This is a genomic window from Serratia sp. CoH_122_TC_1 (assembly GCF_058191755.1).
In genome coordinates this window covers 173015-216249 of the sequence record NZ_JBXWLA010000009.1, presented here as the reverse complement: position 1 = coordinate 216249, position 43235 = coordinate 173015, and the positions used below count along the sequence as shown (strand labels likewise).

The following is a 43235-nucleotide window of genomic DNA, read 5'->3' as shown; positions in this document are numbered from 1 at the left end:
GGTGCATCCAGGAGGATTCGAACCTCCGACCGCTCGGTTCGTAGCCGAGTACTCTATCCAGCTGAGCTATGGATGCAAATGGCGGTGAGGCGGGGATTCGAACCCCGGATGCAGCTTTTGACCGCATACTCCCTTAGCAGGGGAGCGCCTTCAGCCTCTCGGCCACCTCACCATACGCTTCTTTCGAATTGTGCCTAACTTGCTTTAGAGAAGCTCATCGGCACTGCGTGGCGCACATATTACTTTCTCCGACTTTTAAGTCAAACAATTTTTCCCAACTCACGTGCGTTTGCACAATTCACGCTCAACATGGGCGATTTCACGGCAAAAAGAGTGTTTTATCAACAAGCCGCTACAGTGAAATAGCAAACAAAGTGAAGGAGAGCGCAGGAAGATTTTGCAGAAGAAGGCAGGGAATGGTTTGTGATGGGTATAAAAAAGCGCAGTAGCGTCTCGCTGAGCAACGAGACGCTGCTTCGAAATCAGTAAGTCGTCTGTTGAGACTTCTCTGCCTGAATGCGCTGATAGATTTCTTCGCGGTGAACTGACACCTCTTTAGGGGCATTCACACCAATACGAACCTGGTTGCCCTTGACCCCTAACACTGTGACCGTGACCTCATCGCCAATCATGAGGGTTTCACCAACTCGACGAGTCAGAATTAACATTCTTTGCTCCTTGAAAGATTAAAAGAGTCGGGTCTCTCAGTTTCCCCGTCATTATCCATCATATGCTGTGAAAACGTAAGTCATGTTACCCACAATAAATGTAAGCAGACTTGGTCTCACCTCAGATAATGATAAGTTTAGCCGACCTGAAAAACTTTGTTCCCGGAATTGTAACCAAATTGTGTTAGCACAGTATAAAAACGCCATAATCAGTAATGAGTTATGGCGTTTGTAAGTGCTATTTATTTATATTCACAGTTTCGAGGCCACCCAGGCCTCTACGCTGTCTAATGCCGCTGGCAGGGCACTGACATCTGTTCCCCCGGCCTGCGCCATATCAGGGCGTCCGCCCCCTTTACCGCCAACCTGCTGTGCTACGTTACCGATCAGCTCGCCGGCTTTCACTCGGTCGGTCAGATCTTTGGTCACGCCAGCAATCAAGCTCACCTTATCATCAGCCGTAGTGGCCAGCACGATAATCGCAGAACCCAATTGATTTTTAAGATCATCAACCATGGTGCGCAGCATTTTGGCCTCAACGTTATCAAGCTGGCTGACCAACAGGCGTACGCCGTTAACCATTTTCGCCTTGCTGGACAACGATGCGCTCTCCTGAGCCGCCTGCTGGTCCTTCAACTGCTGTAGCTCTTTCTCCAACGCGCGGGTGCGATCGAGCACCATACGCACTTTGTCCGTCAGGTTGTTACTGTCACCTTTCACCAGATGCGCAACGTCCTGTAACAGATCGCTTTGCTGATGCAGAGTGGCAATCGCACCTTCACCGGTTACCGCTTCAATACGACGGATACCCGCAGCAGTCCCTGACTCACTGAGGATCCGGAACAAACCGATATCGCCAGTACGGCTGGCATGAGTACCGCCACACAGTTCAGTCGAGAAGTCACCCATGGTCAGTACACGCACGCTGTCGTCGTACTTCTCACCGAACAGCGCCATTGCGCCCTTCTCTTTGGCATCTTCCAGCGCCATTACTTCAGTTTGCACCGGCAGGTTACGGCGCACTTGCTGGTTAACCAAGTCTTCCACCGCACGAATTTGCTCTGGCTTCATCGCTTCGAAATGTGAGAAGTCGAAACGCAGGTATTTATCGTTAACCAACGAGCCTTTCTGCGCTACGTGCTCACCCAGCGTCTGGCGCAGTGCTGCATGCAGCAAGTGCGTCGCAGAGTGGTTCAGGCGAATGCGATTGCGGCGAACCTTGTCGATCTGCGCGTCAACGCGATCTTTCACTTTCAGAGACCCCTGAGACAGCTTGCCCTGATGGCCGATGGCCTGGCCGTATTTCTGAGTGTCGCTTACCTCAAAATCAGCACCCGCAGCTTTCAGCACGCCTTTGTCGCCAACCTGACCACCGGACTCACCGTAGAACGGGGTCTCATCCAGCACCACTACGGCCTCTTCACCGGCGTGGATCTCATCCACTGGCTGGCCATCGCGGAACAACGCGGTCACCGTTGATTGCTGTTGTTCGTGGTCATAGCCGCTGAATTGGCTGGCACCATCAACACGGATCATGCTGTTGTAGTCAGCACCGAAGCCGCTGGATTCACGCGCACGACGGCGTTGTGCTTCCATTGCCTGTTCGAAACCAGCTTCATCCACTTTCAGGCCACGTTCACGGCACACGTCTGCAGTCAGATCGATCGGGAAACCATAGGTGTCGTACAAACGGAATGCAGTTTCGCCATCCAGAGTATCGCCTTCCAGCTTGGCCAGCGCCTCGTCCAGCAGGATCAAACCACGCTCCAGAGTGCGCGCAAACTGATCTTCTTCGGTTTTCAGCACTTGCTCAACCAGTGACTGCTGGCGCTTCAATTCGTCGGCTGCCGGCCCCATTACGTCGATCAATGGCGCAACCAGCTTGTAGAAGAAGCTGTCTTTCGCGCCCAGCATGTTGCCATGGCGAACAGCACGACGAATGATGCGGCGCAGCACATAACCACGGCCTTCGTTCGATGGCGTCACACCGTCGGAAACCAGGAAGGCACAAGAACGGATATGGTCGGCAATAACGCGCAGAGATTTGTTATTCAAATCTGTCGCACCCGTCACCTTGGCCACTGCGGCAATCAACTTGCTGAACAGGTCAATTTCATAGTTGGAGTTAACATGCTGCAATACTGCGGCAATACGCTCCAGGCCCATACCGGTATCTACCGACGGCTTTGGCAGTGGCAACATGGTACCGTCTGATTGACGGTTGAACTGCATGAACACAAGGTTCCAGATCTCAATATAGCGATCGCCGTCTTCTTCCGGGCTACCCGGAGGACCACCCCAGATGTGATCACCGTGATCGTAGAAAATCTCGGTGCATGGGCCGCATGGACCGGTATCGCCCATCTGCCAGAAGTTATCGGAGGCAAAAGCCCCGCCTTTATTATCGCCAATGCGGATAATGCGTTCTGCCGGTACACCAATCTGTTTCTGCCAGATGTCGAAGGCTTCGTCATCGGTTTCATAGACGGTCACCCACAGCCTTTCTTTCGGCAGGTTAAACCAGTTTTCACCGGTCAGCAGTTCCCATGCGTAGCTAATGGCATCGTGTTTGAAATAGTCGCCGAAGCTGAAGTTACCCAACATTTCAAAGAAGGTATGGTGACGTGCGGTATAGCCGACGTTCTCCAGATCGTTATGCTTACCGCCCGCACGCACGCAACGCTGTGAGGTCGTCGCTCGGGAATAGGCGCGCTTGTCCAGCCCCAGGAAAACATCTTTAAATTGGTTCATGCCGGCATTGGTAAACAGCAATGTCGGATCATTGTCAGGCACCAGGGAGCTGCTTGCTACAACCTGATGGCCCTTACTATGAAAGAAATCGAGAAACGCTTGACGGATCTCAGCGGTGCTCTTGCTCATAATTTTCCCGGAAAGGCTAGAATAACGACACGTGAGCAAGATACGTGACATCCTGACGATGACATCTAGCTCACGAACAAAAAGTGGGGATAAGATAAATTTTCTTCAAGGGGAAGTAAAACCCCGTGTGCGTTCATTGCGCAAAATCACGGTAAATTGACTGAATTTCTTCCTGGAAGAAGCCACGATAGAGCAGATAACGCTGCACTTTGGCTTTCTCTTTCCAGTCCGTTGGTAGCTCGTCGCCAAATTTACGCTGCGCCACCTGTTTGGCTTGCTCACACCAGTCAATATCGCACTCTGCCAGCGCGGCCTGCGTTAGCTCTTTATCCACGCCTTTTTGCATCAGTTCAGAACGGATTCGCTGCGCGCCATAGCCTTTACGGCTGCGGCTACCAATGTAGCTGATGGCAAAACGTTGATCGTCTAGCCAATTATGCTGATAGCAATAAGCGATGACCTGTTCAATAACGGCAGGATCAATGGGTTCTTCAGGAACAGGAACAGGGGCAGAGGATGCGGGGGTTTTGGTACCGAATTTGGCTTTCGCCATAAATGGCTGCGCCGCAAGCTTGCGGCGCAGTTCAGCTTCACTATGATCGCGTTGCGACAGCAGGCGCATGGCGCGGCTTAGCAAGTCATTCATTATTCAAGCCTGATTAAATTGATGTTCGTGCTGCCTTACACAACGGCACTCACGAACATCAGCAGCGATTAAAACTCTTCGCTGGTTTCAGCTTCATCGTCGAAGCCTTCATTAGTTGCAGAAACCAGTTCACCGCTGCTGTGCAGCAGCAGGTCACGCAGTTTTTTATCCAACTCAGCGGCAACTGCAGGGTTTTCTTTCAAGAAATTACAGGCGTTTGCCTTACCTTGGCCAATCTTATCGCCGTTGTAGCTATACCAAGCGCCCGCTTTCTCGATCATCTTGTGCTTAACGCCCAGATCGACCAGCTCACCACGGCTGTTGATGCCTTCACCGTACAGGATTTGGAACTCAGCCTGCTTGAACGGAGCTGCGATTTTGTTTTTTACCACTTTAACGCGGGTTTCACTGCCGATGACTTCGTCGCCTTCTTTCACCGCGCCGATACGGCGGATATCCAGACGGACAGAAGCGTAGAACTTCAATGCGTTACCGCCGGTGGTGGTTTCTGGGTTACCGAACATCACACCGATTTTCATACGGATCTGGTTGATGAAAATCAGCAGCGTATTGGCGTTTTTCAGGTTACCGGCCAGCTTACGCATGGCCTGGCTCATCATACGTGCTGCCAGACCCATATGTGAGTCGCCGATTTCGCCTTCAATTTCTGCTTTTGGCGTCAGCGCAGCTACGGAGTCAACGATGATCACATCAACCGCGCCAGAGCGGGTTAATGCGTCACAGATTTCCAAGGCTTGCTCACCCGTATCCGGCTGAGAACACAGCAGGTTGTCGATATCAACGCCCAGCTTTTTCGCATAAACCGGATCCAGCGCATGCTCGGCATCGATGAACGCACAGGTTTTGCCTTCGCGCTGCGCCGCAGCAATAACCTGCAGGGTCAGCGTCGTTTTACCGGAAGACTCCGGACCGTAAATTTCAACGATACGACCCATTGGCAGGCCGCCCGCACCCAATGCGATATCAAGTGACAGTGAGCCGGTGGAGATCGTTTCTACGTCCATAGAACGGTCTTCACCCAGACGCATGATGGAGCCTTTGCCGAACTGTTTCTCAATCTGGCCCAGTGCCGCAGCTAGCGCCTTTTGCTTGTTCTCATCAATAGCCATTTTTGCTCCTTCGTTACGCAATGTCGGTGTTACCCCACACTGCCACTGAATGTATGTTGTGCAGGAAATGTCACTAATTATACTGTATGGTCATACAGTATCAAGCCTAATTTTACAAAAATTCATCAAGGGCGGTTTGCAGCGCGAAAATCGTCGCCTGAAGCCGCACTGCATCACGATCGCCGGCAAAATGCATCTTACGCGCCAACACCCGCCCAGAGCGTTCAGCGAAGCCAAACCAGACAGTACCCACCGGTTTTTCCGCACTGCCGCCATCCGGTCCGGCAATACCACTGACCGACAGTGCCACGTTGGCCCGTGCCGCATGCAATGCTCCCTGCGCCATTTCACGCACCACTTCTTCGCTCACTGCACCGTGCGCCGCCAATGTGTCTTCAGCCACGCCCAGCAGCTCATGTTTCGCGGTATTGCTGTAGGTGACAAAACCACGATCGAAATAGGCGGAACTGCCGGCAATATCAGTGATTGCTTTGGCGATACCGCCGCCAGTACAAGATTCCGCGCAGGTGATCCACTGACCATTGGCCTTCAGTTTTTCCCCTACCACCATGCTGAGTTTACGCAGTTGGTTTTCACTCATGACCTCTCCTTAGCGAATCAAGGTATATGCGCCCGATAGTAGCATTTATCAACCTTGCCTGAGGGGGGTGATGACAGAAATGCGCGGCACTTCGCAAGGGGTGCGGTGTTAAGCCGCGGGCCAAACTGCTAGTATCGAAGGTAAGGCCCGAGTTAACGGGCAGTGTTTTGCATGAGGGATATCACCGGATTGCCTATGCCACCAGCATAGCCAGCTCCAGGGCAAATCAGAATAAAAGATTAGGATGATAGAGTGAAAAAAACGTTAGGTGTTTTCTTTCCGTTGTATACCACCACCCTACTCATGCTATTGGGTTCAGGGCTACTCACGACGTACATATCCTTGCGTTTAACCTCTATCCACGTAACCGGTGCGTTGATCGGTGCGCTTATCGCCGCCAACTATATCGGCTTGGTGATCGGCGGCAAAGTCGGTCATTTTCTGATTGCTCGCGTCGGGCATATCCGCGCCTACGTCTCCTGTGCCGGTATAATCACGGCCGCAGTGCTGGGGCACGGACTGACGGAATACATCCCCGTGTGGGTCGTACTGCGGTTGATTATCGGCTTGTGCATGATGTGTCAATTCATGGTGCTGGAAAGCTGGCTGAACGATCAGGCGGAATCCAACCAACGCGGCATGGTTTTCGGCTTCTATATGGCAGCCACCTATCTGGGCATGTCATTGGGTCAGGTGGTCTTAATGCTGCAGACCAATCTTGGCATCGCCACGTTGCTGGTTATCGCCCTGTGCTTTGCGCTGTGCTTGGTTCCTATCGCCCTGACAACCCGCACCAACGCCCGCCATATGTCACCCGCGCCGATGGAGCTGCGCTATTTTATCGGTGCTATACCCAAAGTACTGGCGACCACATTGGTGATCGGTATGGTGGTCGGTTCTTTCTATGGGCTTGCGCCGGTGTACGCGAGTATGCAAACGCTGACCACTCAGCAGACTGGCTTGTTTATGGCGATAGCCATCTTTGCCGGGCTGGTGGCCCAGTTCCCGCTCAGTTGGCTGTCGGACCGCTACAACCGCACACTGTTGATGCGTATCAACGCTATTTTATTGATCGTCGCATCACTGCCGCTGGCACTGGTGCCGCACATTGACTTCCCGGTGTTGCTGGTGTTGGGCTTTATCGTCAGCATGTTGCAGTTCACGCTGTACCCACTGGTGGTCGCTCTGGCGAACGATTTGATCGAACCGGAACGGCGCGTTTCTCTGGCGGCCTGTTTACTGATGGCCTTCGGGGTCGGTGCCAGTATCGGCCCTTTGGCTGTCGGTGCGCTGATTGAGCCATTGGGTGGCAATATTCTGTATGCCTTCTTCGCGCTTTGCGGTGTGTTGCTGGTCGCCTTCAGCCGGACGGTAAAACAGGACGAATCGCAGTTCGTGCAGGATGCACCATTACCCCATATTCCCCTGCCGGACAGCCTGACCAGTTCCCCGTTGTCCCCAGCGCTGAACCCAACGTTTGATGAGCAGATCATCCATGACACTATGCCACCACCGGAAGCGGCCCCTGATCCGATAGAACGACAGGACACGGACGCATCAGGGGAAGAGGAATCTGAAACGCCTATCCCCCAAGGGGCCGATCCCGATGAGGATACCGGGCTGAAAAAAGCGCATTCGATGCTGTAAGTTATTACAGATCCAGGAAAGAGCCCAAACGATAGCCACGCTCCGCTATCGCGTTTTTAATGCCTGGCGATGTCAACACCTCCACTTCGGCAAGCCGCGGGTAGCAATACTTGCTCGCCAAAATGGTTTTATCCAGAAACGCCGGATGGCACATCATCTCTACCGATCTCGCACCGCGCTGGTCAGTACGTTCAAGCACCTGCAAAAACAGCGCCTCGGATATCCCTTCACCATAAAAACCAGCATCAAACCACTCGGTGCTGTGATCGTAGTGCAACGGAATATCTTGTCGTTCCACGTCCTGGCGTCCTATGCGCAATGGGATGGATTTGGATTGGGCAAATGCCTCCACCAGCGGGTAAATCTGCGGCAGCATATGCACATGATGGTGGCTATCAATGTGGGTTGGCGCACGACCAAACACGGCAATAAATTTGTCGTATTGGCTCACCAACTCATCATGGATTTCATTCAGATCAAGCCGTGCAGTTTCGGCCCTTTCCCATAGCCACTTGCCCAGTTCCCCACGTTCATTCACCAACGACGGCATGGCGGTCAGCGGATGCCCATGGGTCAAGACAAAGTGCAGACCAATCTGTAACCCAGGATAAAGCTGACTGAGCCTGGCGGCATGCTGTATATCCGTGCTATTGACCATCGCAGTAGTTGAAGAGACAACGCCATAGTGAAACGCCTCAATAACGCCATAATTCTGGCCCTTGCTCAGACCAAAATCGTCGGCATTCACTATCAGTAACTTTTCCATTTTGGCATCCATTTAACAAATTTTTGGCAAGGGAATACCGTCCGTCAGGTACGGCAGTTCCCCTTCGCTTAAGCAAAGAAATTTATTTTGTCAGGCTATTGCCGGCCTGAAAGTATTCGGAATATCAGCGTTAATGCTTATCGGGAGCGGCCCTAAATCGGGCCGTAGAACTTTTTTCGGTAATTACCTGGCGTCACTTCCGTGAGTCTTTTAAAGTTTTTAATAAATAAGCTCACGTCGCCATAACCAGAATCAAAGGCAATATCCGAAACCGAATAGTTGGTGACCTCAAGCTGCGTTTTGGCAAAGTTGATGCGGATTTCATTGATCACCTGCATTGGCGTTTTATGGTAATAACGCCGCATTGCCCGAGTCAGGTATTCCTGCGTTTTCCCCGATAATTCAACCATATTGAGCAAGGCTTTTTCACCGAACATCGCTTTATCATGCATGCCTGCCAACGTATTCTTCAGCCACTGCGGGATATCACCCCCCTCGCCGCTATCTTCTTTATAGTGGCGAATACGGCTGATGATATAAAAGGTCAGTGTTTCCAGAAACTCAGCAAAATCATCCTCGCGAAACTGCGGTGACCCCACCACCGACTCAATATACGCAAGGAATTCATTCTTCAGGCTATACGCCTGAGAAGCGACGAAACAACGTGGCAACTGTTGCAGATAGTTCTCTTCAAAGAAAACCTTGCCGATAGCCACGTTGAAGATTTTTGCGGCGCCAAACTCATAAAAACTTTGATGATGCGAACCAATAGGGATAAAAACAAAGTCCCCTCGCTCCAGCAGCACTCGTTTGCCGTTAATCTCCTGGTAGCATTTACCGCTCAGGACGATAGTGAACTCGTAGTAGTCATGCTGATGTAGCCCGGTAGCGCTTTCCACTTTGTTATAGATAAACAAATGGAAGTCTTTGCAGTTAAAGAAATCCTGCTCCCGAATCAGCTTAACGTCGTTCGCATTTAGCGAAACCAGGTTCTCAGACACCGCGTGCGCCCTCATTAGTCAAAGCCATTTTGCCTGGCTGTCTCGGCAAACCAATAACCGCTTTTCTTAATCGTGCGTTGTTGGCTTTCTCGCTCCAGCCGCACTAACCCGTAGCGATTCTTGTAGGCATTCAGCCAGGACCAGCAGTCAATAAAGGTCCATAAATGGTAGCCTTTGCAGTTGGAACCGTCTGACAATGCCTGATGCAGCCATTTCAAATGGTCGCGAATGAAATCGATTCTGTAATCATCTTCCACCCGGCCGTTGGCGCCGATAAAAGCCTCTTCCCCCTCAACGCCCATACCGTTTTCTGAAATATAGCAGGGAATATTGCCGTAGTTTTCCTTCAGATCCATCAGGATGTCATACAGGCCTTTCTCATAGATCTCCCAGCCACGGTGCGGGTTAATCTTGCGTCCCGGCATCTCGTAGTAGCTGAACACATCCTCCGGCATGGTCACTGGGTCTTCCGCCCGGTAGCCTTCCTTCGATTTGACTCTACGCGGTTGGTAGTAATTGACACCCAGAATATCCACGACCCCGTCGGCAATCAGCTGCGCGTCTTCCGGCATCGTCTGCGGCAACAGATCATGGGTGCGCAGTAAATTCACCAGGTCGTCCGGATAGCGCCCCTTGGTTACCGGGTCGAGGAAACTCTTATTCAGCAGCAGATCCGCATAGTGCGCCGCCACGCGATCTTCTTCACTGTTCGAGCGAGGATAAGTCGGGCTCAGGTTCAAAATAATGCCTATTGTGCCTGCATTACCCAACACCCTGAACTCACTCACCGCTTTGGCATGAGCCAAAATGCTGTGATACGCCACCGCGATCGCTCTTTTGAAATCGACCACACAAGGATAATGCAGGTCGTTCAGATACCCAGCTTCCACCGGTACAATCGGCTCATTAAAGGTGAACCAATGGGTGACTCTATCGCCAAACAAGCTGAAGCAGATTCTGGCGTAACGGGCATAAGCCTCAACAACGGCCCGATTTTCCCAGCCCCCTTGCTGCTGCATACACATTGGCATATCGAAGTGGTAGAGATTGATAAATGGCGTGATGCCTTGGGCTAGCAGGCTGTCGATCATCGCATTATAAAAAGCCACCGCTTTTGGGTTCACTTCACCATCCCCCTGCGGGATCAATCGAGACCAGGAGATGGAGGTTCGGAAAGTATTATGTCCGAGAGTCTTTAACAACTGGATGTCTTGTTGGAAATTGTCATAAAACGTGGAGGTTTCGGACGGGCCAACCTGATGATGAAAACGCTCAGGTGCAATCTCATACCAGTAATCGAAGATATTTTGGCTTTTGCCATCCCGTGCAGATGCCCCTTCCGACTGTGGTGCAGAGGTGGCACTGCCCCACCAGAAATCGTCAGCAAATTGATAGTTCATCCAAAGGCCCTCTAAAACTGGGGCAGAAAAGTCTGCCCCAGACTGCAGTTAGAATTTCAACGCCTTGGCGATGTCTTCTTCGCTTTCCGTCGCTTGATCGATCTGGCTCTGTGCTTTGTTGGAGATCATGACGAACGGCAGGTAAATCAGGGTCGCTACGCCCAGGTTGAAGAAACTCAACAGCATGGCGACAATACTGCCGTTGGTGTTGAAGAATGCCCCCAAACCCACCGGCATGGTCCAGGGTGCAATATTGGTGATTGGCGGAATCAACCCGGTGTAATAAGCCACCGTGGTGATAATCGTCAATACCGGCTGAACCAGGATAAACGGAATAAACATCACTGGGTTCATGATGACTGGCAGGCCGAACAGAATGGGTTCGTTGATCTGGAAGATGCCTGATGGCGTTGCCAGCTTAGCGACCTGGCGATAATCCTCGCGGCGTGAAGCAATAAAGATAGCGATAATCAGGCCCAGCGTTGAACCTGTCCCGCCCAGGTAGATGTAGGAGTCAACGAATGGCTTCGCCCACATGTGGAACTCTTTACCCGCAGCCACCGCAGCTTCAACAGAACCGTACTTGTTGTAAAGTTCGACGTTCTCCAATGCGAATGGCGTCATGATACCGCTGTCCAACGCAGCCAATGCCATCGAACCATGCACCCCGAAGAACCACAGCAGTGAGGAGAACATCACATATACCCATCCCACCACGCTGCCCATTTTCGCCAACGGCGCAGAGATGCTGTCCATGATAATTTGGTGGAAGTTGGTTCCCCACAGCGTAAGGCAGTAAGCCAGCACGCCCATGATGGACAAAATGAGGAAGCCCGGGATCAGTGCAGAGAACGAGCGCGACACTGAAGAAGGTACACTGTCTGGCAGGCTGATCACCCAGTTGCGGCGAACCACAAAGGTAAACATCTCGGCCACGACCAGGCCGATCACCATACCGGAAATGATGTTAGCCCCCCCTAGCCAGTTAGCGCCAACGGCATAGGCCTCTCCGACACTGAACGGGGTAACAGTCATAAAGGCAGCCACCGCCAGCAACGCTGCCGCTAATGGGTCGACCTTACGCTCTTCAGCCAAAGCCATACTGATAAAAAATGGCGTCATCAGGGACATAATGCCCAAGGTGCCGTTATAAACGCTGCCTCCGATGGCCTTCAAGCCATTGAGCGTTTCAATGGTGGACGGATCCAGCCGCACCCCCAATGAAAAGAAGAATGATCCTTCACCGAAACTGAGAAACACGTTGTTGATCAGAACGAACATCGCCCCAGTCAACGTCAGTGGCATTAAACGAATGAACCCGTTTTTGATGGCATTAACATGGGGCTGTTTACCAATTTTCACAGCAAAAGGCAGTATGACCTTTTCCAACGAGGCAATTAACGTATTCACGGCAGACCCCTTTATTGGTTAGCTTTTTTGATGGTGGCGACCGCAGCCTTCAACACCCCAAGGCCATCGAGCTTGCCGTATAAACCGGAGTCGATCACTTCGACGGGCTTATTGGGTAACTGTTTTTGCACTTCGGCGAGCGTGTAGGCAATCTGTGGCCCCAGCAGGATCAAATCTGCTTCAGCGCCCTTTTCTGCCGCCAGCGCCTCAGGATAAGCGGCAATGATCACCGGCACTTCGTACTTCTCGGCTTGCGCTTTCATTTTTGAAACCAGCAGGGAAGTCGACATACCAGCAGAACAAAACAGATAGATTTTTTTCTTTTCCATACCAAGTCCCTCAAGATAATCAAAAAAGCCCCGTGTCATTTGTTTGCCAGATGCAATAGTTATTGCCTCACGCACATTCCTTATGAAAACTTCCGTTACGTTGCCCTGGTTGCAGACAGTATACGGAGGCATTGAAGTGGACCGGTAAGCCACCAGCACAAAGAACCGTCTCTGCTTGACCTACCAGATTGACCCTCTTCACATTTCATATAAAAAAATAGTGTGACCTGACTCACAAACAACCTTTAATTACTGAATTTATTCGCCATAAAAGAACAAATAACAATTATAAACAATACGTTATAAACATGCAGAATGTTTATGGATAATTCCATGCGCAGGGTCATTCATCGGTTGATTGGTGAACAGAAATAGTTCGCCCTTGATTAGCGCGCATCATCAAGATAAGACGAGACAAGCGGTGGCAAAGAGTCGGTGTTTTTGAGGGAAAGGCATTCGACGGACCAGCCACAGGCAGAGCAAGATTACGCTTCGGGACTGATCGTCTGGCTGGGATAACGCACTACGTTAATTACCGTAGTCAATGCGACGGGGTGGTTTCTGCGGTTCGGATAGTAAAGATAAAAACCTGGGAAGGGTGCGCACCAATCGGCCATCACCCGCTCCAGCCGCCCTGCTGCCAGATGTTCCTTTACTTCTTCCTCGATGGCGAACGCTATACCTGCATGCGCTAATGCGGCTTGCAACATCAGTCTTGCATCATCAAATATCAGCGGGCTATTCACCGAGACGGAAAGTATCTGGTCGCCTTTTTTAAACGTCCATTTATAGAGCTCTCCCGAAGCAATCTTTCGCCATCCAATACAGCGATGATTCAACAGGTCTTCGGGGTGGTTTGGCTTTCCATTCTGTTGGAAGTATTCAGGCGTTGCCACAATAGCCATACGTAAATCAGGCGTGACCCGCACAGCTCGCATATCGTTGTGTAGATCCTCGCCAAGCCGGATGCCGGCATCAAAACCTTGTTCGACAATATTGGCAAATCCCTCTTCCGCCACAATTTCCAGCGTAATACCGGGGTAATCGCGGGCCAAGAGCCCCAAATGCGGCACCAGCGCAAGTTGGATAGCCGTTCGGGACGCATTGATACGAACCACGCCCTGTGGCCGATCGCGAAAGGTATTCAAGCTCTCCAGCGCCGTATCGATATCGGCAAATAGCGGGGCCAACGTCGTCAGCAAATGCTCGCCCGCCTCAGTCGTTGATACGTTGCGGGTGGTACGATTCAACAAGCGAATGCCAAGCTGCGCCTCCAAATCGCGCATGGTATGACTGAGCGTCGGCGGTGTAACCCCAAGCCTGGCAGCGGCTCGCCTGAAACTGCGCTCTTTGGCGATGGCCACAAAGGCCGCCAGCCCTGACAAGTCGGTTTTTTTCATTTGATTGATATAAATAATTTAACAGTGAGATGAATTTTTAACGGATAGTTATCCATTTCGTAACAACATAGCATGATTAGGTGTTTAATCACTGGGTATTAATGCTATGACTCAATACGCTGATTCTGTACATACCACCCCGCACAAACGCCTGGAAGGCAAAGTTGTCTTGGTCACCGGAGGGGGGACGGGTATTGGACGCGCCGCGGTACTGGCCTATGCACGAGAAGGCGCAAAAGTGGCTTTGGCTGGGCGTCGTTCCGCAGAGATAGATGCCACTGCTCATGAGGTTATGCTCGCTGGCGGAGAGGCGCTGGCCGTCATGGCGGACGTTTCGCAAGAAGAGGATGTCCGCCGCCTGCTCACCACGGTGACCTCTCACTACGGGCGGCTTGACATCGCTTTCAACAACGCCGGCATTCTCGGCAATTTTGTCCCTATCCATCAGCAAACTAGCGCAGATTTCGATGCGGTGATTGCCACCAATCTCAGGGGCGTCTGGTTATCGATTAAGTACGAGGTTGAGGCTTTTCTGGCGCAAAACTCAGGCGGTGTGATCGTCAATACCTCGTCCTGGCTTGCCAAAGGCGCGCTGGCTGGCTCATCAAGTTACTCTGCCAGCAAGGGAGCACTCGATGCGCTGATCCGTGCGGTAGCACTCGAATATGGCAATCACGCTATCCGGATCAACAACATCAATCCCGGCATCATCGACACACCGATGGCCCATAGCAGCCTATCTGATCCATCCGCTTTCACCCCGTTCATCTCGCATACGCCTGCCCAACGATTGGGCCAGTCTGAAGACATCGGCGATGTCGCCGTCTGGCTCTCGACGGATGACGCCCGCTTTGTCACTGGGCAAAGCATTTTGGTCGACGGCGGTTACACCATCGCAGGAATGCGATGAAAACCACCACTATCGACAGCCCCTGGAGGTAAGACGATGAACTACGTTCGCCTTGGTCATAGCGGCCTGAAAGTTTCCAGACTTTGTCTGGGGTGTATGACCTATGGGGAACCGACCTGGCGCCCTTGGGTATTGCAGGAGGAGCAAGCTCGCCCTTTCATCCGGGATGCACTGGAATCCGGTATTAACTTTTTCGACACTGCAAATATCTATTCCTCCGGCGAGAGCGAACGTATTCTCGGGCGCGCGCTGAAGGACTTTGCGCGCCGCGACGATATGGTGATCGCTACCAAGGCGTTCTTCCCGATGAGCGAACACCCCAACAACCGCGGGCTATCACGCAAACATATCATTCAAAGCGTTAATGCCTCGCTACAACGCTTGGGGACAGATTATATCGATCTGTTCGTGATACACCGTTTCGATGAGGAAACCCCGGTTGAGGAAACGGCTGAAACGCTCGATAACCTGGTGCGTGCCGGCAAGGTCCGTTATATCGGTGCGTCTTCAATGCACGCCTGGCGTTTTATGAAAATACTTGCGTTTCAACGTCATAATAATCTGGCCAGCTTTATTTCCATGCAAAGCCAATACAACCTGGTCACACGCGAGGATGAGGAGGATTTACTCCCGCTTTGTCTGGATGAAGGTGTCAGCCTGACCCCTTGGTCGCCGTTGGCAAGGGGCTTACTGGCCGGCGCGAGAAAAGCCGGGACGCTTCGGGCCGAAACTGACGAACAAGCTCCACGCTGGTACGGCGGCAGAAATGAAGTGGAGCACACCATTAAGGCAGTTGAAGCCATCGCGACTGCCCGCGGCGTACCAACGGCACAGGTCTCTCTTGCATGGGTGTTAGCCAAAGAGTCAGTTGCCGCCCCCATTGTAGGCCTGTCCAAGTCACACCATCTTCAAGATGCACTCAAAGCGCTCTCACTCACGCTGTCAGATGAGGAACTCGCAACACTTGAGGCTCCCATGAACAAACACGCTCGCCCCCAACGGTGGTAGTACTTCGCTCCACCCTTATCAAAATCAGGAGAGGCCAGATGTTATACGCAATAAGATATCGCACGGCGCTGGCCGCGCTAACAGCCCTACTATTCGCCATCGCAACGCCTGCGGCTTCCGCGGCCGTTTCTCCAAACGCCACCTGCACACCGACCAGCATGACTTTACCGCCAGGCGCGCTGTACCCTAATGGCATCGCCCGCGCTTCCGACGGAACCCTGTATGTTGGCTTAGTGACTAGCGGCCGTATCTTGCGAAAACGGCCGAACGAGAATTGGGAGACCTTTTTTTCCGGCGCCGAAACGGTTTTTGCCTCAACCACGCTGAGATTGGATGAGCAGCGTGGGTTGTTATGGGGAAACTCCCCGGACTTCCTCCCCACAGGACAAACTCGTGCCCATCGTGTTTTTGCCCTGAATGTCTCGGATGCGACGATTAACCGCAGTCTAACCTTACCGGAAGGAGGAATGGGTAATGACTTGGTTATCGCCAAAGATGGCACGGTTTATCTGACAGAAACCAAAGCAGGAAGCATCATGAGGCTTCGTCCTGGGGAGGCCAATTTTCAGATAATTTTCCGTGACAAACGCCTGGCTGGCCCCAGTGGCATCGGCGCTGCAGGTATTGTTCTGATAGATGACAAGGTGATGGCGATTGCCAATTTTGGCAGCGGGAAGCTCTACACCCTGAGCTATGGGGAGGAACAGCCGAGCCTGTCAGAAATCCTGCTACCAAGAACCATCGAAAACCCAGATGGAATGGGATTGGCACCAGACGGCTCTCTTATCGTACTCGAGAATGGGATTAACAGCGGTCAGGGTAGAATCCTGCGAATTTCCGATCCGAGTAGCACTGGCTTACACCGCATTGAAATCATCCGTGAAGGTATGGAGTCCCCGGTCAACCTGGACATCACCCCACAGGGCTGTGCCTTTGTCAGCGAGGCCCGCATTCGCCACCGTTTACTCGCCGGACACGAGGCCGAAGTCCCCGACAGCTTCCGCATTTACCAACTCCCCCTGCCTTTATCATCCGCCACTCACTGATACTCCCCTCGGGCTTGATGAATGATGGCAACCTCAAGCCCGCCTGTAGGCAATGTCCTTATTTCCCCATATTCTGATGACATTACAGCGAAAAATACGTTCTATCGATTGCACCGCTATTCTCTGGCTTAAAAACCAACTTTGCGCAAAGCTCCCCATTTTTACCTGTGACAGCCGATTGCCCGCTGGGCTAGTATAGCGGCAGTATTAAGGGCTTATTGATCCTTACCGCCGTCAACCACCAGCCCACGGCGTGGTTTTTTTGCAACGGCCTGAACCCTAATGATGGCACCCAATATCACAACCAACTTTAAATTCAATGGATTGGAAACAGTAATCTTATGAATAGCACCAATAAGCTCGATTCACACACGCCCATGATGCAGCAGTACCTGCGCCTCAAGGCCGAACACCCTGAAATCCTGTTGTTCTATCGCATGGGTGACTTTTACGAGCTGTTTTACGATGACGCCAAGCGCGCTTCTCAGCTGTTGGATATTTCGCTGACCAAACGCGGCGCCTCAGCAGGCGAACCTATCCCAATGGCTGGTGTACCGCACCATGCGGTAGAGAACTATCTGGCCAAACTGGTGCAGCTCGGTGAATCTGTCGCCCTGTGTGAGCAAATCGGCGATCCCGCCACGAGTAAAGGCCCGGTTGAGCGTAAAGTCGTGCGTATCGTCACCCCAGGCACCATCACCGACGAAGCGCTGTTACAAGAGCGTCAGGATAACCTGCTGGCCGCCATCTGGCAGGACGCACGCGGCTTTGGCTACGCCACGCTAGATATCAGCTCCGGCCGTTTCCGGGTTGCCGAACCGGCAGATATCGAAACCATGGCGGCAGAATTGCAGCGCACGAATCCCGCCGAATTGCTTTACCCTGAAACCTTTGAACAAATGTCGCTGATTGAACAGCGCCACGGCCTACGCCGCCGCCCATTGTGGGAATTTGAACCCGAAACCGCACGCCAGCAGCTTAACCTGCAGTTTGGCACCCGCGATCTCACCGGCTTCGGCGTTGAGCAAGCCCATCAGGCACTGCGAGCCGCCGGCTGTCTGTTGCAGTACGTTAAAGATACCCAACGCACCTCATTACCCCATATTCGTGGCATCACCATGGAACGCCAGCAGGACGGCATTATCATGGATGCCGCCACACGGCGTAACCTTGAACTCACCCAGAGCTTGTCCGGCGGCACTGAAAATACGCTTGCGGCAATCCTCGATTGCAGTGTGACCGCGATGGGCAGCCGTATGCTCAAACGCTGGTTGCATATGCCTACTCGCGATATCAAGGTGCTGAATAATCGCCAACAGGCGATTGGAGCCCTGCAGGATATCTATGCCGACCTTCAGCCTTCTCTGCGACAAGTTGGCGATCTGGAACGTATATTGGCTCGTCTGGCTCTGCGCAGCGCCCGCCCTCGTGACCTGGCACGGATGCGCCACGCTTTCCAGCAGTTGCCGGATATCCACGCACTGCTGAAGGGTGTGGATACCCCGCATGTACAGCACTTGCTATCACAAGTCGGTCAGTTTGATGAACTGCAGGATTTGCTGGAACGTGCCGTGGTTGAAGCCCCGCCGGTTCTGGTACGTGACGGTGGTGTTATCGCGCCCGGCTACAACAGCGAGCTGGACGAGTGGCGCGCCCTGGCCGATGGAGCCAGCGACTACCTCGATCGCCTTGAAATTCGCGAACGTGAAAAGCTGGGGTTGGATACGCTGAAGGTTGGCTTCAATGGCGTGCATGGCTATTACATCCAGGTTAGCCGCGGGCAAAGCCATCTGGTGCCAATCCACTACGTGCGCCGACAGACGTTGAAAAACGCCGAACGCTACATTATTCCCGAACTGAAAGAGTATGAAGACAAGGTTCTCACGTCGAAAGGGAAAGCACTGGCGATCGAAAAAGGGTTATACGAAGAGCTGTTCGATTTGCTGCTACCACATTTAGGTGAATTGCAGCAAAGCGCCGGGGCACTGGCCGAACTGGACGTACTGGCTAACCTGGCCGAACGTGCAGAAACACTGAATTACGCCTGCCCGACCATGAGCGAACAGCCGGGGGTTCGCATCACCGAAGGCCGCCACCCGGTGGTCGAACAGGTACTGAGCGAGCCCTTTATTTCCAACCCATTGTCTCTGTCACCTCAGCGTCGTATGTTGATCATCACTGGTCCGAATATGGGGGGTAAAAGCACCTATATGCGACAAACAGCGCTGATCGTGTTGATGGCACATATCGGCAGCTACGTGCCGGCGAGTAAGGCCGTGATCGGCCCGGTTGACCGCATCTTTACGCGCGTTGGTGCCGCGGATGACCTGGCCTCCGGCCGCTCTACCTTTATGGTGGAGATGACTGAAACAGCCAATATCCTGCATAACGCTACTGAAAACAGCCTGGTATTGATGGATGAAATTGGCCGCGGTACGTCAACCTACGACGGTTTATCCCTGGCTTGGGCCTGTGCCGAAAACCTGGCCAACCGCATTAAAGCCATGACGCTGTTCGCCACCCATTACTTTGAGCTGACGACCCTGCCGGAGAAAATGGAAGGCGTGGTTAACGTACACCTGGATGCGTTGGAACATGGCGACACTATCGCCTTTATGCACAGCGTACAGGACGGTGCAGCCAGCAAAAGTTATGGTTTGGCTGTGGCCGCACTGGCCGGTGTGCCACGTGAGGTAATCAAACGTGCACGGCAGAAGTTACGTGAGCTGGAAGCTATCTCAAGCCATACAGCCAGCGGCACCGTTGACGCGACCCAGATGACGCTGCTAAATGAGGAAAGCTCACCGGCAGTCGAAGCGCTCGAGGCGCTGGATCCGGATTCGCTGTCGCCACGCCAGGCGCTGGAGTGGATTTACCGCCTGAAAGGTATGGTCTAACCCGCGTATCATTTTGCGGGCATAAAAAAACGGTGAGCATTATGCTCACCGTTTTTATTTTAATGCGATTCACCTTCCAGCGTTACTCGCGGAACAGTGCCTCAATACTCAGGCCCTGCATCTGCAGAATTTCACGCAGGCGACGCAAACCTTCAACCTGGATCTGACGTACACGCTCACGAGTCAGGCCAATCTCACGACCTACATCTTCGAGCGTTGCCGCTTCGTAGCCCAACAGACCAAAACGACGAGCCAACACTTCACGCTGTTTAGCGTTCAGTTCGAACAGCCACTTAACGATGCTCTGCTTCATGTCATCGTCTTGTGTGGTGTCTTCCGGTCCGTTGTCTTTTTCGTCCGCCAAAATGTCCAGCAACGCTTTCTCTGAATCCCCGCCCAACGGCGTATCAACAGAAGTGATACGTTCGTTCAGACGCAGCATACGGCTGACATCATCGACCGGCTTGTCGAGTTGCTCTGCAATCTCTTCTGCGCTCGGTTCATGATCCAGTTTATGAGAAAGTTCGCGCGCGGTGCGCAGATAGACATTCAGTTCTTTGACAATGTGGATAGGCAAGCGGATGGTACGGGTTTGGTTCATGATCGCCCGTTCAATCGTCTGCCGGATCCACCAGGTTGCGTAAGTCGAGAAACGGAAACCACGTTCTGGGTCAAACTTTTCCACTGCGCGGATCAGACCGAGGTTACCCTCTTCAATCAGATCCAGCAGCGCCAGGCCGCGATTGCTGTAACGGCGGGCGATTTTCACCACCAACCGCAGGTTACTTTCAATCATTCGGCGGCGGGACGGCACGTCACCGCGCAGTGCACGCCGCGCAAAATAAACTTCTTCCTCTGCGGTCAGCAGCGGAGAATAGCCGATTTCGCCAAGATAGAGCTGCGTCGCATCCAATACGCGTTGGGTCACGCCTTGTGACAACAACTCTTCTTCCGCTAGATCACTCTCACTGGCCTCTTCTTCAACCAGTGCTTTTTCGTCGAATGATTCCGCTTCCGTTGCGTTCTCGTCGAAATCCGCATCATCATGTAACTCGTTAACTTTCAGCGTATTTTGGCTCATATGCTGCTCCTACCCGTGATACCGCGAGCAGAATACAGCGTATTCTGCCCAATCTATCGCTGCGGAAGATAACGCAGCGGGTTTACGGATTTCCCCTTGTAACGAATTTCAAAATGCAAACGTACTGAACTGGTTCCGGTGCTACCCATGGTGGCTATTTTTTGACCCGCCTTCACTTCTTGTTGTTCCCGGACCAGCATTGTGTCGTTGTGAGCGTAGGCGCTCAGGTAATCATCATTGTGTTTAATGATGATTAGATTACCGTAACCCCGTAAAGCGTTGCCTGCATACACTACACGACCATCGGCGGTAGCGAGAATCGGCTGCCCACGGGACCCGGCGATATCGACTCCTTTATTCCCACCTTCTGATGAGGAAAAGTTATCAATAATCTTACCGTCAGTAGGCCATCTCCAGGTACTTACTGGGGCACTATTGCTGACGGTGCTGCTCACTGGTGGAGCAACGACCGGTGCGGTAACAGGGGCTGTTGCGGTAGTTGCCGCCACTGCGCCTGCTGCAGGTAACATCTTACCTACATTCTGTTTACCCGAGTTATCAGAATACGCGTTAGTTGATTGAGAATCAACCGTTGCAGTTTGTATCTGAGTGCTCGATGGCGGCTTAGGAACACCGCCGCTGGTCGCGTCTGTTGCCGCCAACATGCCGCCGTTTCCGTTGGCAGAACCATTACCAAGCTGAATGTTTTGACCCACATTCAGGCTGTATGGTTCAGGAATATTATTGCGCTGAGCCAGGTCACGGTAGTCGTTACCGGTGATCCAGGCGATATAAAACAGCGTGTCTCCGCGCTTAACCGTATAGGTATTACCGCTGTAGCTCCCTTTGGGAATCGACGTGTAACTGCGGTTGTAAACAATATGGCCTTCAGAGCTCACCGGCACACCGGCATTGTTGGATGCGGCAGATCCGCCACCGTCCACACTACTGATAGGGGCCGATGTCGACGCGTTGTTTGTACAACCCGCCAACCACAAACTTACCATCGTACACACCGCAACCCGGCGTAATGTAATCATTGGGCTTCCCGTGCTCATGCTTCCCCCATGACAGCAATATCAGCGATATATCCAAAATACCCTTTACATCGTAGCTGAGCTTTTACCATTCTCTCAGTTTCTACCATGAAAGGTGCCCGCGGCCGATCCCTGAACGTCAGGAAATTTCATGCCCGAGCCTCAAAACAGCGCGCCAATGCTAACCACATTAGCGGTGCTGCACCATAAGACAACTACGCAGAAAGGCAATTGTATTGAAAATTAGTTTTATTGAAACGGTAAAACCTTAACCAGAGGTGATGAAAGTGCAACAGATTTCGTATCCTGTCGAAAATTCAGACAATCGCTAGGCTAACTCACCCTTAACCAAGGGTACAAAGCGCACGGCTTCGACGATATCGACGACAAACTCGCCCCCTTGCCGTTGAATGCGCTTGAGGATTTGAGACTGCTCACCCACTGGCAATACCAGAATGCCGCCGTCATCTAACTGCTCCATCAACGCGGGGGGGATTTCCGGCGGCGCGGCAGTGACAATAATGGCATCAAACGGACCACGAGATGCCCAGCCCTGCCAGCCATCACCGTGACGAGTTGAAACATTGTGAAGATCAAGTTGCTTCAGGCGGCGTTTGGCCTGCCATTGCAACCCTTTGATGCGTTCAACGGAGCAAACATGTTGCACCAGATGCGCCAAAATAGCGGTTTGATAGCCTGAGCCGGTACCGATCTCCAACACCCTTGACGTGGGTGTCAGGTTCAGGAGTTCGGTCATCCGTGCGACCATATAAGGCTGGGAGATCGTTTGGCCAGACCCGATGGGCAACGCAGTATTCTCATAGGCTTTGTGTTCAAGTGCTTCATCAACAAAACGTTCGCGCGGCACCGCCTCGATCGCCTGCAGCAACCGCTCGTCCCGGATCCCTTGTTGACGCAGCTGCGTCAGCAATGTTTGCATACGCTTGTTCACCATTCCCCGCCAACCCCTGCTTTGGTTAACCACGTTTTTACCACGTCTTGGGCCGTATAGGCGGTTAAATCCACCTGCAATGGTGTGATTGCCACGTAACCCTGCTCAACCGCAGCGAAGTCCGTGTCCGGCCCGGCATCAAACTTATCACCCGGTGGCCCAATCCAATAGAGGTTTTGCCCACGTGGATCCTGCTGGCAGAACACTTTGTCGGCAGGGTGTCGGCTACCGCAGCGTGTCACGCGAATTCCCTTGATCTGTTCCAAGGGTAAATCAGGCACGTTGATATTCAGAATTTTACCGGTACGTAACGGCTCACGCTGTAGCGCTCGCAGTATCCGGCAGGTAATCACTGCGGCAGTAGCATAATGCTGGTGGCCGTTCAGCGACACCGCCAGCGCCGGTAAACCCAAATGGCGTCCTTCCATGGCGGCGGCAACAGTACCGGAATAAATAACATCATCACCCAAATTAGGGCCGGCGTTGATACCAGAAACCACGATATCCGGCGCGGGTTGCATCAGAGCATTCACGCCCAGATACACGCAATCGGTCGGCGTCCCTTGCTGTACGGCAATATCCCCATTGGGCATCGTCAGGGTGCGCAATGGGGATTCCAGCGTCAACGCATTGGAAGAACCGCTGCGGTTACGATCGGGCGCTACAACTTGTACTTCGGCGAACTCACGCAGTGCCGCCGCCAGCACCTGAATGCCTGGGGCGGTCACGCCGTCGTCATTACTCAGCAATATCCGCATATGAGGTTATCTTCTTTTTATCTCTCAACCAGACCCCTTGCAACGCGGCCCAGCATGTAAATACTTGGTAGAAAGTGCCTAAAAGGAGGCGCTTAACCAGCAGATATTATGTTTACTCCCCCCGGCATGTCCAGTCACCAAGGGAAAAGACGTTTCTTTAATCACCGCCGCCAAGCATGGCCAAAGCCGGGAGACTCAAGACTACATAAACCGGCCCCCATTCAGGCAGTCTGCGTCAGGCGAAAAAAAACCTGCTTTCGCAGGTTTCTTATTACTCGCTAATGTCCGTATCACTGTTGTCCTGCCGCATAATTTCGCGCACCACGCTGGTAGCGAAACTGCCGGCCGGTAGCCAAAAACGCAGTTCAACGGTGGCATCGTCCCACCAGTCCCACTGCATATTTTTTGGCTGTAACAACAGCGCACGGCGTGCCGGATCAACGCGCTCGCGCGTTAATAGCGCCATCAGTTCAGGTTGTTCCAGCAGGCATTGCTGTTCAAAACTCAACGCCTCCCCGGCAGTGCCCGGTTCGCCGTCACCCGGCAGGGGAGCCGTAATCAGCAATTCACCGGCATCAAGCCGTTGCTGTAAAGTATCCAGTTCGTCCGCTTTGGCAACAAACCAGCTACCACGGCCGCTGAGCTGCAAGGCATCGCCTTCAAGCACAGTGTGTTGCTGCTGATTAGCCAAACGTCGACTTGCAATCAGGTTAAACAGTGCACTACGACTGGCGGACAGATAAAAGCTGCGTTTACTGCGTTCTTTTACCCGGATCTCATCCTTCGCCCAACGCCGTGCCATCACCAGGTTATTTCCGCCACGGCCAAAACGCTGGCTGCCAAAGTAGTTTGGGACGCCACCGGCCGCAATCGCCTGCAGGCGAGATTCAACATCCTGGCGATCGGAAATATGGCGCAACACTAACGTGAAGGCATTGCCTTTCAGCGTGCCGATGCGCATTTTGCGTAGATGGCGGGCACTGGCCAGAACTTCGCAGCCTTCCAGTGAGAACTGGGTGAAATCGGGGGTTTCTTTCCCCGGTAGATGCAGACAGAACCACTGCTCGGTCACGGCATGGCGATCTTTCAGACCGGCATAGCTGACAGAGCGGGCATGAATACCCGCAAAACGCGCCAGGTAATCTGCGACAAACTGAGTGTTACATCCATTTTTACGGATGTTCACCAACACATGTTCGCCTTCCCCGTCCGGCTCAAAGCCCAGGTCTTCCACCACCACGAAATCTTCCGGGTTGGCTTTCAGCACGCCAGTGCTCTGCGGCTGGCCGTGAAGCCAGGTCAAGTTAGCCATATCCATGCAGTTATTCCTTGATCAACAAGGCAACCGCTTCGCAGGCAATGCCCTCACCGCGTCCGGTAAAACCGAGCTGTTCGGTAGTGGTGGCCTTAACGTTGACATCGTCCATATGGCACTGCAGGTCTTCCGCCAGGAAAATACGCATTTGCGGGATATGCGGCGCCATTTTAGGTGCCTGGGCAATAATGGTAATGTCCAAATTCCCCAGACGATAGCCTTTCGCACGGATACGCTTCCAGGCTTCGCGCAGCAGCTCACGGCTGTCGGCACCTTTGAAAGCGGGGTCGGTATCCGGGAACAGTTTACCAATATCCCCCAGCGCCGCCGCACCCAACAAGGCATCGGTCGCTGCATGCAGCGCTACATCACCGTCGGAATGGGCCAGCAAACCTTTCTCATAAGGGATACGAACACCACCGATCACCAGCGGCCCTTCGCCACCAAATTTATGTACGTCAAAACCGTGACCGATACGCATGATGCGCTCCTTAATTGTCCAACTGAGTTAAATAAAATGCTGCCAGCGCCAAATCTTCTGGTCGCGTGACTTTAATGTTGTCCGAACGCCCGGTCACCAACAGCGGATGATAGCCGCAATGCTCTAGGGCTGAGGCTTCATCAGTGACTGTTGCACCTTCATCCAGCGCCCGCTGCAAACAGAGTTTAAGCAACGCCAATGGAAATAGCTGTGGTGTCAATGCATGCCACAGGTCCTGACGATCAACGGTATGTGAAATTGCGTTGCGACCCGCTTCGGCGCGCTTCATGGTATCACGCACCGGCGCAGCCAAAATCCCGCCCACATCGCTGTGCTCAGTAATCGCCAGCAGACGTTCAAGATCGTCTGCATGCAGACATGGCCGAGCCGCGTCGTGCACCAGAACCCATTTAGCGTCGCCGGCCAGTTGTAGCCCGGCCATTACCGAATCAGCGCGTTGTTGACCGCCGATGGTCACCCGCACACGGGGGTCTTTTGCTATGGGTAACTGGCGGAACTGCTGGTCATCTGAGCCGATCGCGACAATCACCTGAGGAATACGCGGATGCCGCAACAATGCATGGATCGCGTGTTCGAGAATGGTTTGATGGCCGATCGTTAAATACTGCTTCGGGCAATCCGCCTGCATACGGCTGCCAATACCGGCAGCGGGCAGGACGGCAATCACCGATGGAAAGGTTCCTGCGGAGTGATTCATGCGTTACTTTTGTAGGTTATTTTGCGAGGAGGACGCCGCGTTGCGTCTGGATTGATCAGGAACCAAACGATAGAAAGTCTCACCGGGCTTAATCATGCTCAGTTCATTGCGCGCACGCTCTTCGATCGCTTCCTGACCGCCGTTCAAATCGTCGATTTCGGCGAACAGCTGATCGTTACGCGCTTTCAATTTTGCATTGCTGCCCTGTTGGAGCGCAACGTCATCATTGACCCGCACATAATCGTGAACACCATTTTTGCCCAGCCACAGTGAATACTGTAACCAACCGAGCAATGCCAGCAATAACAGCGTAAGTTTTCCCATCTCCGCCCCCTGAAAAACCGCCTAATCATCCCACAACTTTTCGTTGGACTCCACACTGGGAACGGCATTTCACCGCCAAATTCAGAGTAGGATGAGAATTTCCTCAGTTTATAACCTAAATTCGAGCCGAAAGCGGCAAAAAAAACCACTTTCGCCCATTCATAAACCTACCAGATAAAGCAGCACGCTCTCATTTAGCAATTTCCCCGTTATGCAGTAAGAAAAACTGGCTGCTTTCACATTTGACCAACGCTTCCTCCAAATACCAACGTAAATTGCATATTTAACACCATTAAAAAATTCATCATCAGGTAGGAGTTGTGTTTTTATTCATTAAAGATTATTTTTATGCATCAATAGTGCATAAATAAACTTCAAGCACGACATTTAATTACCGGGGATATCGATGTTAAAACACCTAGTTCTGATTGGCGCCTGTCTGGCCGCCACCCTGTCGGCGTCAGTCTTGGCGGCTGAACCGACTTATGTCGTCGGCTCCGGCGGCACCTATCGTCCCTTCGAGTTTGAAAACAGCAGCAAACAGCTGGAAGGTTTTGATATTGATATTATCAAGGCGGTGGCCAACGCAGAGGGCTTTCAAGTCAAGCTGGTAAATACGCCGTGGGAAGGCATCTTTGCCACGCTAAACTCCGGCGATCGTGACATCATTATTTCGGGTATCACCATTACCGACAAACGTAAGCAAATGGTCGACTTTTCCGCACCTTACTTCCCGGCCGAACAGGCTATTGTCGTACCCAAAGAGTCCACCGTGGATTCTATCGCTGCACTCAAAGCCTTGAAGGTCGGCGTTGTGAACTCCAGCACCGGCGACATTGTGGTGTCCGACACTCTGGGCAAGAACAGCACCGCCATTAAGCGTTTCGACAATACGCCGCTGATGTTACAGGAATTGTATGAAGACGGTATTGGCGCTGCGGTCGGCGACGTCGGGGTAGCCAAGTTCTACATCAAGACCCACCCGGATAAAGAATTCAAATTGGTGTCCGACGCCAAATTCGAACGCCAATATTTCGGTATCGCCGTCGCCAAAGGCAACGACGAACTGCGCGGTAAGATTAACGCCGGTTTGAAGAAGATCGTTGCTGACGGGACCTACGCCAAAATCTACCAGACCTGGTTTGACAGCAACGTCCCTACGCTGCCCGTCGAGTGAACCAACGGATGCCAACCTGCCGATCGGCAGGCGTAACGAGCTAGCCATAGCGGGTGCGGGCAGCGCACAGCCACCGGAGTGGACATGCAGTCCATGAGGATGGCGTTCACTGCCCAATCCCAATATGGCGACGCGCAGTAGCCTGAACTCGCTAAAAAAGGAACGAGAAAGTGAATTTCCGTTGGGAGATTATCCAAGAGTATGCCCCATTGTTTATGGAAGGCGCCTGGATGACCATCAAATGCACCATTATCTGCGTGATACTGGGTACCACCTGGGGTCTGATCCTCGGGCTAGGTCGTCTGGCGCAAGCGCCGCACGGCATCTGGAAACCTATCTTGCATTACGGCGTACAATGGCCCGTGCGCATTTACATCAGCGCCTTTCGCGGTACGCCACTGTTTGTGCAGATTATGGTGGTGCACTTCGCATTGGTGCCGTTGTTTATCAATCCCCGTGACGGCCTGCTGGTCACCAGCGGCCTGATGAGCAGCGACTTCGCCCGCGCACTGCGCTCAGATTACGGTGCGTTTCTTTCCTGCGTCGTGGCGATTACGCTCAATGCTGGCGCTTACGTCTCGGAAATCTTCCGTGCAGGCATTCAGTCAATCGATCGTGGGCAGATGGAAGCGTCGCGCTCACTGGGCATGAGCTACGGCAAAACCATGCGCAAAGTGATCTTGCCACAGGCATTCCGTCGCATGTTGCCTCCGCTGGGCAATAACGCCATTGCCATCGTCAAGGATTCCTCATTGGCCTCCGCCATCGGCCTTGCAGACCTGGCCTATGCAGCCCGTACCGTTTCGGGAGCTTATGCCACCTACTGGGAACCCTATCTGACAATTTCATTGGTCTATTGGGTCCTCACCTTCCTGCTTTCGCTGATGGTGCAACACATGGAAAAGAGGTTTGGGAAAAGTGATTCGCGTACATAACCTGCAAAAACAATTTGGCGATAGCCATGTGCTGCGAGGTATCTCCTGCGAGATCGCGGCAAACGAAGTGATCTGCGTCATAGGCCCATCAGGATCGGGTAAAAGCACTTTCCTGCGCTGCATCAATGCGCTGGAGACGCTTTCTGGCGGTGAGATTATGGTCAACGGTTTTGCCATACACAGCCAGAAAACCGATCTCAATAAAATGCGTGAAAGCGTCGGCATGGTGTTTCAGCGTTTTAACCTGTTCCCGCATATGACGGTGTTGGAAAACATCATCATGGCGCCGATGGGCGTGAAAAAGCTGTCACGCGCAGACGCCATCCTGCGTGCCGAAGCCTTGCTCCGCAAAGTGGGCCTGCTGGACAAGATTGACGCCTATCCCAATAGTCTGTCAGGTGGTCAGCAACAGCGCGTGGCCATTGCTCGTGCGCTAGCGATGGAGCCGAAAATCATGCTGTTCGACGAACCCACCTCAGCGCTCGATCCCGAGCTGGTTGGCGAAGTGCTGGCGGTAATGAAATCATTGGCGCACGAAGGTATGACCATGGTGGTGGTAACCCATGAAATGGGCTTCGCCCGTGAAGTGGCCGATCGGGTATTGTTTATTGATCAAGGGATCATTCAGGAAGAAGGGACACCACAGCAGATTTTCAGTCACCCTGCCAACCCAAGAACTCAGGCTTTTCTAAGCAAAGTTTTGTAACCTTCAGCACGGCTTTGCAATGCGTCGGGCGCAGGAGACTGCGCCCGACTCTGTCACCAGCCGGTCAAAAAACTGAATACCAGCCAGAACAGACAAAGCACAATAGTCCCCGTCAGCAGCAACGTCAGGATCAAGCGTCCACGCAGCAGCATGCTAAGTGTAATGCCTATCAGTACCGAAACCGGCATCAGGGCCAGGAAGAATGGCCAGGTATAGAGCAGGAAGAAGAGTGTGTTAGAGCCGTAGACCAAAAACGGCACCGCGAACGCCAGCCAGTAGAAAACAAAGCCGCAGACGCCGCCCAGGAAAGAATAAGAGGGTTCCTCTTTCTCCTGGTTTGAGTCAATCAAGATTGGCGAGACATTTTGCATAGTGATCCCTGGTTATTCGGCACGCTCTTCGGCGGGCTTAGCGTAAAAAGCGTATGACGCAAAAACGCCACACGCTTTTCTGAATTCAGGGTTTGATAATAGCCCGACCACGCAGTACGTCTAACAATTGCGCAATCAAATTTGTTACCAATTGTTGGCCATCAAGATGAATATCCGGCCGTTCCGGTGCCTCATAAACCGCGTCAATTCCGGTGAAATTTCTCAGCTCACCGGCACGGGCTTTTTTGTACAATCCTTTTGGATCACGTGCCTCACAAATCGCCAGAGGCGTGTCGACAAACACTTCGATAAAACGATTTTCATCGAGTAATTCGCGTACCATCTGCCTTTCGGTACGGTGCGGTGAAATGAACGCGGTGAGTACCACCAGCCCTGCATCTACCATCAACTTGGACACTTCGCCCACCCGACGAATATTCTCGCGTCGGTCATCGTCGGAGAAGCCCAGATCGCGACACAGACCGTGGCGCACATTGTCACCGTCCAGGAGATAAGTGTTGATGCCAAGGGCATGTAGCGCCTGTTCCAACGCCCCCGCCACGGTGGACTTACCCGAACCAGATAACCCGGTAAACCACAACACCACCCCTTTATGACCCTTACGCGCTTCGCGATCCGCACGCATTACGGCATGCGGATGCCAAACCACATTGTCATCATCCGGCCCGGTTGGCCGTTGTTGAGACTCGGTCACGCTATTTACCCCCGATCAGGTCACGTGCACCCCAATGTGGGAAATGCTTACGCACCAGCGCATTCAGCTCCAGCTCAAACGCGCTGAAATCCCCGGTCGATGCCTGAACGTCTTGCAAAGCTTCGCGGATCAACCCGGCACCGACCGTGACGTTACTCAAACGATCGATAAAGATCAGTCCGCCAGTGACATGGTTGCGCTGATAGTTGTCCAGTACGAGTGGTTCATCGAAGATCAGCTCCACCAGACCAATGCCATTCAGCGGCAATGTGTCCGCCTGATGTTGTGCCAGTGAGTTGATTTCGACTTGGTGGCGAATGCCTTCAACGCGGGCACGCGTCTTCTTACCCGCCACCTTGATGTCATAGCTTTGACCCGGTAACAACGGTTTCTCAGCCATCCACACCACGTCGACCAACGCGCTTTGCACCGCTTGCAGCGTTTCCCCGGCATCCACCAGTAAATCACCACGGCTGATGTCCACTTCATCTTTCAGCACCAGGGTAATTGCCTCACCCGGCACGGCCTCCTGCAAGTCACCGTCAAAGGTGACAATGCGCGCAACGGTAGATTCAACGCCAGACGGCAGAACCTTCACACGTTGGCCCACACGTACAACACCGGCCGATAACGTCCCCGCGTAACCACGGAAATCCAGATTCGGACGATTAACGTATTGCACCGGGAAGCGCAAAGGCTGCGTCTCACGTTCGCTGATCACATCCACACTTTCCAGCACCTGCAACAGCGTTGGACCGCTGTACCAAGGCATATGGGTACTTTCGCTAGCCACATTATCGCCGTCCAGCGCTGAAAGCGGGACAAACTTGATGTCCAGATCGTTCGGCAATTGCTCAGCAAAGCTCAGATAATCCTGTTTGAACTGCTCAAATACCGATTCTTGATAATCCACCAGGTCCATCTTATTGACCGCAACCACCAGATGGCGAATCCCCAACAGCGTTGCGATAAAACTGTGTCGACGAGTTTGATCCAGCACCCCTTTGCGCGCGTCGATCAACAGGATCGCCAAATCGCAGGTAGAAGCGCCCGTCGCCATATTCCGGGTGTACTGCTCATGCCCCGGCGTATCGGCAATAATAAATTTGCGCTTTTCGGTCGAGAAATAGCGATAGGCAACATCAATGGTGATGCCTTGCTCGCGTTCAGCCTGCAGGCCGTCTACCAGCAGCGCCAAATCGAGTTTTTCACCCTGAGTACCGATACGCTTGCTGTCACTGTGCAACGTTGACAGCTGATCTTCGTAGATCTGGCGAGTATCGTGCAGCAGACGACCGATCAAGGTACTTTTTCCGTCGTCTACGCTGCCGCAGGTCAGGAACCGTAACAGACTTTTATGTTGTTGCGCGTGCAGGTAGGATTCGACACCGCCCTGTTCAGCGATTTGTTGTGCAATTGCGTTGTTCATCCGGCGGCTCCTTAGAAATACCCTTGACGCTTTTTCAGCTCCATCGAGCCGGATTGATCGCGGTCGATCATCCGTCCCTGGCGTTCACTGGTGGTGGATACCAACATCTCTTCGATGATTTCCGGTAACGTTTCCGCCTCCGACTCCACCGCACCGGTCAACGGCCAGCAACCCAGCGTACGGAAGCGAACCATACGCTGACTGATCACTTCACCCGGCTGCAGATCGATACGATCGTCGTCCACCATCAGCAGCATGCCATCGCGCTCAACCACCGGACGCGGTTTCGCCAAGTACAGCGGAATGATGTCGATCTTTTCCAGGAAGATGTATTGCCAGATGTCTAGCTCGGTCCAGTTCGACAATGGAAACACGCGGATGCTCTCGCCTTTGTTGATCTGGCCATTATAGTTGTGCCACAGCTCCGGACGTTGGTTCTTCGGATCCCAACGGTGGAAGCGGTCACGGAAAGAATAAATACGCTCTTTGGCGCGTGACTTCTCTTCATCACGACGAGCACCGCCAAAAGCAGCGTCAAAACCGTATTTGTTCAGTGCCTGTTTCAGACCTTCGGTCTTCATGATATCGGTGTGCTTGGCGCTGCCGTGAACGAACGGGTTAATGCCCATCGCCACGCCTTCCGGGTTTTTGTGGATCAGCAGCTCGAAACCGTACTCCTTGGCAGTACGGTCACGGAATTGGTACATTTCACTGAATTTCCAACCGGTATCCACATGCAGCAGCGGGAACGGCAACGTACCCGGGTAAAAAGCCTTACGCGCCAAGTGCAGCATCACGGAAGAGTCTTTGCCGATGGAATAGAGCATCACCGGGTTGCCGAATTCAGCGGCGACTTCACGGATGATATGGATACTCTCCGCCTCCAATTGCCGCAAATGAGTGAGTCGTTTTTCGTCCATAACAGATCCTTAAGCCAAATTCACGACGGCTGGGCGTGATACCCCTTCCGCCTTCGGTTGATGCCCAAACCAGGCAATTTGGTGATGCAATTCCACCACTTCGCCGATCACCAGCAGCGCCGGTAACGGTGCCTGTTGAGCTAATTCTTCAAGCTGTTGCAGCGTGCCGATTTGCACCCACTGATCCGCGCGCGTACCGCGGCTGATCACCGCCACCGGCGTTGTGGCTGCGCGACCGTGGGCAATCAGGCGTTGGCTGATATCCTCCGCCTTCATGGTGCCCATGTAGATAGCCAGTGTCTGGCGCGCACGCGCCAAATCTGCCCAATCCAACCCCTCGCCGTCGGGACGGCAGTGGCCGGTAATAAAAGTGACGCTCTGCGCATGATCGCGGTGCGTCAGTGGGATACCGGCATAGGCCGTTGCCCCCGCAGCCGCGGTCACACCCGGCACCACCTGGAACGGAATACCCGCGGCGGCAGCCACCTGCAGCTCTTCACCACCACGGCCAAAGATAAAAGGATCGCCCCCCTTCAACCGCACCACGCGTTTGCCCTGTTGCGCCAACTCCACCAGCAGACGGTTGGTTTCTTCCTGAATCACAGAATGCGCGCCAGCACGTTTGCCCACGCAGATGCGTTCCGCGTCACGCCGTACCAAGTCCAAAATCTCATCGCTGACCAAATGGTCATACAGCACCACGTCAGCTTGCTGCATCACCTGTAATCCACGCAGGGTCAGTAATCCCACATCGCCGGGGCCAGCCCCTACCAGCGCAATTTCGCCCTGAGAGCCTTCGCTGCCCAATGCGAACTCCTGCAAGTTTTGCTCCAACTGCCGCTCAGCCTCTGCGGTTTGACCACTGGCCACCAACGTTGAGAACCGGCCGCTGAAGGTTTTCTCCCAAAAACGACGGCGTTCGCCGATCGCATTCAGCTGGTGTTTCACTTGGCCACGCCAGCGCCCGGCGACTTCAGCCATCTGCCCCAGGCTGGCGGGCAATAAAGCTTCAAGCTTTTCACGCAGCATGCGCGCCAGTACGGGTGCCTGACCGCTGGAAGAGACGGCCACGACCAGTGGCGAACGGTCAATAATCGACGGGAAAATAAACGAGCAACGCGGCTGATCATCAACCACGTTAGCCAGCACCCGGCGTTTATCCGCTTCGGCAAATACCTGCGTATTCAGCGCGCTGTCGTCAGTCGCCGCGATCACCAGAAAAACCTCGTCCAATTGCTGCGCGGCAAAAGCCTGCCCCAGCCAGTGGATATGCCCCTGCTGACGTAATTGTTCGAGTATTGGCGAGAGTGACTGCGCAACTATCCGTATTTCAGCCCCAGCGCGCAGGAGAAGATCAACTTTGCGCGCAGCCACTTCACCGCCGCCAACGACCAACACCGGGCGTTGTTTCAGGTCGGCAAATATAGGTAGATAGTCCACAACAGCCTTTTCATATATGCAGGAAGATAGTGTGACTATACGGGCTGAGATTTGGCCTCTGAAATGACGAAAAGGAATGACTAGTTCCTTTATGGAATATAGGCCGCAGCATAGGGCTTACGCGGTGATAACCCTGATGGAAGTTTGCACATTTGCACCAAATTTAAGAGCGGGAGAAATTGTTTAATCTCGCGCAGCGTCTCATACTGGACACCGCAATAAATAATCGGTCTCACCGATATCAAAGAAGGATTTTTCGGTATGTTTTCCCGTTTTAATCTGAAAACCGGCCTGCTGGTAGCGGTGCTCGGCGGTGTTTTCAGCGTTTCGGCTGCCGCTCAGTCTGCAAAGGACGCCCCGATGGGCAAATTTGCCGCTGACCAGATCCGTCACATTGCCACCTATTTCCCCGGCCGCATGGCGGGCAGCCCGGCGGAATTGCTCACCGCAGACTATCTGAAGCAGCAGTTCAGCAAAATGGGCTATCAGAGCGACATCCGCAGTTTCAATACCCGCTACATCTACACCAGCAAAGACGGCAAAAAGAACTGGAATAACGTCACCGCCAGTTCAGTGATCGCCGCGAAAAATGGCAGCAGCCCGCAACAAATTCTGATCGTGGCACATTTTGATACCTATACGCCGCAAAGCGACGCGGACCTGGATAACAACCTCGGTGGATTGACGCTACAGGGCGTCGATGACAATGCTTCTGGCGTCGGTGTGATGCTGGAGTTGGCAGAGCGTCTGAAGAATATTCCCACGGCGTACGGTCTGCGCTTTGTCGCTACCAGCGCAGAAGAAATTGGCTCGCAAGGCGCACAGAACTATCTGCAGCGCATGAGTCCCGAGGAAAAACGCAACACGGTGCTAGTGATTAACCTCGACAGCCTGATTACAGGCGATCGCCTGTACTTCAATGCAGGTCTCAAAACGCCGCCGAAAATGGCGAAGCAGAGCCGCGATCGCGCGCTGGACATTGCCCACCGCTACGGTATCGCCGCCGCCACTAACCCAGGCAGCAAGACGCACCCGAAAGGCACCGGCTGTTGCTCCGATCAGGACGTATTTGATAAAGCCGGTATTCCCGTGCTGGCCGTCGAAGCCACCAACTGGTCGCTGGGCGATAAAGACGGTTATCAGCAGCGTGCCGTCAGCCCGCACTTCCCGCAGGGCATGAGCTGGCACCGCCCACAATACGATAACCTGCAATACCTGGAGCGTAATTTACCAGGACGGATCGACAAGCGCAGTCGCGAGAGCGTGCAGATCCTGCTGCCGCTGATCAAAGAGCTGGCACAGGCGCACCCGGTGAAAGTGCCAAAGAAAAAATAGCCCCCACCGAAACAATAAGGGCCCAGCACATGCTGAGCCCTTGGCGGGTTGCTGACGGCATTAGCCTTCGTGCAAACCGCACTCACGCTTCAGGCCAAAGAAGCGCGTTTCTTCCTCGCTCATCCCCGGTTCCCATTTCTGCGTCGTGTGAGTATCCCCGACAGACAGATAACCTTGTTCCCACAACGGGTGGTAACTCAGGCCGTGTTCGGTCAAGTATTGATAAATCTTGCGGTTATCCCAGTCGATAATCGGCAAAATTTTGAATACCCCACGCTGTACGGCTAACACCGGCAAGTTGGCACGACTACCCGATTGTTCCCGGCGCAACCCTGCAAACCAAGTCTGTCCACCCAGGGTTTCCAGCGCACGGTTCATCGGCTCAACTTTGTTGAGCTGGTTATACTTCTCGATGCCCTCGACGCCCTGCTCCCACAGTTTGCCGTAGCGCGCTTCCTGCCAGGCAGGCGATTGTTCGGCGCGGAATACCTGTAGATTCAGCTTCAGTTTGTCGGTCAACTGATCGATAAACTGATAGGTCTCTGGGAACAGATAGCCGGTATCAGTGAGGATCACGGGAATATCCGGTTTGATCTTGGTCACCAGATGCAGGCATACCGCCGCCTGAATACCAAAGCTTGAAGAGAGCACAAACTCGCCAGGCAGATGCTCCAGTGCCCATTCCACTCGTTGCTCGGCGGAAAGGGTTTCCAACTGACCATTAACGACAGCCAGTGCCAATGCTTGCCCAGATTTGGGCAGCGCATTCAGCTCTGCCAGATTGAATTCAGCCATGTTGTCTGCCTCCTGATTCTTGAATCCTATACCCGTCATACTTGATGTTGCGTCTGAGTGGGTTGCGTTCACTTACCCGGTTGATGCAACACCCAGTATTTAGGGTATAACTCGCTCACTCAGTCCCAGAAATCCTGCGCCGGATCAACCACCGGCTTGACCACACCGGCGCGGATGGTGAAGTCACCAAAACCTTCCCCCGCCTTGCGTTCTGTGGCCCAGCGGCCCACCAGTTGGTCAATCTCTCGCAGAATTTCTTCTTCGTTAATATTTTCACGGTACATGCGCGGAATGCGTGTGCCTTCCCGGTTGCCGCCCAGATGCAGGTTATAGCGACCAACCGCTTTACCCACCAGGCCAATTTCCGCCAGCAGCGCACGGCCGCAACCGTTCGGGCAACCGGTGATGCGCAATACAATATGCTCATCGCCTACGCCGTGCCGATGCAGGATCCCTTCGACCTTGGTAACAAACTCCGGCAGGAAGCGCTCCGCCTCTGCCATTGCGAGTGGGCAGGTCGGGAAGGAGACACAGGCCATCGAATTTTGACGCTGAACGCTGATACCATCGTCGATCAGACCATGATCCCGCGCCACAGCTTCGATCTTCTCCTTTTCGCTTTCCGGCACGCCAGCAACGATCAGGTTCTGGTTAGCGGTCAGACGGAAATCGCCTTTGTGGATCCTGGCGATCTCGGCAATGCCGGTTTTCAGCGGACGCCCCGGATAGTCCAACAGGCGACCGTTCTCGATAAACAGCGTCAGGTGCCATTGGTTATCAATGCCTTTCACCCAGCCAATACGATCACCGCGGCCGGTGAATTCATACGGGCGGATCGGCTCAAAGGTGATACCGGCGCGTTTTTCCACTTCGGCGCGGAACGTATCAACCCCGACGCGTTCCAGGGTGTATTTGGTTTTGGCATTTTTGCGATCGGTACGGTTACCCCAGTCACGTTGGGTGGTCACCACCGCCTCGGCAACGGCCAACGTATGTTCCAACGGGATATAGCCGAACTCACTGGCCTGGCGTGCATAGGTTTTCTTGTTGCCGTGTTCAATCGACAGGCCACCGCCCACCAGTAGGTTGAAGCCCACCAGCTTGCCATGTTTGGCGATCGCGACAAAGTTCATGTCGTTGGCATGCAGATCGACATCGTTTTGCGGCGGGATCACCACCGTCGTTTTGAACTTGCGCGGCAGATAGGTCGCCCCGAGGATCGGTTCTTCGTCGGTTGTCGCCACTTTTTCCTGATCCAGCCATACTTCCGCATAGGCACGGGTACGGGGTAACAGGTGTTCAGAAATCTTCTTCGCCCACTCGTAGGCTTCTTGATGCAGCTCGGACTCCACCGGGTTAGAGGTACAGAGCACGTTGCGGTTAACGTCGTTAGCGGTCGCCAGCGCGTCCAACCCCAAACGGCTCAACAGTTGGTGAACCGGTTTAACGTTGCCCTTCACAATGCCATGGAACTGGAAGGTCTGACGGTTAGTAATACGAATGCTGCCGTACAAGGTGCTTTCCTGTGCGAACTTATCAATGCCCAGCCACTGCTGCGGAGAGATAATGCCCCCCGGCAGACGGCAGCGCAGCATCATCGCGTGGCGCGGTTCCAGCTTCTGCTCGGCACGTTCGGCGCGAATATCGCGGTCATCCTGTTGGTACATGCCGTGAAAACGGATCAGCAGGAAGTTGTCGCCGGTAAAACCGCCGGTCAGGCCGTCCTTTAAATCTTCAGCGATGGTGCCGCGTAAGAAGTTACTTTCTTTCTTCAAACGCTCGGCATCGGCCAATTTGCCTTCAACCACCAGAGGCCCCGGGTGTTTATCACTCATCAGTAAACATCTCGCTGATAACGGCGCTCAAGGCGCAGCTCACTTAAAAATTCATCCGCCAGCTCGGTATCCATGCCACCGTGCTCGGCCACCAGTTCCAGTAATGTGTTTTCCACGTCTTTCGCCATGCGGTTCGCATCACCACAGACGTAAATGTGCGCGCCTTCCTGGATCCAGCGCCACACCTCTGCGCCCTGTTCGCGCAGCTTATCTTGTACGTAAACTTTATGTTGTTGGTCGCGCGACCAAGCCAGATCAATGCGGGTCAGTAAGCCATCCTTCACATAACGCTGCCATTCGACCTGATACAGGAAATCCTCAGTAAAGTGCGGATTGCCAAAGAACAACCAGTTCTTGCCACCGGCACCGTCAGCGTCTCGTTGTTGCATAAAGGCGCGGAACGGCGCAATGCCAGTACCAGGACCAATCATGATGACTGGCGTTTCCGGGTTAGCCGGCAGACGGAAGTTATCGTTATGCTCAATGAAAACCCGCACATCGCCGTCTTCTTCCAGGCGATCGGCCAGGAAACTGGAGGCGCCACCGGCACGGGCACGACCATTGATGTCGTAACGCACCACGCCCACGGTAACGTGGACTTCGTTTTCGTTCTCGGCCTGCGAGGAAGCAATGGAGTACAGGCGCGGCGTCAGCGGACGCAGCAGACCAATCAACTGTTCGGCGTTGAGATCGGCCGGGGCCTGACGCACCATGTCAACAATCGGCGTGTTGTGCGCGTAATGCTGCAACGCAGCTTTATCCGCCAGCAGGCCAATCAATTTCTCGTCGCGCGACAGGGCCGCGTATTTGTCGACGATCAGTGTGGTGTTCTGCGTCAGTTCAAAATGGCTGCGCAATGCGTGCGAAAGCGGCAACGTTTTACCCTCGACGTCCACCGGTTCGTCGCCTTTCAGCCACAGCAGTTGCACCAATTCCTCGACCAGCGCGGGGTCATTATCGAACCACACACCCAGAGCATCACCCGGCCGGTAACGCAGGCCAGAATCACCCAAGTCGATCTCGATATGGCGAACATCTTTATCGGACGCACGGCCCGTAATTTTTTGCTTCACCGCCAATTGTGCAGTCAGTGGCTGTTCCTTGCTGTACGGGCTGCTATCAAGCAGATCGACAGCACCGCTGGCCAGTACCCCCGGCGCCGCATTTTCAGCCGGAGCGCGCGCTTTCAGTACTTCCACAACCTGTTTGCGCCAGGCGGCAGCCAGTTCCTGATATTCCACATCGGCGTCAACCCGTTCGACCAGGCGCTCAGCACCCAATTCGGCCAGTTTGCTGTCGAAGTCTTTGCCCGATTGGCAGAAGTTCTCATAGGACGTATCCCCCAATCCGAATACCGCAAATGCGGTCTCGTTAAGCTTGGGCGCTTTCTTTGAGAACAAGAATTTGTGCAGTGCCACTGCCTCTTCCGCTGGCTCGCCTTCCCCCTGTGTGGAGGCGACAATCACCAACAAACGTTCTTGGGCAATTTGCTTGAATTTGTAGTCCCCGGCATTCACCAGGGTGACGCTCAATTTGGCAGCCAACAGATCGTCACGCAACTGTTCGGCCAGACGGCGTGCATTGCCGGTCTGCGACGCGGAAATCAGCGTGATACTGGCGGCGGCAGAAGCCACCGGCGCAATAGCTACGGCACCAGGCTGTTGATTAACCATTCCCCAGAAATAACCTGACAGCCACGCCAGCTGCGTTGGTGAATATTCACCAATCGTCGCCTGCAGGCGCGCCAGCTGTTCGGGCGTCAGCGGGAGCAAAGATGTTGGAGGAACCTGAGTCGTCATTGCGGTACTTATTTCCTATACTTGGCACCTATGCAGCCAGGTGCTCGCCAGTGTCAGTCGCTGTCTTTTCGTTCAGTCTGCGATCCTGAAAAGATCAGGAGAGTTTGTAAGGTTACCGAGCAGATTAGCAACGATTAAATAAGGGATAGCAATAAATAATAACTAAAATGACTAAGCTGTTTTTCTGGTAAGCCATAACGATTAAAGCGTTAAAGAAGGATTTTTATCCCTATGAAAACAAGCGTCTTTTTTTGACGTTTATTGAATGAATCGCATTTACCGCTCATTACTCCAATCGATAGGTCTGACTCAGACCAAACAAAAAAAGTGTTAATGCGACTTTTTCAGCACGACCCGTAGACTAAAGCGGTATAAATGGCAAGCAAGCTCCGTTTCCGGTAAACTTCGGCGGTTTTTGAGTCAATGAGGCCGTAATAATGGCAACCACGCTGTTTAAAGATTTTCAGTTTGAAGCCGCACATCGCCTGCCGAACGTAGCGGAGGGCCATAAGTGCGGCCGTCTGCACGGGCATTCGTTTATGGTGCGTCTGGAAGTGACCGGTGAAGTAGATGCTCACACCGGTTGGGTGATGGATTTCGCCGAGCTTAAAGCCGTGTTCTCCCCGATTTGGGAGCGCTTGGATCACCACTATCTGAACGATATTCCAGGATTGGAAAATCCCACCAGCGAAGTCCTAGCCGCCTGGATCTGGCAGCAGCTCAAACCCCAGTTGCCGGAACTGACTGCGGTGATGGTGAAAGAGACTTGTACCGCAGGATGCGTATATAAAGGCTGAGTTCCTTCATACTTGAAGTGGCATCGGTGTTGGCTGCGCTCACTCACCCGAATCACTGACCCATGTCAGCTCATCGGGCGTCGTTTGCTGTCTGCCTTGATGCCACTCCCATTATTTTGGAGATCGGGTTTAACCGTTCTTAAGCAATATTCAAATACTTATGCGTCTGCATCGACAAGCGCCAGTTGCGCGCTATACAGGTTTCAATGCACAGGCGCGTCGCCTCTTCCTTTTGACTGATCGGCTGTAACGCAATAATCCGCGGTTTTTCATCGTGCAGCGTTGCCAGCAGCGCATCCAGAGCTTCAATATCACGCTCGCGTCCCACTGGGTGCTTCACTTCATCAGCACGCTGCAAAGCCTGATCCAACACCTTCATGCCGCCGCGCATATTCACTTTGGGGGAAACCGTCACCCAGGTTTTCGCCGAGCATTGGATCTCATGGGTGCCACTGGTTTCAATCTGGCAGCCGTAGCCGTTATCTTCCAGCAATTGGGTCAGCGGGACGAGATCGTAAATACAAGGCTCACCACCGGTGATCACTACATGGCGTGCGGTATAGCCCTGCTGGCGCATCACCCCCAGCAACTGTTCGGCACTGGCACTGCCCCAGGCGTCGCTTTCTTCGGTTTTTACCAAGATCCGCTGCATGTCGACTTCCCGATTGGCTTCCTTTTCCCAGGTATGTTTGGTGTCGCACCAGCTGCATCCTACCGGGCAGCCCTGCAGGCGAATGAAAATGGCCGGAACGCCGGTGAAAAAGCCTTCGCCCTGCAAGGTTTGGAACATTTCATTAATCGGGTACTGCATCGGTTTCTCAATCTGGAAAGGTAAAACGCGATTATCGCAGATTCCGGCCCGGCGACCAAACGGGCAAAATTGTATTAAATTTTATCCTCAGCAGCGCAAGCAGCATATCTCACCGGTTATGACCTTCATTTAATTCACTTACAGAGAAACCTTCATCGATCGGCGGTGTTAGCTGCTTCGCAAAAAACAACACCAATGCAACAAATAAGATAAATATATTTGACATAATGCGTTGACATGCAGATGTATATACAAGCAAACACAAGCCGGGCAACAGTTCCGGCAAGGTATTTATCACAATCACATCTGCGTTAAGAGGGTGCCATGGCTCATTCCACCGAGTTGAATATTCAGCAGGCCATCGACGACAGCAAATTCTCGCTGTTTCACTGGACCTTGATCATTTTGGGATTCCTGATTCTGGCCATTGATGGCTTTGACACTGCGGCAATGGGGTATATCGCCCCTTCGGTCGCCAAAGACTGGGGCATTGTGAAACAGGATCTCGGCCCCGTGCTCAGCGCCGCGCTGTTGGGTCTGTCCCTTGGCGCATTGGTTGCCGGCCCTATTTCAGATCGCATTGGTCGCAAACGCGTATTGGTGTTTTCTTGCCTGTTTTTCGGCCTGTCGAGCCTGGCGACTGCCTATGCCGGCTCACTCAATAGCCTGACGCTGTGGCGCTTTCTGACCGGCCTGGGGCTAGGTGCAGCCATGCCGAACGCCATCACACTGATTTCTGAATATGCACCGCAACGCTGCCGTTCATTGGCGATTAACACCATGTACTGCGGCTTCCCGCTGGGTGCTGCCGGTGGCGGTGCGATTTCATCATGGCTTATTCCAGCCTACGGCTGGCACAGCGTGCTACTTCTGGGGGCCATCGCGCCGTTGGTACTGACCCTGCTGCTAATTCTGTTCTTGCCGGAATCGGTGAAATACATGGTTAACCGCGGTAAGGATGTGGCAAAAATCAAACGCATCGCCCAACGCTTTGTCAGCCAGGATCTCGACAAGGTATCGCGTTTCTACCTGTATGAAGAGAAGCTGGCACAGTCAAAAACCAGCGTCGGGCTGCTGTTCACCCGCCCTTATCTGACCGGTACGCTGATGCTGTGGCTGACCTACTTTATGGGCCTGGTGATTTATTACGTGCTACTGAGCTGGATGCCGATCCTGATGCAGGGGCTGGGTTATCAGTTGGAGCAGTCAGCGATCCTGACATCGCTGTTCACCTTCGGCGGTACCCTCGGCATTCTGGTCGCCGGCTGGCTGATGGATCGCTGGAACGCCCACAAAGTGGTGTCGAGCGGCTTTGTCATTACGGCCCTGTTGATTGTGGCAATGGCGACCGAAGACAGCCATATCGTGTTACTGGGTACCTTTATTTTCCTGATGGGTATCACCATGAATGGCGCACAGTCAGGCTTACAAACGCTGGCAGCTACTTTCTATCCGACCCACAGCCGCGCAACCGGCATTGCCTGGATGCAAGGCATTGGTCGCTTTGGCGGCGTGGCGGGTACCATGATGGGCGCGCAGCTACTGGCCATGCAGTGGGAAGTACAAAGTATTTTGATGTTCCTGTGCGTACCGGCGTTGATCGCGGCTATCGCCACAGTATTCAAAATGACCCGTCGAACGGTGTTACAACCTGCTGAAAAAACCGCATAAGGCTAAATCGATAGGGCCGGGCATCTTCACCCCTATTTAACTCATGGATTATGCGACAAGGCGCAGCATGCAGCGCCCCTGACACGAAACAAAA

39 protein-coding genes and 2 tRNA genes are annotated in these 43235 nt (G+C 53.3%); 11 read left to right on the top strand and 30 right to left on the bottom strand.

From position 1 onward, the window contains the following. Positions 1 to 2: 2 nt before the first annotated feature. The 7 genes from AC2FC2_RS13850 to pncC all read right to left on the bottom strand — a co-directional run bounded on the left by AC2FC2_RS13850 (position 3) and on the right by pncC (position 5925). A tRNA-Arg gene (locus tag AC2FC2_RS13850) sits at positions 3 to 76 on the bottom strand. A 3-nt stretch (positions 77 to 79) separates the two neighbouring features. Continuing rightward, positions 80 to 172, bottom strand: a tRNA-Ser gene (locus AC2FC2_RS13845). Between the two features lie 310 nt (positions 173 to 482). Beyond that, positions 483 to 668 (bottom strand): carbon storage regulator CsrA, encoded by a 186-nt coding sequence (gene csrA, locus AC2FC2_RS13840; RefSeq protein WP_004091602.1) that lies wholly within the window; start codon positions 666 to 668, stop codon positions 483 to 485. A 252-nt stretch (positions 669 to 920) separates the two neighbouring features. Next, positions 921 to 3548, bottom strand: a complete 2628-nt coding sequence (gene alaS / locus AC2FC2_RS13835; protein ID WP_209635222.1) for an alanine--tRNA ligase — start codon at positions 3546 to 3548, stop codon at positions 921 to 923. 133 nt (positions 3549 to 3681) lie between these two features. Further along, a complete protein-coding gene (recX, locus tag AC2FC2_RS13830) occupies positions 3682 to 4194 on the bottom strand; it encodes a recombination regulator RecX (RefSeq protein WP_490659395.1) in 513 nt (170 codons plus the stop codon). 68 nt (positions 4195 to 4262) lie between these two features. After that, positions 4263 to 5324 carry a recombinase RecA gene (gene recA / locus AC2FC2_RS13825; protein ID WP_209635219.1) on the bottom strand — a complete coding sequence of 354 codons (1062 nt, stop codon included), beginning with the start codon at positions 5322 to 5324 and terminating at the stop codon, positions 4263 to 4265. 112 nt (positions 5325 to 5436) lie between these two features. Then, positions 5437 to 5925, bottom strand: a complete 489-nt coding sequence (pncC, locus tag AC2FC2_RS13820; protein ID WP_209635217.1) for a nicotinamide-nucleotide amidase — start codon at positions 5923 to 5925, stop codon at positions 5437 to 5439. A gap of 252 nt (positions 5926 to 6177) precedes the next feature. Between pncC and AC2FC2_RS13815 the strand changes: the two genes are divergently transcribed. After that, positions 6178 to 7572 (top strand): MFS transporter, encoded by a 1395-nt coding sequence (locus AC2FC2_RS13815; protein ID WP_209635216.1) that lies wholly within the window; start codon positions 6178 to 6180, stop codon positions 7570 to 7572. Positions 7573 to 7576: 4 nt separating this feature from the next. On the opposite strand, the gene chbG is transcribed toward AC2FC2_RS13815, so the two are convergent. The 6 genes from chbG to AC2FC2_RS13785 form a co-directional block, all read right to left on the bottom strand. Next, positions 7577 to 8338, bottom strand: coding sequence for a chitin disaccharide deacetylase (gene chbG, locus AC2FC2_RS13810; protein WP_209635214.1), 762 nt, complete (start codon positions 8336 to 8338; stop codon positions 7577 to 7579). 152 nt (positions 8339 to 8490) lie between these two features. Next, positions 8491 to 9354, bottom strand: coding sequence for a transcriptional regulator ChbR (gene chbR, locus AC2FC2_RS13805; RefSeq protein ID WP_209635212.1), 864 nt, complete (start codon positions 9352 to 9354; stop codon positions 8491 to 8493). Continuing rightward, complete coding sequence (locus tag AC2FC2_RS13800) at positions 9354 to 10739, bottom strand: glycoside hydrolase family 1 protein (protein WP_490659394.1); 1386 nt, start codon at positions 10737 to 10739, stop codon at positions 9354 to 9356. The genes chbR and AC2FC2_RS13800 overlap by 1 nt, the downstream gene beginning before the upstream one ends. Positions 10740 to 10787: 48 nt before the next feature. After that, a complete protein-coding gene (gene chbC / locus AC2FC2_RS13795) occupies positions 10788 to 12149 on the bottom strand; it encodes a PTS N,N'-diacetylchitobiose transporter subunit IIC (RefSeq protein ID WP_209635208.1) in 1362 nt (453 codons plus the stop codon). A gap of 11 nt (positions 12150 to 12160) precedes the next feature. Further along, positions 12161 to 12478 carry a PTS sugar transporter subunit IIB gene (locus AC2FC2_RS13790; RefSeq protein WP_209635206.1) on the bottom strand — a complete coding sequence of 106 codons (318 nt, stop codon included), beginning with the start codon at positions 12476 to 12478 and terminating at the stop codon, positions 12161 to 12163. 485 nt (positions 12479 to 12963) lie between these two features. Then, positions 12964 to 13878, bottom strand: coding sequence for a LysR family transcriptional regulator (locus AC2FC2_RS13785; RefSeq protein ID WP_209635204.1), 915 nt, complete (start codon positions 13876 to 13878; stop codon positions 12964 to 12966). A gap of 106 nt (positions 13879 to 13984) precedes the next feature. On the opposite strand from AC2FC2_RS13785, the gene AC2FC2_RS13780 reads away from it, so the two are divergent. The 4 genes from AC2FC2_RS13780 (at position 13985) to mutS (ending at position 19739) form a co-directional block, all read left to right on the top strand. Then, positions 13985 to 14788 carry an SDR family NAD(P)-dependent oxidoreductase gene (locus tag AC2FC2_RS13780; RefSeq protein WP_490659393.1) on the top strand — a complete coding sequence of 268 codons (804 nt, stop codon included), beginning with the start codon at positions 13985 to 13987 and terminating at the stop codon, positions 14786 to 14788. Between the two features lie 36 nt (positions 14789 to 14824). Beyond that, on the top strand, positions 14825 to 15796 hold the full coding sequence (locus AC2FC2_RS13775) for an aldo/keto reductase (RefSeq protein ID WP_490659392.1): 972 nt from the start codon (positions 14825 to 14827) through the stop codon (positions 15794 to 15796). Positions 15797 to 15834: 38 nt separating this feature from the next. Then, positions 15835 to 16842, top strand: coding sequence for an NHL repeat-containing protein (locus AC2FC2_RS13770; protein ID WP_490659391.1), 1008 nt, complete (start codon positions 15835 to 15837; stop codon positions 16840 to 16842). A 341-nt stretch (positions 16843 to 17183) separates the two neighbouring features. Continuing rightward, positions 17184 to 19739 carry a DNA mismatch repair protein MutS gene (gene mutS, locus AC2FC2_RS13765; RefSeq protein ID WP_490659390.1) on the top strand — a complete coding sequence of 852 codons (2556 nt, stop codon included), beginning with the start codon at positions 17184 to 17186 and terminating at the stop codon, positions 19737 to 19739. Between the two features lie 82 nt (positions 19740 to 19821). Here the strand turns inward: mutS and rpoS are convergent, their stop codons facing one another. The 8 genes from rpoS to ftsB all read right to left on the bottom strand — a co-directional run bounded on the left by rpoS (position 19822) and on the right by ftsB (position 26405). Next, the gene (rpoS, locus tag AC2FC2_RS13760; RefSeq protein WP_012005280.1) at positions 19822 to 20820 is read right to left on the bottom strand and encodes an RNA polymerase sigma factor RpoS; all 999 of its coding nucleotides are present in this window, start codon (positions 20818 to 20820) and stop codon (positions 19822 to 19824) included. A gap of 53 nt (positions 20821 to 20873) precedes the next feature. Then, the gene (gene nlpD, locus AC2FC2_RS13755; RefSeq protein ID WP_209635194.1) at positions 20874 to 21860 is read right to left on the bottom strand and encodes a murein hydrolase activator NlpD; all 987 of its coding nucleotides are present in this window, start codon (positions 21858 to 21860) and stop codon (positions 20874 to 20876) included. A gap of 325 nt (positions 21861 to 22185) precedes the next feature. Beyond that, positions 22186 to 22812: a protein-L-isoaspartate(D-aspartate) O-methyltransferase gene (locus AC2FC2_RS13750; RefSeq protein ID WP_490308611.1), complete on the bottom strand. Its 627-nt coding sequence runs from the start codon at positions 22810 to 22812 to the stop codon at positions 22186 to 22188. Continuing rightward, complete coding sequence (gene surE, locus AC2FC2_RS13745; RefSeq protein WP_209635189.1) at positions 22806 to 23567, bottom strand: 5'/3'-nucleotidase SurE; 762 nt, start codon at positions 23565 to 23567, stop codon at positions 22806 to 22808. Before surE ends, AC2FC2_RS13750 begins: the two co-directional genes overlap by 7 nt. Positions 23568 to 23838: 271 nt before the next feature. Next, entirely contained in the window at positions 23839 to 24885 is a 1047-nt protein-coding gene (truD, locus tag AC2FC2_RS13740; protein WP_209635185.1) for a tRNA pseudouridine(13) synthase TruD, read from the bottom strand. Positions 24886 to 24889: 4 nt separating this feature from the next. Further along, positions 24890 to 25363 (bottom strand): 2-C-methyl-D-erythritol 2,4-cyclodiphosphate synthase, encoded by a 474-nt coding sequence (ispF, locus tag AC2FC2_RS13735; RefSeq protein ID WP_004950274.1) that lies wholly within the window; start codon positions 25361 to 25363, stop codon positions 24890 to 24892. A 10-nt stretch (positions 25364 to 25373) separates the two neighbouring features. After that, complete coding sequence (gene ispD, locus AC2FC2_RS13730) at positions 25374 to 26081, bottom strand: 2-C-methyl-D-erythritol 4-phosphate cytidylyltransferase (protein WP_265555767.1); 708 nt, start codon at positions 26079 to 26081, stop codon at positions 25374 to 25376. 3 nt (positions 26082 to 26084) lie between these two features. Continuing rightward, positions 26085 to 26405 (bottom strand): cell division protein FtsB, encoded by a 321-nt coding sequence (gene ftsB / locus AC2FC2_RS13725; RefSeq protein WP_037424733.1) that lies wholly within the window; start codon positions 26403 to 26405, stop codon positions 26085 to 26087. Between the two features lie 406 nt (positions 26406 to 26811). Between ftsB and AC2FC2_RS13720 the strand changes: the two genes are divergently transcribed. The 3 genes from AC2FC2_RS13720 (at position 26812) to AC2FC2_RS13710 (ending at position 29223) form a co-directional block, all read left to right on the top strand. After that, positions 26812 to 27582, top strand: coding sequence for a basic amino acid ABC transporter substrate-binding protein (locus AC2FC2_RS13720; protein ID WP_265555768.1), 771 nt, complete (start codon positions 26812 to 26814; stop codon positions 27580 to 27582). Positions 27583 to 27797: 215 nt separating this feature from the next. Next, complete coding sequence (locus tag AC2FC2_RS13715) at positions 27798 to 28517, top strand: amino acid ABC transporter permease (RefSeq protein WP_209635297.1); 720 nt, start codon at positions 27798 to 27800, stop codon at positions 28515 to 28517. After that, positions 28501 to 29223: an amino acid ABC transporter ATP-binding protein gene (locus AC2FC2_RS13710; RefSeq protein WP_209635299.1), complete on the top strand. Its 723-nt coding sequence runs from the start codon at positions 28501 to 28503 to the stop codon at positions 29221 to 29223. Before AC2FC2_RS13715 ends, AC2FC2_RS13710 begins: the two co-directional genes overlap by 17 nt. 53 nt (positions 29224 to 29276) lie before the next feature. Here AC2FC2_RS13710 and AC2FC2_RS13705 read toward each other — a convergent pair whose 3' ends face one another. From AC2FC2_RS13705 to cysG, 5 genes are all read right to left on the bottom strand, one after another. After that, entirely contained in the window at positions 29277 to 29594 is a 318-nt protein-coding gene (locus tag AC2FC2_RS13705; protein WP_037424725.1) for a DUF3561 family protein, read from the bottom strand. An 85-nt stretch (positions 29595 to 29679) separates the two neighbouring features. Then, positions 29680 to 30309, bottom strand: a complete 630-nt coding sequence (gene cysC / locus AC2FC2_RS13700) for an adenylyl-sulfate kinase (protein WP_209635178.1) — start codon at positions 30307 to 30309, stop codon at positions 29680 to 29682. Between the two features lies 1 nt (position 30310). Further along, complete coding sequence (gene cysN, locus AC2FC2_RS13695; RefSeq protein WP_209635175.1) at positions 30311 to 31738, bottom strand: sulfate adenylyltransferase subunit CysN; 1428 nt, start codon at positions 31736 to 31738, stop codon at positions 30311 to 30313. Between the two features lie 11 nt (positions 31739 to 31749). Next, the gene (gene cysD, locus AC2FC2_RS13690) at positions 31750 to 32658 is read right to left on the bottom strand and encodes a sulfate adenylyltransferase subunit CysD (protein ID WP_037424720.1); all 909 of its coding nucleotides are present in this window, start codon (positions 32656 to 32658) and stop codon (positions 31750 to 31752) included. 9 nt (positions 32659 to 32667) lie between these two features. After that, complete coding sequence (gene cysG, locus AC2FC2_RS13685; RefSeq protein ID WP_490659389.1) at positions 32668 to 34098, bottom strand: siroheme synthase CysG; 1431 nt, start codon at positions 34096 to 34098, stop codon at positions 32668 to 32670. Between the two features lie 261 nt (positions 34099 to 34359). On the opposite strand from cysG, the gene AC2FC2_RS13680 reads away from it, so the two are divergent. After that, positions 34360 to 35433, top strand: coding sequence for an aminopeptidase (locus AC2FC2_RS13680; protein ID WP_490659388.1), 1074 nt, complete (start codon positions 34360 to 34362; stop codon positions 35431 to 35433). A 60-nt stretch (positions 35434 to 35493) separates the two neighbouring features. On the opposite strand, the gene AC2FC2_RS13675 is transcribed toward AC2FC2_RS13680, so the two are convergent. The 3 genes from AC2FC2_RS13675 to cysJ form a co-directional block, all read right to left on the bottom strand. Then, positions 35494 to 36228: a phosphoadenylyl-sulfate reductase gene (locus tag AC2FC2_RS13675; protein ID WP_209635169.1), complete on the bottom strand. Its 735-nt coding sequence runs from the start codon at positions 36226 to 36228 to the stop codon at positions 35494 to 35496. 119 nt (positions 36229 to 36347) lie between these two features. Further along, complete coding sequence (gene cysI, locus AC2FC2_RS13670) at positions 36348 to 38063, bottom strand: assimilatory sulfite reductase (NADPH) hemoprotein subunit (protein ID WP_209635167.1); 1716 nt, start codon at positions 38061 to 38063, stop codon at positions 36348 to 36350. Next, the gene (cysJ, locus tag AC2FC2_RS13665; protein WP_209635165.1) at positions 38063 to 39862 is read right to left on the bottom strand and encodes an NADPH-dependent assimilatory sulfite reductase flavoprotein subunit; all 1800 of its coding nucleotides are present in this window, start codon (positions 39860 to 39862) and stop codon (positions 38063 to 38065) included. The genes cysI and cysJ overlap by 1 nt, the downstream gene beginning before the upstream one ends. Positions 39863 to 40299: 437 nt before the next feature. On the opposite strand from cysJ, the gene queD reads away from it, so the two are divergent. Next, positions 40300 to 40659: a 6-carboxytetrahydropterin synthase QueD gene (gene queD / locus AC2FC2_RS13660; RefSeq protein WP_209635163.1), complete on the top strand. Its 360-nt coding sequence runs from the start codon at positions 40300 to 40302 to the stop codon at positions 40657 to 40659. 139 nt (positions 40660 to 40798) lie between these two features. Here queD and queE read toward each other — a convergent pair whose 3' ends face one another. Continuing rightward, positions 40799 to 41470: a 7-carboxy-7-deazaguanine synthase QueE gene (queE, locus tag AC2FC2_RS13655; RefSeq protein ID WP_209635162.1), complete on the bottom strand. Its 672-nt coding sequence runs from the start codon at positions 41468 to 41470 to the stop codon at positions 40799 to 40801. Positions 41471 to 41794: 324 nt separating this feature from the next. Between queE and AC2FC2_RS13650 the strand changes: the two genes are divergently transcribed. After that, on the top strand, positions 41795 to 43141 hold the full coding sequence (locus AC2FC2_RS13650; protein WP_209635160.1) for an MFS transporter: 1347 nt from the start codon (positions 41795 to 41797) through the stop codon (positions 43139 to 43141). Positions 43142 to 43235: the final 94 nt, after the last annotated feature.

Bases quoted from the DNA above. Each gene is read 5' to 3' on its own strand.
- csrA (WP_004091602.1), bottom strand. From the start codon at position 668: ATGTTAATTCTGACTCGTCGAGTTGGTGAAACCCTCATGATTGGCGAT.
- alaS (WP_209635222.1), bottom strand. From the start codon at position 3,548: ATGAGCAAGAGCACCGCTGAGATCCGTCAAGCGTTTCTCGATTTCTTT.
- recX (WP_490659395.1), bottom strand. From the start codon at position 4,194: ATGAATGACTTGCTAAGCCGCGCCATGCGCCTGCTGTCGCAACGCGAT.
- recA (WP_209635219.1), bottom strand. From the start codon at position 5,324: ATGGCTATTGATGAGAACAAGCAAAAGGCGCTAGCTGCGGCACTGGGC.
- pncC (WP_209635217.1), bottom strand. From the start codon at position 5,925: ATGAGTGAAAACCAACTGCGTAAACTCAGCATGGTGGTAGGGGAAAAA.
- chbG (WP_209635214.1), bottom strand. From the start codon at position 8,338: ATGGAAAAGTTACTGATAGTGAATGCCGACGATTTTGGTCTGAGCAAG.
- chbR (WP_209635212.1), bottom strand. From the start codon at position 9,354: ATGAGGGCGCACGCGGTGTCTGAGAACCTGGTTTCGCTAAATGCGAAC.
- AC2FC2_RS13800 (WP_490659394.1), bottom strand. From the start codon at position 10,739: ATGAACTATCAATTTGCTGACGATTTCTGGTGGGGCAGTGCCACCTCT.
- AC2FC2_RS13790 (WP_209635206.1), bottom strand. From the start codon at position 12,478: ATGGAAAAGAAAAAAATCTATCTGTTTTGTTCTGCTGGTATGTCGACT.
- AC2FC2_RS13785 (WP_209635204.1), bottom strand. From the start codon at position 13,878: ATGAAAAAAACCGACTTGTCAGGGCTGGCGGCCTTTGTGGCCATCGCC.
- AC2FC2_RS13780 (WP_490659393.1), top strand. From the start codon at position 13,985: ATGACTCAATACGCTGATTCTGTACATACCACCCCGCACAAACGCCTG.
- AC2FC2_RS13775 (WP_490659392.1), top strand. From the start codon at position 14,825: ATGAACTACGTTCGCCTTGGTCATAGCGGCCTGAAAGTTTCCAGACTT.
- AC2FC2_RS13770 (WP_490659391.1), top strand. From the start codon at position 15,835: ATGTTATACGCAATAAGATATCGCACGGCGCTGGCCGCGCTAACAGCC.
- mutS (WP_490659390.1), top strand. From the start codon at position 17,184: ATGAATAGCACCAATAAGCTCGATTCACACACGCCCATGATGCAGCAG.
- rpoS (WP_012005280.1), bottom strand. From the start codon at position 20,820: ATGAGCCAAAATACGCTGAAAGTTAACGAGTTACATGATGATGCGGAT.
- nlpD (WP_209635194.1), bottom strand. From the start codon at position 21,860: ATGATTACATTACGCCGGGTTGCGGTGTGTACGATGGTAAGTTTGTGG.
- AC2FC2_RS13750 (WP_490308611.1), bottom strand. From the start codon at position 22,812: ATGGTGAACAAGCGTATGCAAACATTGCTGACGCAGCTGCGTCAACAA.
- surE (WP_209635189.1), bottom strand. From the start codon at position 23,567: ATGCGGATATTGCTGAGTAATGACGACGGCGTGACCGCCCCAGGCATT.
- truD (WP_209635185.1), bottom strand. From the start codon at position 24,885: ATGGATATGGCTAACTTGACCTGGCTTCACGGCCAGCCGCAGAGCACT.
- ispF (WP_004950274.1), bottom strand. From the start codon at position 25,363: ATGCGTATCGGTCACGGTTTTGACGTACATAAATTTGGTGGCGAAGGG.
- ispD (WP_265555767.1), bottom strand. From the start codon at position 26,081: ATGAATCACTCCGCAGGAACCTTTCCATCGGTGATTGCCGTCCTGCCC.
- ftsB (WP_037424733.1), bottom strand. From the start codon at position 26,405: ATGGGAAAACTTACGCTGTTATTGCTGGCATTGCTCGGTTGGTTACAG.
- AC2FC2_RS13720 (WP_265555768.1), top strand. From the start codon at position 26,812: ATGTTAAAACACCTAGTTCTGATTGGCGCCTGTCTGGCCGCCACCCTG.
- AC2FC2_RS13715 (WP_209635297.1), top strand. From the start codon at position 27,798: ATGGAAGGCGCCTGGATGACCATCAAATGCACCATTATCTGCGTGATA.
- AC2FC2_RS13705 (WP_037424725.1), bottom strand. From the start codon at position 29,594: ATGCAAAATGTCTCGCCAATCTTGATTGACTCAAACCAGGAGAAAGAG.
- cysN (WP_209635175.1), bottom strand. From the start codon at position 31,738: ATGAACAACGCAATTGCACAACAAATCGCTGAACAGGGCGGTGTCGAA.
- cysD (WP_037424720.1), bottom strand. From the start codon at position 32,658: ATGGACGAAAAACGACTCACTCATTTGCGGCAATTGGAGGCGGAGAGT.
- AC2FC2_RS13680 (WP_490659388.1), top strand. From the start codon at position 34,360: ATGTTTTCCCGTTTTAATCTGAAAACCGGCCTGCTGGTAGCGGTGCTC.
- AC2FC2_RS13675 (WP_209635169.1), bottom strand. From the start codon at position 36,228: ATGGCTGAATTCAATCTGGCAGAGCTGAATGCGCTGCCCAAATCTGGG.
- cysI (WP_209635167.1), bottom strand. From the start codon at position 38,063: ATGAGTGATAAACACCCGGGGCCTCTGGTGGTTGAAGGCAAATTGGCC.
- cysJ (WP_209635165.1), bottom strand. From the start codon at position 39,862: ATGACGACTCAGGTTCCTCCAACATCTTTGCTCCCGCTGACGCCCGAA.
- queD (WP_209635163.1), top strand. From the start codon at position 40,300: ATGGCAACCACGCTGTTTAAAGATTTTCAGTTTGAAGCCGCACATCGC.
- queE (WP_209635162.1), bottom strand. From the start codon at position 41,470: ATGCAGTACCCGATTAATGAAATGTTCCAAACCTTGCAGGGCGAAGGC.
- AC2FC2_RS13650 (WP_209635160.1), top strand. From the start codon at position 41,795: ATGGCTCATTCCACCGAGTTGAATATTCAGCAGGCCATCGACGACAGC.